Raw genomic sequence first — 57,671 nt, 5'->3', positions numbered from 1 at the left:
TTCATACAGGGGAAGAAGACCTTAGCACAGATCATGATGAAAGTTATTTAATGTTAGTTGACAAGCAGGGGAAATGGCGTGTTAACACCATGATTAAAGGATTTGCTTCGTCAGTGCAGGGGTTTGCCTCCTCTTATTCGAATACAGGAGATATTATTTTAATTGGTAAAAATCGCCAAGATATGTTAATTGCCTTTAATGAGATGAAACGCATGAAAGGCGGAATCGTACTTGTTGAACAGGGCAAAATGGTCGCACATATTCCACTGACAATTGGTGGAGGACTTTCAAGCGAGCGAGTAGAAGATATAATCGAGCAAGAATTAGCACTGAAAAAAGCGTTAAGTGAACGAGGATACACACATGGGGATGCCATTTATACACTATTATTTTTACAATCCACACATTTACCATATGTACGAATAACACAGCGTGGTATTTTTGATGTCATGAAAAAATCAGTGCTATTCCCTTCGTTTATGAGGCCATAGGAGGTTTGTGGGAAATGAAAAAGCTTGTGTTCATTTTAGGAGTTTTAGTCGTATTGATAGCTGGCTGTTCAAAAGACAAAGAAGAAACAGTCGAAGCTGCAGAGCCTGAAAATGTAGTAGAAAATATCGAGGAACCTGAAGATGTTGAAGAGGCCATAATCTTACCGTATGTTGCCCCTTTTTCAGGCGAACGGTATGCCGAAGAATTGACAAATCGCCCAGTGGTAGTCACGATCAATAACCATCCAGCAGCAAGACCTCAATCAGGCATCGCAAGTGCCGATATTGTGTTTGAAATGGTTGCTGAAGGAAATGTCACTAGACTGTTAGCTTTATTCCAAAGTGAGATACCGGAAGAAATGGGTCCTGTACGAAGTGCTCGTGATTACTTCATTGAAATAACAAAAGGTCTGGACGCATTCTATGTCGCACATGGCTACAGTCCGGAAGCGAAACAGATGCTTACAAATGGAGTCGTTCCAAACATTAACGGAATGCAATACGATGGAACGTTATTTGAACGATCAAGTGCACGAAAAGCTCCACATAATTCTTATATAAACCATGATCATCTGTTAGAAGGAATGGAAAAAGTAGGAGCAAGAACTGAAATAGAGAAATATCCAGCCTTGTCATTTTATGATTCTGCTCAAGAAATTCCGGCTGGTGTACTTGCGAGTATGATCGATATCCGTTACGGTAGTAGTGAAGACTTTCACCATGTGTATTCATATAACTCATTAACACAACAATACAATCGCACTTCCGGAGGAGATTTGACCATTGATGCAGTGTCCGGAGAAGAAGTGAGCTTAGCCAATGTACTGTTTTTTGAAACAAATCATAAAACGATTGATTCAGAGGGAAGACAACAAATAGATATTACATCTGGTGGAAAAGGATACTTGTTCCAAGCTGGTGTGATGAAAGAAATTGACTGGCAACAAATAGATGGTGTTCTGGTACCAATGGAAAATGGCCAACCAGCAAAACTCGTGCCCGGGAAGTCGTGGATTCACTTAGTCAAAACAAATCCAGGAATCGATCAAATGGTGACATTTACACCTTAGTAAATTGTAAAGGAGGACACCTACAATGCAAATAGATAAAATTCGTGGACATCAAACGGATCAACTATTTAAAGCGATTCTAGAATTAAAGGATATAGAAGAATGCTATCGATTTATCGATGATTTATGTACGATTAGTGAAATTCAATCGTTAGCTCAACGATTCGAAGTCGCACATTTATTACGATTAAAGAAAACATATGAAACAATCAAAAATGAGACCGGTGCTAGCACGGCAACCATTTCTCGCGTGCGTCGTTGTTATGATTATGGAAACGATACATACGATGAAATGCTCGGTCGATTATATCCAGATGAAAAGCCATTTCAATTTCCAAAGTACTGAACAGAGACAGACTCTGTTCAGTTTTTTTTGCCTAAATAGAAGTCACTAAAGTGTACCATTATTGAATGGACTAAATATTTCCAATACTACCGCTTCGACGCTTTGTGGATACCTCCCGTGAGAAGCCAATCAGAAAACCACTGACCAGTCTTCTCGCTACAGCTAACACTTGAAAGGCATCTAAGCTGGATTTGCATAGCCATATTGATATCATCTATTTCAATAAACAATTAACCAACGAGCCTTTCCATAGTTTTATCGAGGAAAGGCTCGCTTGTTTAGATTGAAAGAATTTTTTGAGTGGATACTTCGTTTTGAGAGGTATTTTTGTGGAATAAATTGGTTGAATGAGTAGGAATTTGTGTGAACGGGTAGAAACGGAGTTCGAAGGGGTAGAAAGTGATGATGAACAGGTAGAAGAACCTCGCGAACGGGTAGAAATCAAAATGAACGGAGATAAAACAAACAGACACATTTCATTAACAGAAGCGTAGCGGAAAACAAAACAAATTGGTCCCCTCACACTTTGTTTCTTTTTTTCGAATGGACTTCAGTGGGGAATATTGGGCGAAACCGATTAAATCGTGGCTTTTGCCGATTAAATCGTAGTTGATGCCGATTAAACTCCATGTCTTGCCGATTATTTCACACACCAAAGCCGATTAAATTCACATATCCGAATATTTGCCCCCGCATACTGCGTGTAGGGTTTTTTGTTATACTAATAAGAGAAAATGTAAAAGAAAAATGATAGGTGGTTCATCATGGAGTATTTAGAGTGGCGTCACGTTTTTAAATTGGATCCTGCAAAGGAAATCTCAGATGAAGCATTAACACGTGTGTGTGAATCTGGAACAGATGCCATTCTAGTTGGTGGAACAGATGGCATAACCCTCGAGTTAGTAATGGATTTATTAATGAGAGTCAGACAATATTCAGTGACAGTTGCACTAGAAATTTCAACAATTGAGTCTGTTTCACCTGGCTTTGATTATTACTTTATCCCAACAGTACTCAATAGCACGAAGACGGAATGGGTAAAAGATTTGCATATAGAGGCGATTAAAGAGTTTGGTGACTTCGTGGATTGGAATGAACTTGTTCCTGAAGGCTACTGTATTTTAAATCCGGATTGTAAGGCAGCACACATTACAGAAGCCCAAACTGAATTAAAAGAAGTAGATGTAATCGCACAAGCCCGATTGGCAGAGAAATTTTTCAAGTTGCCCATATTTTATGTGGAATATAGCGGCATTTATGGCGACCCTACTATGGTGAGAGCTGCAAAAAGCGTGTTAAAATCGACACGACTGTTTTATGGTGGTGGCATTACTTCGGTTCAACAAGCAATTGAAATGTCAAAAATTGCTGACACGATCGTTGTTGGAAACCATATTTATGACAACTTAGAAGAGGCCATCGAAACAGTTAAAGCAGTGCACGAGATATCTCTTTGACAATGAATAGAAGCAGTTTATAATAGAAGAACTAATGTTCGTAGATTGGACGGTGCGAGATGGAATTAATCGTAAAGAACTTATTAAACGGGATGAATCCCGAACAAGAAAAGGCAGTAAAGGCCACGGAAGGTCCTCTGCTCATTATGGCGGGAGCGGGCTCTGGTAAAACACGCGTTTTGACTCACCGCATTGCTTATTTAGTCGTAGAAAAAGAAGTGTACCCATCAAAAATTTTAGCGATTACATTTACCAACAAAGCAGCACGAGAAATGCGCGACCGTATTGATGGCCTACTCGGAAATGGGACAGGCCAAAGTATGTGGGTCTCGACATTCCACTCGATGTGCGTACGAATCCTACGACGAAACATTGATCGACTCGGCTATTCGAAGAGCTTTTCAATATTGGACACAACAGAGCAGCTAACCGTGATTAAACGGATTTTAAAAGATCAAAATATTGATACGAAAAAATACGATCCACGTTCCATGTTAAATGCCATCAGCTCTGCCAAAAATGAGTGCATTGATGCTGAAACATTTACGAGTCAAGCAAATAAATTTAATCCGTTTGAGAAGACAGCAGCAGAAGTATACACAGCATATCAAAAACGTCTTCGTAAAAATCAATCCCTCGATTTTGATGATTTAATCATGACAACATTGACTCTCTTCAAACGTGTCCCTGAAGTATTAGAGTTCTATCAAAACAAATTCCACTACATTCATGTGGATGAGTACCAAGATACGAATAAAGCTCAATATGAACTTGTACAAATGTTGGCGAAGAAATTTGGTAACTTGTGTGTCGTAGGTGACTCGGATCAATCGATTTATCGTTGGCGCGGAGCAGACATTCAAAACATCATGTCATTTGAAAAAGATTATCCAACGGCCAAAGTAATCATGCTTGAGCAAAACTATCGATCAACTAAGCATATCTTAAAAGCGGCGAACGACGTTATTCAAAATAACACAGGGCGTTATCCGAAAGAATTGCGGACCGATAACAGTTCAGGAGCACATATCAATGTATATAAAGCCTACGATGAACAACAAGAATCACAATTCGTCGTTAAAACCATTCAGGAATTAATGGAACAAGATAACCGTAGTTATGATGATTTTGCCGTGTTGTATCGGACAAATGCCCAATCGCGAGTAATGGAGGAAGTATTAGTTAAATCCAATATTACGTACACCATCGTTGGAGGCACCAAGTTCTACGATCGCAAAGAGATCAAGGACTTACTGTCGTATTTGCGATTAATTGCCAATAATGAGGATGACTTGGCTTTGGCACGCGTTATTAATGAACCAAAACGTAATATTGGCGCAACTTCTTTTGATCGAATGGCGATGTATGCATTAGAACAAGATCGTTCGATATTTGATGCACTTCGAGAAGTGGACTTTATGGGATTACCTGCAAGAGCAGCAAATGAAGCGGCAAAATTCCATCAAATGATGGAAGGTTTCACTCAAATGCAGGAATTCCTATCCGTAACAGAACTTGTGGAGCAAGTATTGGACAAGACGGGTTACCGCAACATGTTACGCAATGAAAAAACAATTGAGTCTGAAAGCCGCCTAGAAAATATTGAAGAGTTTTTATCTGTTACGAAAGCTTTTGAAGAACGAAGTGACGATAAAACGCTTGTTTCTTTCTTGACGGATTTAGCATTAATCTCAGACTTGGATAAACTGGACAACGAGGAAGATGTTTCAAAAGGAAAGGTCGTCTTGATGACGATGCATGCAGCAAAAGGCCTGGAGTTCCCAGTCGTGTTCATTATCGGGATGGAGGAAAATGTGTTTCCTCACTCACGTTCGATCGGTGATAACGATGAAATGGAAGAAGAGCGACGTCTAGCCTATGTCGGAATTACGCGTGCAGAAGAACGTCTATATCTAACATGCGCACAGTCACGTACCTTGTTCGGACGAAGCGGATACAACAATCCTTCACGTTTCATTGCTGAGATCTCAGATGACATAGTTGAACATGTGACATTGAAACAAAGTGCTGGCACTGGAAGAAGTCAAACAACACGCCGTGAAGTTGCAAGCTCAACACGACCAGCGGTTCAAAAACCGGCTTACAAATCATCCGGTGGGGACAAAATGGGCTGGGCAACCGGCGACAAAGCCGTACACAAAAAATGGGGTCAAGGGACCGTTGTTAGTGTCCGAGGTGAAGGGGAAAATATGGAACTTGATATTGCATTCCCAAGCCCAACAGGCATTAAAAGGTTGCTGGCTAAGTTTGCACCAGTTGAAAAAGTATAGAACGCGATGCTATTGAAATACGCACGAATAGAACGAGCGGAGGAACGATTCCATGGATAAAGTACAATTAGAAGAACGTGTAAAAGAACTCAATCAACTCTTACACGATACGGGCTATGCCTATTATGTGCTGGATCAGCCGCTCGTACCTGACGCGGTATACGATCAATATTTAAAAGAACTTATTGGAATTGAAACTGAATTTCCTGACTTAATATTCGCTGATTCGCCAACACAACGTGTAGGTGGAATGATTCTTCAAGGATTCCAAAAAGTGACTCACACATTCCCAATGCTCAGTTTATCGAATGCTTTTGGTCGTGAAGATTTAGACGATTTTGACCGTCGTATTCGTGCAAGTATCGGCGATGATTTTTCGTACGTATGTGAATTGAAAATTGATGGACTTGCGATTTCACTTAGTTATGAAAATGGACTCTTCGTTCGTGGGGCTACGCGTGGAGATGGACGGGTTGGGGAAGACATTACAGAGAATCTAAAAACGATTCGTTCCATTCCCTTACGTTTGAAAAAGCCGATTACGCTTGAAGTTCGTGGCGAAGCTTATATGCCGAAGAAGTCATTTCTTACATTGAATGAACAGCGTATGGCCAATGAAGAAGAAAAGTTTGCGAACCCTCGAAATGCAGCAGCCGGTTCATTACGACAACTAGATCCGAAAATTGCAGCAAGTCGTAATCTATCTATTTTCGTTTATGCAATTGGTGGGGATGGCGAAGCGTATCAACTAGATAGCCATGGACAAGCACTCGATTACTTGGATGATTTAGGTTTTCAGACGAATAAAGAGCGACAAACTTGTCACTCGATTGACGAAGTACAAGCGTATATTGAAAAGTGGACAACCGAGCGACCAAATCTACCATATGAAATCGACGGAATCGTCATTAAAGTGAACCGCTATTTACACCAACAAGAGTTGGGGTTTACAGCGAAAAGTCCAAGATGGGCTACTGCTTATAAATTCCCTGCTGAAGAAGTGGTCACAAAACTTCTCAACATTGAGTTAACCGTTGGCCGGACGGGTGTGTTAACACCAACTGCGATTTTGGAACCGGTACTGGTAGCTGGAACGACTGTGGGGAGAGCTTCATTACACAATGAAGACTTAATCCGTGAAAAAGACATTCGCATTGGCGATACGGTTATTATCCGTAAAGCGGGTGACATTATTCCTGAAGTGGTAGCCGTGGTTATAGCTGAACGCAAAGAAGAGTTGCCTGCATTTGAAATGCCTACCCATTGTCCGGTATGTGAAAGTGAATTGATTCGCATTGAAGGAGAGGTCGCACTTCGCTGTGTGAATCCCCAATGTCCTGCCCAAATAACGGAAGGCATCATTCATTTCGTATCACGCAATGCCATGAATATTGATGGACTTGGTGAAAAAGTGGTGGAGCAACTGTTTCGCGAAGGGTTGATTAAAGATGTTTCCGATTTATTTACGTTGACAAAAGAACAGCTCATCCAATTGGAGCGAATGGGCGATAAATCAGCAACAAATTTAGTAGCAGCCATTGAAGCGTCGAAACTAAATTCGATGGAACGCGTCTTATTTGGATTAGGGATTCGCCATGTTGGTGAAAAAGCGGCCAAAATCTTATCGGAAGAGTTTGGTGATATGAAGCAACTCGCTGAAGCAACACCTGAACAACTCATTGCGATTCATGAAATCGGGGGCAAAATGGCAGATTCAGTCGTTAGTTACTTTGATACCGATGAAGTTCGTGAGTTGATCGGGAAACTTGAAAGTCTAGGTGTGAATTTAACATATACCGGAAAAAAAGTGGATCTTTCTAATCTAAATCATGTATTAACAGGTAAAACGGTTGTGTTAACTGGGAAATTGGAACAATTAACACGACAAGAAGCAAAAGAGAAAATCGAACAATTAGGCGGAACGATCGCAGGAAGTGTGAGCAAAAAAACGGACATTGTCATCGCAGGTGAAGATGCAGGGTCTAAGCTCGAAAAAGCCAAGACATTAGGGATTCCAGTATGGGATGAAGAACGTCTAATTGAAGAATTAAAATAGTAAGGAGACCTTTCTATAATGAAACGAATCAGCTGGATTCCAGCCGTTATTTCTTTAGTGTTACTCGCAGGGTGTCTGCCAAACCCAGACAAAGATTCGGAAGTCATTGAAGAAACAAAAAAGAATGAAGAAGTGGCAACCATTATTCCGAGTGTGCAACTCTCAGACCAATATTATCGTACAATTTTGCCTTATGAACAAAGTGCAAGTAGAGGGTTAGTAGTTTCTAAAATCTACTCAAAGTATGACGTAAAAGAAGTTGAAAACGGTTTGCTTCGTCTTTCACAACGAACATTTTCACCGGATGATTACTTTTTCCAAGAAGGACAAATGCTGGATAGTGAAACTCTTAGTTCTTGGTTAGCACGAAGTAACCAAACAGAAGATGGATTAAACCCGGCACGTCCTGCAGGAAATATGACAGCAGAATTAGCCAAAAAGGCACCAGTATATCTAGCACATATTGTGGAACAAAACTACTTAGTGACAACTGAGGGCAATAAAGTGCGCCTTGGTGGTATTTCAATCGGACTTGCTTTGAACTCCACTTACTATTACCAAAAAGAAGATTTTGGTGCAACATATGAAGAAACAATACCAGAAGATGTCATCATAGAAAATGGCAAGAAAATGGCAGCTGAAATTGTCAAACGTATGCGTGGGATGAATGGTCTTGAAAACATTCCAATTACGGTGGGACTCTTTAGACAAGAAAGCCGCAATTCGATTGTCCCAGGTACATACTTTTCATATGGTGTGGTGAAGGAAGGAAAAGATTCAATAAGTGACTGGACAAGCATTAATGAAAAACATGTACTTTTCCCTCAACCTGTTTCTCAAGAAAAATATCGAGAAGTGGGTAAATCTTTTAATAAGTTTAAACAAGATGTTGAAGAGTATTTCTCGAATTTCACTAGCATTGTAGGAACTGGATTCTACCAAGACGATCATATTGAAAAAATGACAATCGAAATTCCGATTCAATTTTATGGTGCTGCAGAACTTATCGGATTCACACAATATTTAACCGGTCTAGTCATGGAGCATTTCCCAGCTTCCATGCATGTCGAAGTGAGCGTTACATCGATAAATGGACCTGAAGCATTGATTGTTAAAGAAGTAGATGAAAAAGAGCCATATGTTCACATCTATGACTAATAGCAAAATAGGGACAGCAAACAAGCTGTTCCTATTCTTTTTGTAGTAAAAATGATATGATAAACCGTATGATTGTCGAATTCGGAGGTGTACAAAATGGCGAATATTTCAAAAGAAGAAGTAAAGCATGTTGCACATTTAGCACGTCTTGCCATCACAGAAGACGAAGCAGAAAAATTTGCAGGTCAACTTGCTGCAATCACCACTTTTGCAGAACAGTTAAATGAACTAGATACAACGAATGTAATCCCAACAACTCACGTCTTACCATTAGTTAATATAATGCGTGAAGATCAGTCAGTCGCTGGACTTGACCGTGACAAAATGATGAAAAATGTTCGTGAGCAAGAAGCGGGACAAGTTAAAGTACCATCAATCTTAGACTGATTTGAAGTAAGGAGGGACAAACCCATGACATTATTTAAGTACTCAGCATCTGAACTTCAAGAAATGATACATAACAAAGAAGTAACAATTGAAGAACTTACAGCTGAATCGTATAAGCGTATTGAATCTTTAGATGGCGATGTAAAAGCCTTTTTGGCCCTAAATAAAGAACAAGCAATCGCACAAGCAAAAGAAATGGACAAAGTGCCTGCATCAAAACGCGGACCTTTATTTGGTTTGCCAATAGGTGTGAAAGACAACATCGTTACAGAAGGCTTAGAAACAACATGTTCTTCTAAAATCTTGGAAGGTTTTAACCCGATTTATGATGCAACCGTTGTTCGTAAACTTCGTGAAGCTGGAATGATTACGATCGGTAAATTGAACATGGATGAATTCGCAATGGGTTCATCTACTGAAAACTCAGCATACAAAACCACAAGCAACCCTTGGGATTTAGACCGCGTTCCTGGCGGTTCTTCAGGTGGATCTGCTGCTGCAGTTGCTGCTGGTGAAGTACCATTTTCACTTGGTTCAGATACAGGTGGTTCAATTCGTCAGCCAGCATCATTCTGTGGTGTTGTAGGGATGAAACCAACTTACGGACGTGTTTCTCGTTTTGGCTTAGTGGCATTCGCATCTTCACTTGACCAAATCGGACCAATTACGCGTAATGTAAGAGACAATGCTCTACTACTTGAAGCAATTTCAGGTGTGGACGAAAGCGATTCAACTTCTGCAAACGTTGATGTACCAAGCTTTGTTGAATCATTAACTGGAGATGTAAAAGGTCTTCGTATCGGTGTTCCTAGAGAATATCTAGGAGAAGGTGTTAGTGAAGCTGTTAAACAATCCGTATTAGACGCATTAAAGGTATTAGAATCTCTTGGTGCAACATGGGAAGAAGTTTCACTTCCACACTCTAAATACGGCTTGGCAACGTACTATTTAATTTCTTCTTCTGAAGCATCATCAAACTTGGCTCGTTTCGACGGCATCCGTTATGGTTTCCGTGCAGAAAATGTGGAGAATTTAATGGAATTATATAAAGAAACGCGTGCCCAAGGTTTCGGTGATGAAGTAAAACGTCGCATTATGCTTGGAACATATTCACTTAGTGCAGGTTCATATGATGCGTACTATAAAAAAGCACAACAAGTTCGTACGTTAATCAAACAAGATTTCGATCAAATATTTGAACAATACGATGTTATTATTGGACCAACAACGCCAACACCAGCATTCAAAGTTGGCGAAAACATTGATGATCCATTAACGATGTATGCAAATGATATTTTAACAATCCCTGTAAACTTAGCAGGCGTTCCTGGGATTTCAATTCCATGTGGTTTCTCTGAAGGGATGCCACTTGGCTTGCAAATTATCGGGAAACATTTTGACGAAGCAACGATTTATCGTGTTGCACATGCTTACGAGCAAGCAACAAGCTTCCACAAACAAACTCCTCAACTTTGGGAGGGAGCAAACTCATGAACTTTGAAACAGTCATTGGATTAGAAATTCACGTAGAACTTAAAACAGATTCAAAAATGTTTTCACCATCACCTAACCATTTTGGTGCGGAACCTAATACGAATACACATGTAATTGACCTTGGATATCCAGGTGTTTTACCTGTTGTCAATAAACGCGCAATTGATTTCGGTATGAAAGCTGCAATGGCACTTAACTGTGAAATTTCAACACATACGAAATTCGACCGCAAGAACTATTTCTATCCAGATAATCCAAAAGCTTATCAAATTTCTCAATATGATCAACCAATCGGTGAACATGGTTGGGTTGAAATTGAAGTGGATGGCTACAAAAAACGCATCGGGATTACGCGTTTACATCTAGAAGAAGACGCTGGGAAATTGTCTCATACGGACAAAGGCTATTCTTTAGTTGACTATAACCGTCAAGGTACACCATTAATCGAAATCGTTTCTGAACCAGATATTCGCACACCTGCTGAAGCATATGCGTACTTGGAAAAAGTGAAATCAATTATCCAATACACAGGCGTTTCAGATTGTAAGATGGAAGAAGGATCACTACGTTGTGATGCCAATATTTCATTGCGTCCATATGGCCAGGAACAATTTGGTACAAAAGCGGAATTGAAAAACTTGAACTCGTTTAACTATGTACGTCGTGGTTTAGAGCATGAAGAAATTCGTCAAGCAGAAGTACTATTAAGCGGTGGAGAAATCCTTCAAGAAACACGTCGTTTTGACGAGTCCACTGGTAAGACATTGTTAATGCGCGTGAAAGAAGGATCAGATGATTACCGTTACTTCCCAGAACCAGACTTAGTCGATTTAGTAATTGACCAAGAATGGATGGACCGTGTCCGTGCAGAAATTCCAGAACTTCCGGATGCACGTAAACTGCGTTATGTAGAAGAATTGGGATTGCCTTCATATGATGCAATGGTGTTAACACTGACAAAAGAAATGTCCGATTTCTTTGAAGCAACAATCGCTTTAGGTGCAGATACAAAACTTGCTTCTAACTGGATGATGGGTGAAGTGTCAGCTTACTTAAACGTCGATCAAAAGGAGCTACATGATACAAACCTAACGCCAGAAGGATTAGCAGGAATGATCAAACTAATTAGCGATGGAACGATTTCATCAAAAATCGCGAAAAAAGTATTCAAAGAGCTTGCTGATAAAGGCGGAACTGCTGAACAAGTCGTAAAAGATCAAGGTTTAGTTCAAATTTCCGATGAAGGTGCACTTCTTGAGATTGTTTCAAAAACATTGGATGCAAATCCACAATCAATCGAAGACTTCAAAAACGGGAAAGACCGTGCAATCGGTTTCTTGGTTGGTCAAATCATGAAAGCAACAAAAGGCCAAGCAAACCCACCGATGGTCAACAAAATTCTTCAAGCAGAAATCTCAAAACGATAATATCGTTAGAACGACTCCATTTATGGGGTCGTTTTTTTGGGGAACCGAGATGTTTCAACTAGTTAACTTGCATCTGAATTCATTTTGATTGATAAATGAAAACATATGCACAATAGAATCAAGAAATTTGATTCGATGCAATGAAGGAAGTAAACTGAAAATACAGGAGGAGATACTATAATGAAAACTGAACAACAATACTTTGATGAAGCCATTTCTTTGCAAGCATACATGGATAAAATGGAGACACATAAAGACAGTAGCTTTAGTATTTATGAGCAATTTCAAGTTCCTCAAGACGATGAATTTATTGAATTATTAAAAGAGAAATCACCTCATATTTTAGGCATTACCGAAGATTGGTGTGGAGATGCGATGATGAATAATCCAATATTACGTCGCGTTGCAGAAGCTGCAGGGATTGAAGTCCGTGTCGTTTATCGTGATCAAACTTTGGAATTAATGGACCAATACTTAACAAATGGTGGACGTTCAATTCCTGTTTATTTATTGTTGAACAATGATGGAGAAGTTATTGGGAAATGGGGACCGCGCGCTCCAAAAATACAAGAGTATGTGCTTGAAATGCGAAAAGACTTCCCAGCTTCAGACGATCCTACATTTAAAGAAAAGCAAAAAGAGTTCATAAAAAAATTAACATCTGATTATTTAACGAAACCAGAGTACTGGTTGTGGGTATACGAAGACATTCGCAAAGATTTTACTGCATTTCTTCAAAAACAGTCATAATTGTCCTGTTGCTTGCATTCGTATATAATAAAAGAAAATGGAGCCGAGGCAAATGTCCGGCTTCTTTTCGTGGACATGGAACCTTTTATATCCTTAATATGTCCTAACAAATGATGAAAATGTAAAGCAGGAAGGAAATGTGTGTATGAAACGTGCACGTATTATTTATAATCCAACATCTGGTCGTGAATTATTTAGAAAAAATTTGCCGGTTGTATTGGAAAGACTAGAAAAAGCAGGTTACGAAACTTCTTGTCACGCCACAACTTGCGAAGGTGACGCAACCGTAGCCGCAAAACTGGCAGTTGAACATGACTTTGACCTTGTTATTGCAGCTGGCGGTGACGGGACGTTAAATGAAGTAGTAGCAGGTGTCAGCCCTTTTGAAAAACGTCCAAAAATTGGTCTTATCCCAATGGGCACAACGAATGACTTTGCTCGTGCATTACGAATCCCGCGAGATATCGAAAAAGCCGTGGATATCATTGTTGCAAATGATTCAATTCCCGTCGATGTAGGCTTGATGAATGACCGTTATTTTATCAACATTGCTGGAGGCGGTAAATTAACCGAGTTAACGTATGATGTTCCTAGCAAATTGAAAACAATGATAGGTCAATTGGCTTACTATATAAAAGGAATTGAAATGCTACCGTCGCTTCGTGCTTCCCAAGTCCGGATTGAATTTGATGGCGAAGTGTTTGATGAAGAAGCAATGCTGTTTTTGGTCGGATTGACTAATTCAGTCGGTGGATTTGAAAAACTTGCTCCTGATTCAAGCATTAATGATGGATTATTCACTTTGCTCATTTTAAAAAAGTGTAACATTGCCGATTTTATTCGATTAGCAACACTTGCGCTGCGTGGAGAACATTTAGATGATCCATTGGTGATTTATAAGAAAGCCAAACATATTTCAGTTTCAGCAGATACTCAAGTTCAATTAAACCTGGATGGCGAATATGGTGGAGACGCACCAGCTATTTTTGAAAATTTATATCGTCACATTGATATATTTGTTCCAATTAATGATATTCGTGATCAAGATCGTCCATAAATCATATGAGACCGCTGCCTTTTAAAGGTGAGCGGTCTCTTTTTTTGTGTTTTTGGAAGGAATTGAGCAAAACCGATTAAATGGAGATTGATGCAAAATAAAATTAAACATATGCCGATTAAAACAGATTTGATGCCGATTAAATGATGTTTGATGCCGATTAAAACCACATCAATGCCGATAAAAACAATTAAGGGTGACTAAAGAGTTTTGCAAATTGGTAGATGCTTCGGAAAACCGTATAGTAATTACCAATTTGTATTTATGAATGAAATATTAATAACGGAGCATTCTACTATTACACAAGGAGGTGAGAGATATGGCTAACAACAATTCTGGAAGTCGTCAACTTGAAGTTCCTGGAGCTCGACAAGCTTTAGACCAAATGAAATATGAGATCGCTCAAGAATTTGGCGTAGAACTTGGAGCAGATACGACAGCTCGTGCCAACGGTTCAGTTGGTGGAGAAATTACAAAACGCTTAGTGAGCATGGCTCAAAGACAATTAAGCGGAAATCGAACTGAATAACAAATTAGCAATCATTAATTAGTATGTAGGTACGATTGCTAATCATGCATTAACATATTTGTTGATTTTAACAAAAGAAAGAGCTATAAACCATTTGGTTTTAGCTCTTTCTTTATGATTCTTGTTATAGCCGTTCGACCGTACTTTCTTGGACTCCAGCAAGTTTAGGAAAACAAATAGTGGTTAAAATGGTAATTGGAGCGTCACACAATTGTCTTCACCATAACTAACGACATGGTGCTCCCAATTTGCTTTGTTTGCCTACATAGTTCAAGTGGAAAAAATCCCCCTCCAACAGGATAATGGTTTTTTTATTGATTTCACCTACACGAGGAAGATCCTCTCTGCAAATACGGGTATCTTCAGTAATTTCTCGGTATAGTGCATCAATTAGCATTTCGATTTTTTCAATGGTACTACCCTTGTATGCCAACTTCGTACACGCTTATAAACGAGTAACTCAAAATTTGATTATTCCCCTATTACCTTTCTCTTCGTTTTCATCGCAACTACCTCTATTTTTCAATATGATTTACCTACAATGCAGAATTATAGGGAATTTCTAATATATATATTTTCGTATGACAATCTTTTCTCCACGACTTGAAAAATATGACTCTCCGATTGATTTTGAAAACAAAAAATAGGGTAAGATAAATTGTAAGGAGTGTGGCATCATGTATAAAAAACAAGAGAAAAGATTAATGTGGCTGGCGTTTATCGTGGCAGGTATTATGATGTTGTCATTTATTGGTAAGATTTTCGGTAGTTAATTGGAGGGAAGCCAAATGGGGAATGAAGAAGCTGTATTCTTTAGTCGAGTTCTGACCGAGTTAACGTTATCGTTTCATATTATTTATGCAACAATCGGAGTCGGCGTTCCACTGATGATCATGATTGCCCAGTGGGTAGGGATTAAAAAAAATGATGAGCATTATATATTGTTGGCTAGACGATGGGCACGAGGGTTTGTTATTACCGTTGCTGTAGGAGTTGTAACAGGGACAGCAATTGGTTTGCAACTTTCATTACTTTGGCCTAACTTTATGGAGCTAGCAGGTAATGTCATTGCTTTACCATTATTCATGGAAACATTTGCGTTTTTCTTTGAAGCCATTTTCTTGGGTATTTATTTGTACACTTGGGATCGCTTTGAAAATCAGAAAAAACATCTATTATTACTAATCCCGGTTGCAATCGGAGCTTCATTCTCGGCAGTCTTCATTACAATTGTCAATGCATTTATGAATGCACCACGAGGGTTCGATTTAGTGGATGGGGAATTAATCAATATCAATCCGTTACTTGCCATGTTTAACCCAGCGATGCCGACGAAAGTGGTGCATGTTGTCGTAACGGCATATATGACATCAGCCTTCGTATTAGCTTCAATTGCAGCTTTTCGCTTATTAAAAGGTTCGAATCATGTGTATCATAAGAAAGCTTTATTTTTAACGATGAAAGTTGGATTAATCTTCTCCATTGCAACAGCGATTATCGGGGACTTTTCTGGGAAGTATTTAGCAGAATATCAACCCGAAAAATTAGCAGCAGCGGAATGGCATTTTGAAACAGAAGAGAATGCTTCGTTGATTATGTACGGTGTTTTGGATGATGGCGAAGTGAAGTATGCCATCAAAATCCCTTATGCTTTAAGCATTCTGGCACATAGTAATCCTTTCGCGGAAGTTCAAGGACTTGAAGAATTCCCGGAAGATGAAATACCGCCACTATATATTCACTATTTATTTGACTTGATGGTGTCAATTGGCATGTGGTTGGCATTTTTATCGGCCTTATATGTGTTTGCAGTGTGGCGTAAATGGTCATTCGTTCAAACGAAATGGTTCCGTTGGTTACTTGTCTTAGGTGGTCCATTGGCAGTCCTCGCGATTGAAGCAGGATGGTGGCTGGCAGAAGTAGGCCGACAACCTTGGATTCTACGTAAGATTATGAGAGTGGAAGATGCAGCAACCACAAGTGGACAAGTGGATCTTATGCTGGTGTTATTCGCGGGACTTTATTTGGTCCTTGGAATTGGGAGTGTGGTCGTGCTTAGACGCATGTTCAAAAAGAATCCAGTGGAGCAAGAAATTGAAGACCGACGCAAAGAAAAGGGCGGTGACTTCCTATGACTCTAGAAATTATCGGTATTTCGGTCTTATGGATGTTCTTATTCGGTTACCTCATCGTTGCATCGATTGATTTTGGAGCAGGATTTTTCAATGCCTATAACACTTTAACGAGAAGAGACCATATATTAACGAATATTATTGAGCGCTATTTATCGCCCGTCTGGGAAGTAACAAACGTGTTTCTAGTGTTCTTCTTTGTGGGTATCATCGGATTTTTTCCGAAAACTGCCTTCTATTATGGAACAACATTATTGGTTCCAGTAAGTATTGCCATTGTTTTGCTCGCAATTCGAGGTTCGTACTACGCATTTGCGATGTACGGATCATACGGACACAAAGGGTATACGTTCATGTATGGTATTTCGGGTTTATTCATTCCAGCATCACTTTCTATCGTCTTGACGATTTCTGAGGGTGGATTTATTTCAATGGTTAATGATCATCCCGTCTTAGATTACATGGAATTATTCACGAGCCCTTTAACCTGGAGCATTGTTGTGCTCAGCATAACGGCGTTATTGTATATTTCCGCTGTATTTCTAACTTGGTATGCGAATAAAGCGGGCGACAAATCAGCAACGGAATTGTTACGCAAGTATGTATTGATATGGGCGTTGCCAACGATTATTACTGCGGGTGGTATCATTTTCGAACTTCGCCACCACAACCCAGAACATTACGCACGAATTCTCGATTTGTGGTGGGTATTCGGACTGTCATTCTTGTTATTCGTAGGCACAGTGTGGCTCATATGGAAGCGGAAAAAATACGGACTTGCTTTTGGTTTGCTAGTAGGACAGTTTGCATTGGCATTCTTTGGGTACGGAGTGTCACATTATCCATTCTTGTTGTATCCATATTTAACAATCTACGATAGCTTTACGAATGAGGCAATGGCCATTTCACTCATCGTGGCATTTATTGCAGGACTGGGATTATTACTGCCATCGCTGTATTTATTGTTAAGATTATTTTTGTTCAATAAAGATTACGTACGCGGAAACAAGGATCATCACGCCTAAAAGGAGGCCTACACATGTCTGAGTTTTTAATGTTTTATGCCCCATTTATCGTTTTGATTGGCTCAATCATCGTAGCATTTTGGTTCGCTTCAAAAGACGGATCTGTACGGGATAAATGAAGGGTTGACATAGATTCATTAATAGAATATAGTGATTGTAATCAGTTGAATAGTTCTCCTAAAGGGGAGTAGCTTTTACAGCAAAGTCGTCATTACGGAGATTTCATATCTTCCGGCTTTGTTGGCAACGACACCGTTGTTAGCAAGACCTTTACCTATATTGGTAAAGGTCTTTTTATTTTTCATGAAAAACCTTTGCCGTCTCTGGCAAAGGTTTTTTTCTTTTTCTGGACCAATAAATATCAATATGGATGGACTTTCAATCATATTTATTCAAATTAAATGATTGGAGTGATAGATCGGATTAAACAGAAATGCTTGAAACAAAATAAGATGACAAACTACTGACAGAAAAAATCCGCGTGAAAACAGGAGGAACATGGTGATACTAAGAAAATATATGGCGCTCTTAGGAGTAGGTTCAGCAAAAATCGATCTAATTCTTGAAAAGGATATATTCAACCCCAGTGAGCAGGTAAAGGGTTACTTTTTGATTAAAGGAGGAACAACATTACAACAACTAAAACGGATAGATTGTGATTTGATAAAAACTGATGAGGAGACCAAACGGGAAGATGTAGTCGATTCAATCACAATTTTAACAACTGAAAGTATTCCGTCGGCAACAGACAATAAAATACCTTTAACTTTCCGGCTTCCATTAACTGTCCCATCGACAACAAGCAATTGTTCTTATCGATTCAAAACAAAACTTTCTTTCAAACAAGGTGTGGAAAGTCTGGACCAGGATATAATCAAAATTATGTAGAAAAAACTTAAGGATTCACTATAAACATAAGAAAAGGAGTGAGGCATATTGGAACTTTCATTATTACTAGAGTATGGATGGGTGTTATTAGTACTAATAGGAATCGAAGGATTATTGGCAGCGGATAATGCACTTGTATTGGCAATTATGGTGAAGCATTTACCTGAAGCCGAGAGAAGGAAGGCATTGTTCTACGGCCTTGTAGGTGCTTTCGTTTTCCGTTTCGGTTCATTGTTTATCATCTCTTTCCTTGTCGATGTTTGGCAGGTTCAAGCAATAGGTGCTCTATATCTGTTATTCATCGCGATTAATCATATCGCAAGGAAAATCATTTTTAGAAATAGAGATGAGAAAAAAAGAGAAAAGGAAAAAAAGAAATCTGGTTTCTGGGTAACAGTATTCAAAGTTGAATTAGCAGACATCGCGTTTGCTGTTGACTCAATTTTAGCAGCAGTTGCCTTGGCGATGACACTTCCGAACACAAACCTTCCTAATATCGGAGGCATGGATGGTGGAAAATTCCTTGTGATTTTTACCGGGGGATTAATCGGTTTAATCATTATGCGTTTTGCAGCTAACTTCTTTGTAAAACTTCTTCATACAAGACCAGGGCTTGAAATTGCTGCTTTTGCAATTGTCGGTTGGGTTGGGGTTAAACTTGCGGTTTTAACAATGGGACATCCGGATGTAGGACTTATTTCATATGGTTTTGCACATTCCACTGAATGGAAACTGATTTTCTACATCGTCTTGGTTGGTATAGCCGTAGCTGGCTGGTTCCTTACTAAGGAAAAAGACGTAAATAATTCTGAAGTAAAGTAGCACAGGACGCTCTTCGATCGTGAAAAACGCTTGGATATGAATCAATATCCAAGCGTTTTTTAGGTTTTGGGAAACTGTTTCCTAGATTAAATATCTCTCTTTTATGATATTTACATGGTGAAGTTCATGACCTGCAATTATAAACAACAACGCATTAACGGAAATCTCACTGTTGTTGGCAATTCCTGTTCTAGCCCATGCTGTTTCAGGCAGCCCCCGCAATAAGCTGATAGTTGAGCGTCTTACTACATGAAAGTCTTCCAGTAGCTCAGAGATCGAGCGGGTATGAAAGAAAGCTTCTTTTACATAGTCCTCATCATTGTAACCAGCAAGTGGTGTTTTATCCCCTCTTGATATACGCAGCAACCTGTAACTCATGATTCGTTCAGTGTCCGTTATATGGCCAATTACTTCTTTCAATGTCCATTTCCCATCGGCATATCGATAAGTTGATTGTGTTTCCGTTTTGTCCGAGAGCAATGCCGTTGTGTCCTCAAGCTGTTTCGCAAGAATATCAAGTAGATTGCCTTTTGGGACCAGGTTGATATATCCCCCGTAATAGGCAGGATATTCCCCAATCGATGGTTTTTTGTACATCGTCAGATCTCCTTTATATACTGTCGTCAAATACTAATGAGAATTTGTTAATCCTATTTCAAATTCAAAGAATAAATCCGCTCCGAATGATGACTTTCTTCTTCAATTTCCCCTGTAGGTTTGAAACCAAGATTTTCATATGTGGCAATAGCACGCATGATTTTACAGCAATTAAGTTTTCAATCATTTCAACATGCACCAGCCGTAAAGCAGGAACGCCATAGCATTTGGAGGAGGGAAATAAACGATAATCTATGAAAATACGAGGGGCATGTAGGGGAATTCGAGTGGAATCAATGATGTAATCCAAGATTAACTTGGACAGCATTACCAAGCTGGAAATGCTGTGAGGTTATTAATTTCGGCATGATGAACTTTTTCAATCACTGATGCGCCTATAATTTGATGGTCGCCCGGTAGTTTCAAGGGGCACCAATTTTTATAGAAGGAGGGTGCCGGTCCGATCTGGTTTATCACAGTATACTTTTTCATTAACAATGGATGACGCCTCATTTTAGTTTTAAGCCCAGGGAGTGCAATGCATCCTTGACGGTAGACATTGTTTGAATTGAGTCCAGCCGGGTATTTAGCTGAATGGCCACTAACGCTAGTTGAGGTCTTAATCCGGTAATAATCGAACGCACACCAAGCAATGACAATACACTAGTAATTTTAAAGAGGTAATCGGTAACGACACTGTCCAAAGTGTAGATTCCTGAAAAGTCCATGATCAAGCAATCTACATTTTGGTCCTTCACCTTGACGGGAACAAGTTCCAAGAGTTGTTTTGCTCGGTCCTCGTCAATTGAACCTACCAACGGAAGGACTGCAATTCCATCCAAAATAGGAACAAGTGTCGCAGAAAGTTCATTTACTTGCTGTATGATTTCTTTTTGTTTTTTCTCGGCTTCTTTTCTTTCGGTTATGTCCCTTACATATGTCTGAATGGCGATTGTGTCTCCTATTTGCACAGGGTGACAATATAATTCAACATCAACTGTTGTTCCGTCCAGTCGATAGATCGTTTCTTCTATGACCTTGGCTGGTTTTTGGTATGCGGACTGTATTCTTTTTTCTATAGCATGTTTGGACGTTTCCTGGAATATATCCAATGGACTTGCTCCAATAATCGTTTCTTTCGGACCTCTGAAAAATTGTTCTGCCACTTGATTAACATCAATTATTTTAAGATCAGTGTGGATAATTAATGGGTCAAGTGAATAGTCCATTATCTGTCGGTAATCAATTTGTGATATATTTTCACTCAAAACTACTCACTCCCCTAAAATATATGTAAACTTTTTAAACAAAATGTAGAATCTTACTGTCGTTAGATTTTTGAGATAAATGAGCTTCAGTGTATCCACATGACTGGAAGAACCCTTAACTGCACTCTTGTTAGTTTAACAAAGTGACAGTTGAAATCACAGTGAATTACTTATCGATTCTGTATTAAAAAAACTCGAGTGCTTTACACCCGAGTCTTCAAGTGATTATTCTTTTGGTGGAACGGCACAAGAGCCATCTGTACAAAATGCATCGGTGGAACCATCTGGGGAAAGATCTTGCAAAATAGGTGTCGGGTGTTCTTCCTCCCATACTTTATGCAGTGCGCCTACAAATGTTTCCATTGGTTGTGCACCTGAAATGGCATACTTTTGATTAATGATAAAGTAAGGTACTCCCGTAATTCTGTATTGTTGGGCAAGCCCTTCATCAATACGAACGTCATTTGCATAGGCTGTTTTGTCGTTTAGGACAGCCAATGTTTCTTGTCGATCCAGGCCTGAAGTTACTGCGATATCAGCAAGGGTTTCTAAGTCACTTAAATTTTTTGATTCAGTGAAGTATGCTTGAAGTAGGCTTTCCGTGACAAGCTTTTCTTTCCCTTGAGTTTTTGCAAACTTTGCCATGCGATGAGAATCGAAAGTGTTCGTCGGTTTCATGTCTTCAAAGTTAAAGGTTAAACCAATACCAGCTGCCTGTTGGCCGAGGTGTTCATTATTTTGTTTAGCTTGTTCAATCGACATTCCATACTTTGAAGCAAGGACTTCGTGAATGCTTTTTCCGGAATACACAGGGGAATTCGGATCTAATTCAAAACTTTTAAATTCAACATCGACTTCATCTTTATGTGGAAATTGGTCAAGAGCCATCTCTAATCTGCGCTTTCCAATATAACAAAACGGACATACAAAATCAGACCAAACATCAATTTTCATAGGAGCACCTCTTTTATTTAGTAAAAACAATTGTAGCACTATCATCCAGTGGCTCAAAAAGAGTTGCTCAATCTTGTTTAGTAAAAAATACGTTATTACTAATGGACCTTCTCACTTGTCGTATCTATTTAAATAAACCAAGTTCCTTTATCTTTATAAGTGATCTATCTAATGACTTTCTAAGCTGAGAGCGGTGATCGGACAGCAAATTAATTCCACACCGTTTAGCAATGCACTCCACTACTTCTTCAATTGACATGTCGTCTGTGAGTATATGCTCTTCAAAAGTTTGTTTCGATAAACTGGATACTCGATCTTCCATCTGTTGATAAGCCCAAGAATTTTTGCCTTCGAACCTCTTTCTTAATCGCTTTTGGATTGTGATTTTTGAAGCTGATAAAGTGAAATGCTTTACATTTATCCCATTGTTTTTTAATTTCCCGATGATTTCATTAAAATAAGTCTCGTTGGTAAGTGTCATGGGGACGATGATGATTCCGGAATATACTTCAGCTACTTGTTTTAACAAAGCGAAATTCGAGTCACGCCATAACAGATAATCCTGGAAATCATCCTTCGCCATCTCTTTAGGGACATTCGCCATTAATACAAATCCAAATCTTTCAGGATCGTATACAAAAGAATTAGGTATTCTTTTTTGTAATTCATAGGCCGTTGTCGTTTTACCGGATCCAAAAGTACCGTTTATCCAAATTATCATTAAATCACCCCTTAAATTAATAGAATAGGAAAACAATTCTATCATTTAATAGTAGTATGAGAAGAAATATTTGGAAACCTCTATTATGATAGAAACAAACAATGTTGGAAGGAGAGAGCTAATTTGGGTATGAATTACTATAATACGTTCATTTCCATAGCACCTGATTGTCCCGCTACACATTCCACAGTCCCACCTGTCAAGAAAGCTGGCAGAACAAAACCAGCCATAGAGTATGATTTGCTTTCGAACAATCCTTACACGCTTACTCAAGAAGACTTGTTGTTCGAAGTCCATGTCCAGCATAAATCGATTCCCGAAGAAGAAATGATCACACAAGGAGATCGACTACGTGAAGGGTTCTTTGGGAAATCTCATGCTTGTTTTCGAGCATCGATGCTCGGGAAAAAATATGGTTGGGGTATTCATTTCAATGCAGAAGGCAAAGCCGCACTTATTCCATTGGAATCCCCTGAATATCAACGTTTCGTAAATGGCGAAATTGAAAACGTGAAGATCTTGAAGGCGATGCGAAATAAGCGGGAAGTGAAATGAATTTGAATAGGAGATAGGTTTAAAAAAAGTAGACCACGAGCAATGGTCATGCTTAAATAAACCTTGATTTATTGGTGGGTATTTTAAGAGTAGATGGGTTTTGACTGAAATTAATGTAAACGAATGAACTTAATAAGCATGTTCAGCAACACTCCAAGTAAGATATTCAAGGTTCATCATTGGTCACTTTGGAGGGACCAGGCAACGAAATCCATTCCGACGGTTGGGATTGTATCATTGAGGCTGTGTTGAATCACATATCATTAATGTAAACGTTAAGAAGAAAATAGCAGTAAAAGACCCTTTTGTATTTTATGCACAAAAGGGTCTTTATCATTTTTTGCTAATTTTGCAAATTACTTTTTGCATATTTCTTATAAAGCCATAATCCAACAATGGCTGTTAACGATATCGTGAATAGGCCTTCAGGACTTGGTGCTATTAGATATTCATATCCCACTTGCACAGCCATGAATTTTTTTAGTATAAGAGTATCCACGATAGCGTTTCCCAACGTGTGAAGGATGACTGCTGGCCACACGCTCCCGGTCACAAAACGAATTTCCCCGTAGACAACTGATAAAACAACAAGCCCAACGATAACTCGAGGAATGTACGTGCCCAAACTTTCCGTAGTATCTATGAGAACCAATAAATAGGGGATATGCCACAAAGCCCAAATCACTCCGACATAAATATGAGATAACAACCTGTTGAGTCCCATAGAAAATAGTTTCGGAGCAAGATAGCCCCTCCAAGCAAACTCCTCAAAAATATTCTTGAAAAACATAGGAACGATGGCCAAACCAAAGGCAAGTGGAAATGACCATGAAAAATTGGATGTATCGATCCAGTTCATGTGGTGTCCTACTAACACAACAATCAATGTTGTAATCGGAATCAGAAGGATACTCAGGAAATAAGGGAACAGATTTTCCCGAAATTTAAGCCTGATTCCGAAATCTCTCCAACCGTCACCCATAAAAGAGCGGAGAATGATCGTTGCGAGCAGTGGTGACACGAGCCAAATCAGTTGTCCCAAGCTACCGTTAGAATCTGTTCCGACTTTCAAATCAACAAGACGACCTACCCAGCCGCAACTTAAGACAACCAAGGTGAAAATAAATACATTTCTTAACGTCTTTTTGTCATATTTCCTGGCCATCATTTTTTGCTCCTCAATTTAGAATGCATTTACATAAAGCGCTTCTTTCATTGTATTCGTGGAGTACCTGTCTCTATTTCATTTCAGTAAAATTAATATTTTCTCGAATTGGTCATTATGTCATTGTCATAAAAGGACAACTACTATACTTTGTAGAATATTTAAGTAACGACAGGAAAATCAGGAGAAGAAGGTTGCAAAAGAAAAAGGGAAGAGTTTCATAGAAGTTTCAGGAGGTACCATAAATGGACAAAATAATATATAGACCCTCAATTGAATCAGATATCCCACAGTTATATGATTTAATGGTTCAATACATAGTTGATTTTTACAAACAACCTCAACCTATTGAATTAGAGCTAAAAAAACTTATTCAACATCTTATTGATACTCCTTCCATTGGATTGCAATTTGTAGCAGACAAAGAAGGCAAACTTGTAGTTTTTTCTACTTTGTATTTTACTTTTAGCACACTTCAAGTAAAAAGATCTGCGATTCTTAACGATTTATTCGTCTTGCATTCTGCCAGAGGGCAGAAAGTGGGGGAACATTTATTTGAGACATGTTTACTGTATATTAGAGAAAATAATTTTGCCTATATGACATGGGAGACAGCTAAAGATAATTTAGTGGCACAAGGCTTATACGATAAAATGGGTGCTCAACGATCCGAATGGGTAGTTTATGAAATGGATTGAAATAGTCAAGTATTGAGACGGCGGTGGGATATTTTATGTATATAAAAATAGATGATTTAACTGGATCTGAAATCGTTGAATTGGTGAACGAGCATCTTCATGGCATGACTCTTCAATCACCGCCAGAAAGTATACATGCCTTAAATCTTGAACAATTGCAAAGACCGGAGATAACGTTCTGGAGTGCTTGGGAAGACAATTCCTTAGTGGGGTGCGGGGCACTTAAAGAACTTGATAGTGAACATGGTGAAATAAAATCAATGAGAACATCTTCATTACATCTTAGAAAGGGTGTCGCAAAACGACTGCTTCAACATATTATTGAAGAATCCAAGCGACGTGGCTATAGACGGTTAAGTCTAGAAACGGGTTCAATGAATTCATTTGAACCGGCAAGACGATTATATACAAGTTTCGGTTTCCAATATTGCCAGCCCTTTTCGGATTACTTGGAAGACCCAAATAGCATTTTCATGACCATGAAATTATCAGCCATCTCCTAAAACTAAATGGTGCTCAAGAAATACTGAAAAGGGAAATAAAAAGCATGCTAAGTATGAATAGTTAAAGTAAGTATTTATAAAAAATTTATGTAACTGAGTTGCGGTATATAAAAATGACCCAAGTCGATAAATTCGACCTGGGATCAATTTGTTCATATGTTTCAAGGAATCAATAGTATTTTTCCGGTACTCTTACGACTTTCCAAATATTGATGGGCTTCCCGACCATCATGCAACGCAAAGCTTGTCGGCTGGGATACCCTAACACGGCCATCTTCCATCCAGCGGAACAATTCACTAGATCGGCTTACCCGTTGTTCACGGGAAGTAAGGACATTCCAAAGATCTCCGCCTGTTAGGGTTTTTGAAGTATCCATCAGCATGCGGGGATCGACTGAAACCGGGTCTCCGCCTGCCATTCCATAAAATACCACAGTTCCTCCGATGCGGGTGGCTGTAAAGCTGTCCATCAGCGTGGATCCGACTGATTCATATACAACATCCACACCTGTGCCGTTTGTCTCTTCAAGTACTGCCGATTTCCAGTCATCTGAGTAAAGGAAGACTTGATTAGCACCGGCTTCTAGTGCCACCACTGCTTTTTCCTTGGAAGACGTTAAACCTATTACAACCCCACCAAGCAACTTGGCAATCTGAATGAGAAGCTGACCAACACCGCCAGCCGCCGCATGCACGAGAACTACATCATCTTTTTTCACCGCGTAGCTGTCCTTCGTTAAATAATGTGCAGTTAATCCTTGCAGCAATACAGATGATGCTTCTTCAAACGAAATGTTTTCTGGAAGAGGGATGGCTTTGTTGAATGGAACTGCTACTAATTCTGCATTCGCGAATGGTACATCTGCAAAGGCAATACGGTCTCCAACCTGTATACCTAGCACCTCTGTTCCAACCTGTTCAACAATTCCTGCACCTTCATAACCTAAAATATATGGAGGTCGACCTTCAAGGTGATAATTTCCTTTTCTTCTATAGACATCGGCAAAGTTCAAACCGATTGCTTTCATTCGAACCAATACGTCATTCGGTCCAATGACTGGGTCCGTGATTGTACTATATTCAAGTACATCCGGTCCGCCAAACTTGTTATATATGAGTGCTTTAATAGTAAAACCTCCATTTCACTGAATACAGATTGATCAATCTATTTCATCATACCTGTTTAATTAGATAGTAAAAAGAAAGACGATTTCATCATTAATGGATGAAATCGTCTATTAATCATACCTCGAGACTTAATTGCCATGAAACACCGAACTTGTCGTTGACCCACCCAAACTTTGGACTAAATGGATAGGCAGCCAATGGCATCAAAACTTCTCCACCTTCAGATAACTTTTCGAAAGCTTGATCGATTTCTTCTACGGAGTCACATGTGACAAACATTGAAATGGATGGAGTAAATGTAAACGCATGTTTTACATAGCTGTCGCTTGCCATAAACTCTTGTCCCTTAATTGAAAATTTCGCCTTCATGACAGAACCTTCTGGTGCGTTTTGATTAGCATCGTAACGCGTGATGCTGATAATTTTTGATTGGTCAAATAGGGAAGTGTATGTATTAATTGCTTCCTCTGCTTTCCCTTCAAACATTAAAAATGAGTGTATCTTTTGTTTCGATTGTTCCATTTTAATCGCTCCTTTTTATAATGAAATTAACCTAACTCCTAATGAATTAGAAATCCCTTTCGCTCCCTCATTCATCACTTGATTGTGGTTCCAGATGAAAGCTGGGCGAAGTAAGGGGGCTAAGGTATTCATCCATTTTTTATTGGTGTTGACCTGCCAAATATATTGTACATGCGTAATCGTTCCAACTTGGGACAAATGCCAAATGCCACGACCTTCTAGCTCTCCAAATGCCTTAATCTCAAGATAGGTGGGACTATCTATTTTAACGACTTCGGATTCGAAGGACAGTTGGTACGGTAACTTTGTTTTGAAGATGGAAATAAATCGATCGCCAACGCTAATCTTACTTCTATCTTTCTTCATTCTAACGGAATTTAATCCTTTCCACCATTCTCCATAGTTAAACTGATTGATAAGCCCCCAAATTTGTTCGATATCTGCTTCAAACTTCCAATTGGTTTCGAAATTGTACTGATAGACCGGCATATGTATGTCTCCTCCACTATCAAACATTGTTTGTTTAGTAGGATATATACCCGATTTAGGACAGTTCAAATGCTACTTAAGGAAAATCAATAAGCGAGAGAGTTCTAAATTTGGACAGCAAAAAATTACAGGGTATCTCTGCGTTTTTCTACAATTAGAAGGAAAAATGTTGCGATAGGTCCTAATACAAGTGATAACAGAAACCAATTCAATCCGGTTCGATTTTTACCTTGAGCGAGCCCTGCGTTAATTAATGCCAAGGTCCCCCAGCCTACAAAATATGAATTATCCAATCTATTCACACCTTTCGGAATTTTTATGTCTTCCATGGATATCTTCAATCTATTGAAATCTATTCAACTTGCTATACAACTATACGATGAAGCTGGAAAATGGTTTCAGCCAACCTAAATGTTCTTCATGATAGACAGTAGAGCATACAAAGAAAAAGAGCACGGATAAATGATCCATGCCCAAGTTTTTAAATATTTTATTTTGATCCTGCTTGCCAATTCATGCCCCAATTAAATGCTTGGTCCATGTCTCGATGCCCGTTAAAATACTCAACGGTTTTTTTAACACTCAAGGTTTGGTTATTTTCATTTTCCAAAAGGGCGATGGCACACATTCTTTTGCCTTGTCTGTGTTCGTCTAGGCGAACTTCGATATCCGGGCCGCTTTGCTGCTTCAATGTAACAACTCCGTCTACTTGAGACCAGTTAGCTGCACCTTCATAAATGAAAGCGAATACGAGAATACGTTTGAACTTCACGAGTTGGTTCCCATTGATTCTAAGATTCTCCCCGCCAACAGATGAGCCCGTGCGATCATCGTGATCCAAGGCAATATAGGGTTCTCCTTTTAAGCTACCGAATCCTTTACCAAGCGCTTGGACAACCCCTTTGTAACCATCTTCCAATTCAAACAGACAGCCTAAATCCAAGTCAACTGTACGGTTTGAACCTGTAGTAGTTGTAGTAGCTGAAGAAAACATAGAAGAAAGGAAGCCCTTTTTGGTTTCCTGTACTTTTTCCTTTTGTTGGTTCCAGTTTAAGTTCACCAGTATTTCGCCTAAAGGAGAACTAGTTTTATTCAAATTAATCTTGTCGCCTGTTTTCTTCAATTCAATTTTCGAAAGGTTGATAGAAGAGTTGGATGCAGGAGTGGCATCACTTGGTTTTTTGAAATCCAATGGTTTTGTTGCGGGTGCTTTAACAAATAATGAAGGCGTGGTTTGGAGATTATACCGCGTACATAAATCACTCAATCCGCCAGTGATGCCTTGTCCGATGGCAGAAAACTTCCAATTGCCATTATGCAAATATACTTCGCCAACAATAACGGTGGTTTCATTCGAAAAGTCTTTTCCTAAATCGTATCTATATATTTGCTGACCTGTTTGTTCGTTATCAATACGTGCATAAGCGTTTACTACCTGACTGAAACTTTGATTCTTAGCAGTTCCCTCATAAATATTGATGGCGATGACAATTTTACTGATTTGAGAAGGAATGCTTTTCAAATCGATTAGCAGTTGTTCATCGTCTCCAGCACCAGCACCAGTACGGTTATCTTGTGTTAACTGAACCGCCGATTGGCTACTGGATAGTTGATTGTAGAAGACAATGTTCTGTGTATTTACTAGGTGGCCAGTAGCATCCAACAACAATGCAACAGCATCCAAGTCATGTGATTCTTTTGATCCTGCTACGTCCCAACCAAGTCCTATTTTCACTTTCGTCAATGAAGGGTTCGTTTTCGTCAAATCCACTTTTTGTCCTTTTACTAAAACGGTCATTCTATTTCCCCCTTGAGTATGTAGTTAATTTATTCTAACCTACATTCTCTTTAATTAACAAAACATAATAACATAGACTTGATTAGATTGGTGTAATGCTATTTCGAACTCTACTTTTCACGTGTCTTCATGCTACAATATAAGCAATTGAAATGGAGGAAGTTGCATGTCTTTACCAGTACAAAAAAACGACCGAATCACGGTTCACATAGAAGATTTAACGCATGACGGAGCGGGTGTCGCAAAAGTAGATGGATATCCATTATTTATTGTCGGTGCACTTCCTGGAGAAACATCAGAAGTTCATGTGATGAAAACGTTGAAATCTTTTGGCTTTGCGAAATTAATTGAAACCATCACACCATCAGAACATCGAGTGGCGCCACCATGTCACGTCTTTGATGAATGTGGAGGATGCCAAGTTCAACATTTATCTTATGAAGGCCAACTACTTTGGAAACAACAAATGGTCAAAAATGCAATGGAACGGATCGGCAAATTGAACGTTCCCGTCCTTCCGGTAAAAGGAATGGATAACCCATGGCGTTACCGCAACAAATCACAAATTCCTTATGGCTTGCAAGACGGTCGTGTGGTTGGTGGATTCTATAAAACACGTTCACATGAAATTGCGGATACTGATATTTGTATTATCCAAAGCGAAGAAGCAGATGATATCCTTCGTGAAATAAAGAAAGTGTTAAGCGAACTTGGAATCATGCCTTATGAAGAAAAAACGCATCAAGGTATGCTTCGCCATGTGGTCGTACGTAAAGCACGAGCAACAGGTGAAATCATGGTTGTTTTGGTCACGAGGAAAAAGAAATTCAAAGAAAAAGAAGACGCAGTAGCAGCTATTAAGCGAATTTTGCCAGAAGTTACATCAATTGTACAAAACGTAAACGATGAAAAAACGAATGTCATATTTGGCGAAAAAACCATGACACTATGGGGCAAAGATACCATAAAAGATTTAATCGGCGATGTGCGATTTGAAATATCAGCTCGTTCTTTCTATCAAGTCAACCCAGAGCAAACAGAGGTCCTTTACCAACAAGCACTGGATTATGCACAGTTAACAGGTGAAGAAACCGTAATAGATGCCTATTGTGGAATCGGAACAATTTCACTTTTCTTGGCTAAACAAGCGAAACAAGTACTAGGTGTTGAAATCGTGCCACAAGCGATAGAAGACGCCAAACGAAACGCAGAAATCAACGGTTTTACAAACACTTACTTCGAAGCTGGTCCAGCAGAAGAAGTCATTCCGAAATGGTACAAAGAAGGCAAAACTGCCGACGTACTGGTCGTGGATCCTCCACGCAAAGGCTGCGACGAGGCATTGTTACAGACAATATTGGAACAAAAACCAGGGCGTGTAGTGTATGTATCATGTAACCCTGCAACGCTTGCAAGGGATTTACGGATCTTAGAAGACGGAGGGTATGTGACGAGAGAAGTGCAGCCTGTTGATATGTTCCCGCAGACGACTCATTGTGAAGCTGTGGCTTGGTTGGAACTAAAAAAATAAAGAGTTAATCATGCCTTGGAATCCAACTTAGATTCCAAGGCTTTATTTGAATGGAAAACACTATAAATTTTAATATTAATCTAGATCGGAATGTTTGTAGATTTTTTTCCTATACTTTCGTTTCAGTAGTACACCCACCCGCCGGATAGTAATGTGACCATTACAAAGGTTAAATTATAAAGCAATTTATGGAAGTACACTAAAAAGGTGTATATTTAATGCTACAATTTGAGAGATAGTTACTAGATTTTTCAACTAAGAGATGGAATGTACATCTTGATTAACTTTCAAGATAAAGTAAGTTTCATATGGTCAATAGTACGTCAGCCTATTTTAAATCGTATCGCCAAGAAAAATAGTTTTTTCACAAATGATAAATGTCCAAGTGTACTTGTGTTTGATAATAAGTTATTAAGCATGATATAAGTGTAAAAGAAGTGGAACATTTGGCTTTATATTTTTTGACCGAGAATTTGAGTTGTATCCATAATGAGAGGATTTGAGTTTGAATTGATAGATAATTTTTGGCGTGATTTACCACGACCCTTTTTTGTGCTTGCACCAATGGAAGATGTGACAGATGTTGTTTTTCGTCACGTCGTAAGTAAAGCCGGTCGACCGGATGTATTTTTCACAGAGTTTACAAACTCGGATAGCTATTGTCATCCAGAGGGCATGAAAAGTGTGCGTGGCCGTTTGATTTTTACAGAAGATGAACAGCCAATGGTGGCACATATTTGGGGGGATAATCCCGAATATTTTCGTCAAATGAGTATCGGTATGGCAGAGCTAGGATTTAAAGGCATCGATATTAATATGGGCTGCCCTGTACCGAATGTGGTATCGAGAGGGAAAGGTAGTGGTCTTATTCTACGTCCAGACGTTGCGGCAGAACTTATTCAAGCAGCAAAAGCGGGCGGACTGCCTGTCAGCGTGAAAACACGACTTGGCAATAACGATGTAAATGAGTGGGAGGAGTGGCTAACACATATTTTAAAACAGGATATTGCGAACCTTTCTATTCATTTACGCACCAGAAAGGAAATGAGCCAAGTAGATGCGCACTGGGAGCTAATACCGGAAATCAAAAAATTACGTGACCGTATCGCGCCAAATACGCTACTAACAATCAATGGAGACATTCCTGACCGTCAAACTGGGCTGCAGCTTGCTGAACAATATGGTATTGATGGCGTTATGATCGGGCGAGGTATTTTTAAAAATCCTTTTGCTTTTGAAAAAGAGCCAAAAGAGCATAGTAGTAGAGAGTACCTTGATCTTTTAAGACTGCAGCTTGATCTTCAAGATCAATATGCGGAAGCACTACCACGTTCAATCACAGGGCTTCATCGCTTTTTCAAAATTTATGTCAAAGGATTCCGTGGAGCCGGTGAATTAAGAAATCAATTGATGAAAACGAAATCAACTGATGAAGTGCGTGCATTGCTCGATAACTTTGGAAATGAATGTTGAGGCTGAGGCTTGGTTGGAACTGAAGAGATAAAAAGTAAATTGAAGTCCTGGAATCATCTTTAGATTCCGGGACTTTTTTTATTGGGAAAACACTCTTAAGCGGGAACGGCCTTGTCCATGTGTCCGAAACAAATATGAAAATATAATCATGCACAAAAGTTCAACTTAACGTGATAGTTTTTGACGCAGGGGCACAAGGTTTGAAGATAGAATTTTGAAGATATAGAAATTGTTGATATTATATTAGAAGATGAGGTTATCGAGTCTAGGCAAGATTACATAAATACACGCCATTACCCATATCACAAAAGACTTTTTGATACTACTTACTGAATACATAAATATTGAATAACAAGCGAGAAAAGAAAGTGATGGAACATATGATTGAGGGGAGATCTAGCATGAATAATGAAAAAAGGAAGTTGTCGCCAATCCAACATGAAGAAATACTGAGAGTATTGAAAGCCCGTTTTGAGAAAAATATGAATCGCCATGAAGGACTTGAATGGGCTAAAGTACAAATAAAGCTAGAAACTAATACTGAGAAACTGTGGACGCTTAACGAAATGGAAATAACTGACGGTGAACCGGATGTTGTTGGTCATAATGAGGAGAAGGACGAATACATTTTTTATGACTGTTCAGCGGAAAGTCCTAAAGGCCGCAGAAGTGTTTGTTACGATCGAGAAGCGCTGGAGGCAAGGAAACAACACAAACCACAAAATAACGCTATTGATATGGCTGCTGACATGGGTATTGAGATTTTAACGGAAGAACAATACCGGGAGCTGCAGAAACTTGGCAATTTCGACACGAAAACATCGAGCTGGGTGAAAACACCTGCAAATATTAGAAAACTCGGCGGGGCCATCTTTTGTGATTATCGCTACGACACTGTCTTTGTGTATCACAATGGAGCAGAGTCCTATTATGCTGCCAGAGGTTTCCGTGGCTCGGTAAGTGTTTAAATTTAGATAGACCCCTCACCTCCGCTAAGTTGTTTTGTCGGTAATAACGGCTGAAGCAATTAGTGCATGCACCAGTTGAACAAGTATGGGAATACTGGACGGAGCCGGGTTATATAACGAAGTGGAATAATGCCTCTGATGATTGGCATACGCCATACGCTGAAAATGATTTAAAAGTCGGCTTGAAATTTGTTACTAGAATGGAAGCATTGGTTTTGATTTTGGCGGCATATATGATGAAGTACGTGCCCAGGAGTTCATTTCTTATACATTACGAGATGGAAGTAAAGTTGAAATCACTTTTATCCCCCAAGAAAACGACACGAAGGTAATAGAAGTTTTCGATCCTGAAACGATTAATCCGATTGAAATGCAGCAATAAGGATGGCAAGCGATTTTAAGCAATTTTAAAAAACATGCGGAGCAACAGAATTTTTAAGAGGTGCTTGGTTCTAACACGATTTTGAATTGTGGTAGAATCTGGCACCTTTTACTTTGATGCAAGATCCCTTTCTTTTAGTCGATTACTTACTTTCTCGGTGTTGTTTCAGATTTTAACTGAAGATATGTAAGCGGTGAATAAAAACTGGAAACATGCGCATGTGTACGAAATAGTAGTTCCTCGTTTTGAATCTTGTGGTTCTTTTTCATATCCAACACTCCTCCTGATGTTTTTCTTTCAGTAATTAATGATAGGCGAATAAAACCAATGCCATTATGTCGAATATAATATTGACCGGACACCAAATGTTGTCCTATAATAAAGACACTAATTGGTGTCCTATTTAGAAGGAGGGAGGTATTTTGGACGAGAAAAATCAAGAGCGTGATGTTTATGTAGCCATCGCTGACCCAACAAGACGAAAATTATTACGCTTGTTGGCAGAAACAGAAGAGTTACCTCTTCACGAATTAACTCCTCAATTTCAAATGGGACGTACGGCTGTTTCAAAACACTTGGCGATCCTTAAAGAAGCTGGTCTAGTTGCTGACCGTAAAGTTGGTAGAGAAACAAGGTTTCGACTAATTCCCGCTCCCCTACAGGAAATTAAAGATTGGGTGTCCTTTTACGAGAAATTTTGGATGGGAAATATAGCACTTTTAAAAAATTTATTATCGGAGGAATAAAATAATGGCAGATATATCATTAGATTTTCAGTTTACAAGTTCAATCAATACAGTGTGGAACTCTTTAACAGATCCGGATACTCTTGCAAAATGGATAATGGAAAATAACTTTAAACCAATCGTGGGACATAAATGTCAATTCAAAAATGAACAGTGGAATTTAATTGTAGATTGTGAAGTATTAGTAGTGGACGAACCTTATAAGTTATCTTACACATGGATAGGTGGCCCAATAAACACAGTAGTCACATGGACATTGAAGCAAGAAGATGGAACAACCAACTTACATCTCGAACATACGGGATTCGAAAAAGAAGATCAAGCGTACAATGGTGCGAAATATGGTTGGGCGAGTAAGGTCGAAGAACTTAAAAAAGTCTTAGAGGAAATGTAAGACCAAACCTCTGAACATGTTTTTTTAGTTTAAAGCTAACGCATAGGAGAGTGGGAAATGAGTTTTTTTCAAGATATATTACCGATATTCAAAAAGAGAGAATTATTATTTTTAGAAAGCTACAAAGAATCAGAAGATGTATATACCTTTCTATTTGAAAAAGAGAAAGATTTAACCTGGAAAGCAGGGCAACATGGTTTGTTTAGTATTACTCATAAGAAAATAAAGAAGCCAACACGACCGTTCACTTTGCCATCTGCATCAATAGAGAATATTGTTCAAATTACAATGAAAATTAACGATAATCCAAGTGAGTTTAAGAAAGCGATGTTAGAATTAAAAAAGGGAATGAAAGTTAGTATGAGTGGTCCTGTTGGGTCTTTTTATCTAAAAGATAACAGTCCTTCACTCCTGGTTGCAGGTGGGATTGGAATTACACCATTTCGGTCGATGTTAAAACAAATCGAGGCTGAAGGGAATCGAGTCGAGAAACAAATACATCTTCTCTATATTGATAGCAACAAGTCATTTATATATAAAGAAGAGCTTGATGCAATTGCTAACAATCCATCAATAAGTGTAACTTACCTTGATTCAAGGGATGACTTATATCAGGAGATACATAAGTTTACTGCTCTATATAAGAACGATGGTAAATACTTAATTGCTGGGCCGAAAGAAATGGTAGATTCCACTTCCGTTTATTTACAAAATCATAATATTTCAAAAAAGAATATCAAAAAAGATGCCTTTTATGGGTATTAGTTAAGAATGAATTCGAATTTGAAGAACTGGATTTTAGTGACTTTTCTAAAACGAGAATATATTAATTTTAGGAGGGAACAACATGGAGGTTTTTGAAACATATTTAGCAGGTATCGATAACCCCGACCATCGCGACCGAACAGAGGGAATTTTGGCGTGGGTTGCTAATAAATTCCCGAATTTGGAACCGCAAATCAAGTGGAATACGCCAATGTTTTCCGATCACGGTACATTTATCATCGGCTTCTCCACAGCGAAGCAACATTTGAGCGTTTCACCCGAAGAAGTAGGCATTGCGAACTTTGCCGATGACATTGCACAGGCTGGATACAGCGCTACCAAAGGCTTGATTAGAATTCCGTGGAATAAGCCGGTAAATTACGAATTGCTTGAGAAAATGATTGAATTTAATATTCAGGATAAAGCAGAATATACGGATTTTTGGCGGAAATAATACATCACATCTTATTGGAAAACGCATGACACGCAAAAATGTCATGCGTTTTTGCAACTCAATAAAGGCACGGTCAGCTCAATAGTAGCCGTATGCGAACGCCCGCAAATAGCAAACATTTAAAATGTGCTTTTATTCTTAACGAGAATCTCTAAAAAAGGATTGGTTCTAGGTTATTAGAAACGATTCTTACATAAGCCCACCTTCATCTTTGATGTTATTTGAAACAATCAGTTGGATATTTCCTCGAAAGGTTTAATCGAAGCAGAGATAGTGTAAATAAAATAATATAAACGTAAATTGCTCAAAGATTCATTCAAAGTTGAATTTTTGAGCATTTTTTTGTTTCTGTGCTTAATAATTCAATTTAATTTCTTAATAAGAAACTAAATAAACAATTTAGAATCATTGTGAAATAAGTGGAACGTATTATAATTTCAAATTAAACTCATCATAAGTTATATCCTTAGTCAACTTTAACAATATTTAACATAAAACATCTTGTTTTTAATAAAATTTACAATACCTTTACAAATATCGTCTTAAATATTTACACTAGGCAATTATTCTAGTAGTAGACAGAATACGTCATGAAAAGTTCCTAACAAATTTCTTGGAGGTAAGAAATGATAAGTTTTAAAAAAATTAAAATGGGATTATTAATGCTATCTATACTTGCTGTACTATCAGCATGTACAAGCAATACTAATAATGATACAAAAACGTCAGATGGTAGTAATGCTACTGTATCTATTTCAGGATCAACATCTGTAGGGCCTCTTGGTGAAAAATTAGCAGCAAAATATGCAGAGGAAGATAATACAAAAATTGAAATTAATCAAATTGGTTCTTCTGCCGGAATTACCAATGCAATCAGTGGAGTGTCGGAGATCGGGATGTCTTCACGGGATTTAAAAGAAGAAGAAAAAGCGGCTGGTTTGAAGGAAGTCGTTATCGCTTATGATGGAATTGTAGTAGTGGCTCATCCAAGTAACAAAGTAAAAGATCTTACGATGGAACAAATAAAGCAGATTTTTACTGGAGAAGTGACGAACTGGAATGAACTAGGTGGAGCTGACATGGAAATCGTAGTCGTCTCTCGTGAGGATGGATCAGGTTCACGTGATGCGTTCCAAGAAATCGTAGGCTACAGTTCTGGTGAGTTAATAAGAAACGCAATTATCGCAAGTGGAAATGGAAATATAAAAACAACAGTTGCGAATAATAAACATGCTGTTGGCTTTATCTCATTTGAATATATCGATGAATCGATTTCAACTATGGATATTAATGGCGTAAAAGCAAGTCCGGAAAATGTTCTACTGGAAAAATACAGATTGTCTAGACCGTTCTTGTTTGTTTATAAAGAAGGAAAATTAACAGATGCTGGACAACGATTTATAGATTTCATTTTAAGTGAAGATGGACAACTCATCGCAGCAGAAGCAGGAGCAATCCCTGTAAAATAATGAACATCATAAAAGGAAGACAACAACATAATTTTTAACGGAATCTTGGAGGAATTAAGAGTGTCTATCCCAACAAATAACAAGCAGGTCGTAGTAATCGATAAAGCAAATAAAAGGAAGTATATGTTAGAGAAGATGTCTTCAAGAATTTTCTTGATTTGTGCCCTTCTCTCAGTATTAACATTAGTGCTTATCATTGGATTTGTATTTTACAAAGGAGCTCATCCCTTTGTAGCAGAGGGCTATAGCTTTATAGACTTTATTTTTGGTAAGGATTGGGTACCGAGTGAAGATAAATTCGGTATATTCCCAATGATTGTTGCATCTATCTTTGCAACAATTGGAGCATTAATTATTGGGGTACCAATTGGTTTATTTACATCTATTTTCTTAGCAGAGATTGCCTCTAAAAGGGTAGCTAAAATTATTTCACCAGCAATTCAGTTGCTAGCAGGTATCCCATCTGTATTATATGGTGTATTTGGACTTGCAATCATTGTTCCGTTTTTACAAAATACTTTTGGTTTAGTGAAAGGGCAAAGCTTATTAGCGGTTATTCTTGTGCTGGCCATCATGATGTTACCAACAATTGTGACTGTAGCAGAGACAGCAATCCGTGCTGTCCCACAAACATATCGTGAAGGATCATTAGCCCTAGGAGTATCCCATATTGGGACAATCTTCAAAGTCATTGTACCAGCAGCGAAATCAGGGATTATGACGGCAATCGTATTAGGTTTAGGTCGAGCAATTGGGGAAACGATGGCAGTTATCTTAGTAGCGGGTAATAGTTTAATCGTTCCAACTAGCTTAACAGATAGTGTTCGTCCACTAACAACAAATATTGCATTAGAAATGGGTTATGCATTCGGAACGCATCAAGACATGTTATTTGCAACTGGAATTGTTTTATTCTCATTTATATTAATTTTGAATTTTGTATTAGCAAAAATTAGTGCGAAGGGAGGTAACTAAGATGATACAATTAAAAGATAAATTGTTACGTGGACTTTTATGGATATCAGCTTTCTTATCGGTTGCCGTCCTTGTTATGATAGTTGGATTTATCTTTTATAAAGGCATTAATTTAATTAGCTTCAGTTTCATCTTTGGAGATTATTCTCCAACCGGTGGTGGTGGTATATGGCCAATGATCGTAACAACTATATACACAATTCTTATTTCGTTAATCATTGCAACACCTATCGGGATATTCGCGGCGGTTTATTTACAAGAATATGCTAAGCAAGGGCGATTAGTAAGAACAATTCGCTTTGCAACAGAAAGTTTAACAGGAATTCCCTCGATTATTTATGGTTTGTTTGGAGCGGTATTCTTTGTAACAACCTTAAAATTAGGTATGTCAATTATCGCAGCTTCATTAACATTAACGATTATCGTGTTACCTGTAATCATCCGAACAACAGAAGAAGCATTAAAAACAGTGCCACTTTCGTATCGTGAAGGTTCATTAGCGCTTGGAACGACTAAATTACAAACATTATATAAGGTGATTTTACCTAGTGCAATGCCGGGGGTTTTATCAGGTATTATCCTCTCAATTGGACGAATAGTTGGAGAATCAGCTGCAATTTTCTTAACTGCAGGAACAGTAGCTGCCATGCCAGACAGTATCTTCTCATCAGCGAGAACTTTAACTGTTCATGCGTATTTAGTAACGCAAGAGTCAGGTGACATTGAACTTGCTGCTGCAGTTGGTATTGTCTTAATAGTAATTATTTTAGTGATCAATCTTTCAGCAACATTTATCTCGAAAAAATTAAACAGAGCAACCAATAAATAATGAGTAGGTTAATGAGCACATCCGTAATAGAACATGGTGAGCTGACGACCAAAAAACAAAGTTGGGAAGGTATTTCGCAGATGGAGCAATTTAAAGAAGGTACAACGAAAATTAATGTGAAGGATTTAAATTTATTTTATGGTGAGAAACAAGCTTTGTTCGGAGTATATCTTGATATTCATGAAAAACAGGTTACTGCTTTAATCGGTCCTTCAGGTTGTGGTAAATCAACCTTTTTACGAACATTAAACCGTATGAATGATTTAATTGATGGTGTGAAAATTTCAGGTGATATTGTCATTGATCACGAAAACATTTATAAAACAAATGATGTAATCAAGCTACGAACAAAAGTGGGAATGGTATTTCAAAAACCAAATCTATTCCCAATGAGTATTTATGACAATGTAGCCTATGGTCCAAGAATGCAAGGCATAAAAAATAAAAAAGAATTAAATAAACTTGTGGAAGAGAGTTTGCGCGGAGCAGCGATTTGGGACGAAGTAAAAGATCGTCTTAAAACATCAGCACTTGGTTTGTCAGGTGGTCAGCAACAACGAGTGTGTATTGCTCGTGCTATAGCGATGAAACCAGATGTAATTCTAATGGACGAGCCTACTTCAGCATTAGACCCAATCTCCACGTTAAAAGTTGAAGAACTAATAACAGCGATGAAAAAGGATTATACGATTGTCATTGTTACACATAACATGCAACAAGCTGCACGAATCTCTGATAAAACCGCGTTTTTCTTAAATGGAGAAGTAGTTGAATACGATGATACAGATAACATTTTCTCTACACCACAGGATCAAAGAACAGAAGATTATGTAACTGGCCGATTCGGATAATAGGGGGTAAAAAATGGGTATTCGTGTGAATTTCGAGAATAACTTAGAAGAACTAAAAGGAAAAATCACCGAAATGGGTGAACAATCAATTGTTGCTCTAGAAAGAGCTTTTAAGGCCTTAAAAACACAGGATGTTGGAATTGCTTTAAAAGTTATTGAGGGAGATACAGCTATTGATAATCTTGAAATGGATATTAATCAGTTCTCAATTTGGCTTATGGCAAAAGAAGCACCTGTTTCAAGGGATTTACGAGAAATTATTGGTGTTCTTAAAATTTCATCTGAAATTGAACGGGTCGGGGATTTTGCTGTAAATATTGCAAAAGCGACTATCAAGATCGGTAATACAGAATCTTTACTGGATATTACGCATCTTGAGAAGATGAAAGAACTATCGATTGAAATGCTCCGAAAAGCACTACAATCTTTTTTAGAGGAAAATATCCTACTTGCTAAAGAAGTTGGTGATTTAGAGGATGAAGTGGATAAGTATAGTGGTGAAACATATAAAAAACTTACTACTTATCTAAGTGGACATCCAGAAGAAACAAATCAGCTTGTACAATTATTGTTTGTAAATCGTTTTCTTGAGAGAACAGCAGACCATATAACAAATATTGCAGAAAGTACAGCATATTTGATTAAAGGTCAAATATATGATTTCAATTCATAAAACTAAACTGATTTGTGAATCAAAATCTGGAGGGGAAAATTGAATGGTTTTCACCTCCAGTTTAATTTATAGCGCTATTCTACCTAAGAGTAGTTCAGAGCTAAATATTGATCCGATGTAAATAGTGAAAAATGCTATTAAAAACCCACTAGAACCTTGTGTTGCCACCTACACTCCGCACATTTTTGAAGCTTTTGGTTGGTTGGAATCGAAAAAAAGAGTTAATCCTGCCCTGGAATCCGAATTGGATTCTGGGGATTTTTTGTTTGTAAACCTCACATGCAAATTGAAGGATGTAAGAGAAAGAAATTATTATACATAATGAAGGGTTCCCAGGATCCAGGATGGCAAAGCTACTGTACCCTCTCTATATTATGAAGTTGAATTCAAATGAATTTAATTGAGTAAACAATTAGTAATATCATTAGAGGGCATTTAAATCCTATATTAGTTGAAGTAATAAATGAATTTGAAATAGTAATCACTTCCGGAGAGTTTGCCGATACATATTGTGTTTGCTAAATTATTTATCAAAATATGTTTATAATTACCAACTTTAATATAACAATAATAGTATTGTAAAATATCGAAATATTCCTTATAATACTATTCAATAGAAAAACATTTGTATTTGTAGAGTGGAATGTAGTGAAGGTGGTTTATTAGTGATGATAGACAACCCCATTCCCAGATTTGGTTTTCGATTTTCTCCTTCGAACTGATCTATTTGTAATAGACGTAATTCTATTACAGGGCTATGAGAAATGAATGGCTCGATATTGTCAATGTAGACATTTTATCTGAAACTAATGGGGGGAATATTATGAAAAATCTATTGAAAAAGTGGAATCAAATAAGTCTAGTAAAACAAATATCTATTGGTTTAATTATTGGTATCATCTTGGCGGTATTGATTCCGGAATCAGCCAAATCTGTTACCATTTTAGGCTCTTTATTTGTAGGTGCTTTAAAAGCAATTGCACCGATCTTGGTACTGTTCTTGGTTATGTCGGCCATCTCTCAACACAAAAGTGGTCAGCAAACGAATATGAAATCCATTATCTTCCTATATCTTTTAGGAACGTTTTTGGCTGGATTAATCGCAGTTATTGTAAGTTTTATCTTCCCTGTAAGTATAACTCTTAAAACAGGTGCTGAGGATTTGGCAGCTCCTGGCGGTGTTGTTGACGTTCTTAAAACTTTACTATTGAACGTTGTCGCTAACCCTGTTACAGCCCTTTCTGAAGCTAACTATATTGGTATTTTAGCTTGGGCAATTGTCCTTGGATTGGCTTTAAAAAATGCTCCTGCTACAACGAAAACGGTAATTACTAATATTTCGGATGCCGTAACAAAAGTGGTTACATGGATAATCAAGTTTGCACCATTTGGTATTATGGGTCTAGTGATCGAGTCGATTACTACAAATGGAATTGAGTCGTTACTAAGCTATGGAAAGTTACTTGCCGTTTTGATTGGATGTATGTTCTTTGTGGCCCTTGTTGTCAACCCAATCATTGTGTTCTCAATCTTACGTCAGAACCCATACCCACTTGTAATTAAGTGTATAAAGGAAAGCGGTGTTACTGCATTCTTTACACGAAGCTCCGCTGCAAACATACCTGTGAATTTGAAATTATGCGAAAAACTAGGTTTAAATAGAGATACCTACGCTGTTTCGATTCCATTAGGCGCAACTGTTAACATGGCTGGTGCTGCGGTTACCATTTCTGTTTTGACACTTGCCGCGGTTCATACACTTGGCATTCAAGTGGACATTCCAACAGCGATTATTCTCAGCGTGGTGTCAGCTGTATGTGCTTGCGGTGCTTCAGGGGTTGCTGGGGGCTCACTATTATTGATTCCTCTAGCTTGTAGTTTATTTGGAATCCCTGCTGATATAGCGATGCAGGTAGTTGGAGTAGGCTTTGTTATTGGAGTTTTACAAGACTCATTTGAAACTGCACTTAACTCATCAACAGACGTACTTTTCACAGCAACAGCTGAATTTAAAGAGCAGTTAAAAGAAGGAAAAAAAGTAGATATCACGAAAGTAGCATAAAAATGATAACTTCTATTCTGCGATGGAACTGTACCCCATTTGTTAGACTCAACTAACAATTGGCGGTGCAGTTTATTTATACTTTAGAACAAAAGAGAAGTCATGGAATCTACTATAGGTTCTATGGCTTTTTTAGTTAAACATTGGGAAATCCTTCGAAATGAAAATATCTCGAAAATGAAGTATATTAAAGAACATAGTTATAGTTTCAAGAAAACCACGTAATACTTTAGTATGAAAGCTTAAATAGGGGGTCTTGTTAATGGAGATAGGTATTAGCACATTTGTAGAAACAACTCCGGATGTAAAAACGGGAGAAGTAATTAGCCATGCACAACGATTACGTGAAGTTGTTGAGGAAATCGTCCTTGCTGATCAAGTAGGACTGGATGTATTTGGAGTAGGGGAACATCATCGGCAGGATTTTGCTGCGTCCTCTCCAGCTATCGTATTGGCAGCTGCAGCTTCACAAACAAAGCGTATCCGATTAACGAGTGCGGTCACCGTTCTTTCCTCGGCAGATCCAGTACGTGTATTCCAGGACTTTGCGACGCTTGATGGCATTTCGAATGGACGTGCAGAAATCATGGCTGGACGGGGTTCTTTTATCGAATCCTTCCCGTTATTTGGGTATGATTTACAAGACTATAATGAGCTGTTTGAAGAAAAACTGGATTTGCTGTTAACATTACAAAAGTCTGAAGTTGTATCATGGTCTGGAAAACATCGTGCTTCCATTGATAACCTTGGAGTGTACCCACGTCCAGTACAAGACCCTTTACCTATATGGATTGGAAGTGGGGGCAATAGTGAATCAGTGATCCGGGCAGGTCTGTTGGGACTGCCTCTTGTTCTAGCAATTATTGGAGGACGGCCATTGCAGTTCGCCCCACTTGTCCAGCTCTATAAACAAGCGGCAACACAGGCAGGACATGACATATCCAAACTGCCAATTGCATCCCATTCACATGGATTCATTGCAGAGACAAACGACGTTGCAGCCGATAAATTCTTCCCACCTACACAGCGGGCCATGAATGTGCTTGGACGGGAGCGAGGTTGGGGACATTATGACCGTCAAGCTTTCGACGCTGCACGTAGCTTAAAAGGTGCACTGTATGTAGGGGACCCAGAAACTGTTGCAGAGAAGATTATTGACCTTCGAAAAAACGTAGGCATCACACGATTTATGTTGCACGTACCTGTTGGCACCATGCCGCATGCGGATGTAATGAGTGCGATTGAGTTGTTAGGGAAGGAAGTGGCTCCCATAGTTCGCGAAGAAATCACCAAATGGGAAGCTACGCAGTAAAACAGGCACACGATGACAGACATCCATTTCAAACGGAAAAGCTCCAGTGAATAAATCACTGGAGCTTTTCTACCTTATGAATAATCTTTGACTTTCTTTTTCCTGGTTTGTATTACCAATTCACTGTTAAGTGCTTTTAGTAAGGAATAACACATGAAGAGCATGATTATGGCAAAAGGAAAAGCAACCACTATAGATGCTGTTTGCAATACGGTTAACCCACCGGATAAAAGCAATACGGCTGCAACTGCGGATTGGATGATCCCCCATGTCATTTTGATTTTATTTGAAGGATTTAATGTTCCGCCTTCACTCAGCATACCTAATACAAAAGTAGATGTATCTGCAACCGTAACGTAATAAATAGCTACGAGAGCAAATCCCATGATACTTAATAAGGTACTTAGTGGAAGATAATCAAAGAATGTAAAGATTGCCAATGACACGTTGTCCGCAATGTATTTTGCAAGTTCATGGTTTTCTGAGCTGATCACAATATCGAGTGCGGAGCCACCAAAGATAGACATCCAAATACATGTTCCAAGAGTAGGAACGATCAACACGCCTATGACAAACTGTTTTACCGTTCTTCCCCTCGATATACGTGCTATAAACATACCGACAAACGGTGCCCATGCAATCCACCATGCCCAATAAAACAATGTCCATGATGCAATCCATTCTCCGTTTCCAAATGGGGTCATCCTTAAACTCATTTGGATGAAGTCATTGAGATAGAGCCCAGTCGTGTTAAAGAAGAATTTAATAATCATCATTGTTGGACCGACAATTAAGATTAACACCAAAACAGCAAACGATATGATCATCGCTGCATTGGATAAATATTGAATTCCCTTCTCCAAGCCGGTGTTAATCGAAATGAGAAAAATAACTGTAGCAACAGCAATAACAATCAACTGAACAATTAACGTGTTGGGAACACCGAATATGGAATGCATCCCGGCAGTAACTTGTAAGGCTCCAAGGCCAAGAGATGTTGCAATACCAAAGACTGTTGCAAATACTGACAGTATATCAATCGTCTTTCCAATGGGTCCATAAATTCGATCCTTCAGTATTGGATAGAAAACAGAACTAATGGCTGCCGGTAGTTTCTTGTTGTATTGACAGATAGCAAGAGCTAAACCGATGACAGTGTAAATCGCCCAAGGATGCAAGCCCCAATGAAAAAAGGTATATTTCATGGCGACATCGGCTGCTTCAAGGGTATAGCCTTCTCCATATGGAGGGGTCGTATAGTGAGTAACCGGCTCAGCAACACTCCAATAAACAATTCCGATACCCATTCCCGCCCCAAACAACATGGCAAGCCACGATGCGGTATTGAAGTCAGGCCTGTCAGTAGCCTTACCTAGACGAATGTGCCCATACTTGGAAAAAAGCAAATAAATGGAAAAAATCACGAAGAAAAAGGTAGTGCCGATATAGACCCATCCAAGATAATCAATCGATCCCGAATAAATGGAATTGGTGACTTTGGTAAGATTGTCCGTGAAAAAGACACCCCATACAATGAATATAAGTGTCAGTAAAAGTGAGATGATAAATACACTTTTTTCTTTTAGCTTGTTAACATTCATGATAACCTCCAACAGGATAAGTGTTAAACATTGAGAACCGATAAAGTATGAAATTGCCTAATAAGAAGGTAAATAAATTATTTGTCCAGAAGGCTATAAAGAAATTCCCATTTCTCATTGTTCATCAACTCTTCATGCGGCAACTCTAAACCGCCTCCTAGAATTATCGTATTCCCTTGTATGGCGACTACCATCGCATCAATTGCTGCATTTGTATCATTTTTTCTATACACGTCTCCAATAGTGGGCAACAAATCACTAATAACATCTGAGTGGTCCTGTATGTTGCTTTCTTCAATATCTTGAATATCCCGATATTCAATGCGGTTACTATTATCATCACGACCTGGAACCATCAGTAAATACTCATTATGCCTAATTCCGTTATACTTATTTGTGATAACCCCTTTGTTTTCAACTGATGCCACTACCTCAATTTCATTTAATGAGTAATGATCCAGGTAATCAGGATTTGGGTTTGTAATTAAAATGAAATCCCCTTCTTCAGCTTTTCTATACTTGCTGAGGGTATAAACATTTTTATTGAAAATAAAGCTATCAAGTTCCTTTGGTTGGTATTTATCTACTTCCGCCGCACTACATATATGCTGCGACAAATCCTTCAGCTTCATCAGATGAACTGACTTTTTTACCATAGGCTTAACTGAGTAAACTCTGTGCAATTCATTTTGATAATAGACAAATTGCCCTTTTCTTAATTGAAACAGTTTCACAGAAAAATTCCCCTCCAAATAATTGCAATTACAATCATCTCTAGATTATTGTAAAACCTAAGATTATTAAATTTCTATCCCCTATTTAGTATGTCACTAATCATAAGAAATCAAACAATCGCAGTGCTTAAAGAAAAAGGGATGTTTCGTGAGTATTAATTTAGTTTGCCTAAACAAATTAATCCATTATGAATATTTTATTTTCAGAGACTAAAGATGCCCCCAAGGCGATGGGAAGGTAGATGAAAATAGAATATGAAAACAATTATATTCATTGGGTGTAATAAATCAGGATCAAGCAGGGAGGCAATTAAAGCTGCTGAAAATCTTGGCTTTTTTACTGTGTTATTAACGAATAGAAAACTGTTCATTGAAAAAAGACTGGATTTTCCCGAGGTTAATCAAATGATTCGAACGAAATTGAACAATTATGATTTATTAAAGAAAAATATAAAAGATATACAAAAACAGGGTAATAACGTAGTGGCTATATTGAGTTTTATGGATCCTTTTGTTCATGTAGCTGCGAAATTGTCGAAAGAATTAGGTGTTACTGACGTCTCCCCCGAGCCTGTCATGAAAATGGAAAATAAGCTTTTAACACGTGTACTGTTAAAAGACTTATCGGTATCTCCTTATTTTTCAAGATATAGAAAAGGTGCTTCATTAAGAAATTTCATCAAACAACAAACAGCTTCTTTTCCTCTTATTGTTAAATCGCCAATTTCAACTGGTTCTAGGGATGTTTTACTTGTTAAAGATAAAAATGAATTAGCGGAGTCTATAAACTTGTTATTAAAGAATGGGAGCAAGGAAGTATTGTTAGAGGAATATTTAGACGGTCCTCAATACTTGGTTGAAGCTTGTATGTATAAAGGGAAAGTTCATATCATTGCTGTGCTTGAACAAGAAATAACGTTTTTTGAACGTTTTATTGTAACTGGATATTGTTTATTGGCAGATATGGATCAAGTTTTTTTTGGGAAAATCCATGAGACGGTTTCTTTGATTTTAGAACGTTTTAAAATGAAAAATGGATCCTGCCATTTAGAAATGCGATTGATTAATCAAGAATGGAAACTAATTGAAATAAACCCTCGGATATCTGGGGGAACAATGAATCGAATGATTGAAACAGCCTATGGAATTAATTTAGTTGAAGAAACAATAAAGATATTTTTAGGTCAAGAGCCTAACCTCCAAAAAAAATACAAACGGTTTGTATATTCACATCATTTAACAAGTGACTCAACAGGTACTCTAATAAAGGTAACAGGAAGAAAACGTTGTTCTCGGATACCTGGGGTAGAGGAAGTCTTTATCGATTCTAAAATTGGTGATTTATTACACCCGCCTTTATCCATGGGAGATCGATATGGGTACATTTTGACTTATTCAGACAGTAAAGAAGAAGCAATTAGAATAGCGAAGGAAGCCGCAAAGAAAATCCATTTTAACATTGAACCAATATAATGTTTGACCCTCCTTCTCGATAAGAACGAACGATCGTAACTGTTTTATAAATAATTCGTAAAGGATTTACTAAGGGTCCTACATGGTGGCGGGCCCCATAGTTAATTGTGAATTGGATGTGGTAAAAAACACGGTTCTATACGGCAAATACGTAGCCAATAATAACAAGGACTTCTCGTCTAAAAAGGGTAAATAAATAATGAATATAGATGATGAAATAACCAAAATCAATGAGATAATAAACACACCTCCGGAGACTGTACACTTAACACAAGTGCATGTAACGAAGGTGTTTTTCTTTGGCAAATTCAGGAGTTAAATGAATTGATGTCTCATGCATTGGATTTATCAACTTGAATTGAGAAATAATACATTTTTGATTTCATATTTTTATGTAGCATTAAATAGTGATAAAATAAAGTGAGATTAATAGACGCAAAATTCCGTAATAAGAATTGGAATAGAAGCAATTAATGAAGAATGATTTATAACCATAAATGTAGGAGGAGATAAAATAATGTCATCCATATCACTGAGAAAAGAGAAAGTAAGTATAGTCCTGGAAAAGAAAAAGCTATCGAACGTCAAGGCAAGAGTTGGCTTGGTATTAGATATATCTGGTTCCATGCGAAAATTGTATAAAAGTGGTGAGGTTCAAAAGGTGGTAGAACGCGTTTTGGCAGTAGCCAGTCAATTTGACGATGATGGTGCGTTAGATGTTTGGGTATATGATAATGAGTTTTCGCGACTTCCAGAAGCAACTGAAATGAATTTTGAGGGATATGTTGATCAACATATTTTGAATAATGAAAAAGTACATAAATTTGGTAGAAATGATGAGCCAACAGTGATGGAAGATGTCATTCAAAAATACATTCGAGAAGACTCAAGTGACGATCCCGTATTTCTGGTATTCATTAATGATGGTGGATGTAAAGCAGGAATTAAGAAGCCGATTGTGCAATCATCCGACAAACCAATATTTTGGCAATTCATTGGAGTGGGAGATTCCAATTTTGATGTACTGAAGAAATTGGATGTAATGGAAGGACGCTTTATCGATAATGCAAATTTCTTTCATATCCTTGATATTGATAAATTGTCAGATGAAGAGTTATATGACCAATTGCTCGATGAGTTTCCGATGTGGTTAAAAGAGGCAAAAGAAAAAAGAGTATTAAAATGAGTCATGTAAACTTATTGTTAGTATTATAGTCATTTCAATTCTGCCGTTTAACCATAAAAAATAACCCATCCTTGAAGTATACCTCAGATGGGTTGATCGTTTGGTGTTGGACCACCAAACGGTCTTTTTAATTGTACTCACTATCTGATTTCATTAAACCAAAGTGCATTAGGTGTCTCAACTGATTGATGGCTCAAGAGATGATATTCCGATATTGAACTCCATTTTTTTTCATCAATTTACTTCGTCAACTACCTACATCATTTTCACCATCGTCTTCCAATAATGGATCATTCACTTCGATATCGTCCGCATCATCATCTCCACAAGCACCTAGTAATAGTATTGCGGCTAATGGTAGGGATAAATATTTATTCTTCATTATGATACCTCCCATTTTAACGTTACATATACATTACCCAAATTTTCTAAACTAAACCCTACTTCAATTTTATTCCAGAGATTATCGTATTCGCGGAATATCTCGGCGGCTACAAACACAAGGGTGGTTTTCTCACTCCCATTCGACTATTGATAGGCAGACTAAGTACGCCACGTCCTGCAGCAACGTCTGCATGACCCACTTCGTGTTGCCTGTGGTGCCATTTCAATATTCGAAGCGTTGATGGTAGCAATAACATTAGAAACAATACTTGTACTTTCATTTAACCAAAAAAATAACCCATCCTTGAGTTAGGGGCAGATGGGTTACTCCTGTTTCGGTCAATCCCCTTGAAGGGAACCTACTATTACGTTGATCGTTTGATGTACCACCATCAAACGGTCTTTTTTATAGTACTCACTATCTGATTTCATGATACAAAGGGGATTAGGTGTATCAACCTATGGTATCTCCAGGCTTATACGTTAACTCACAAAATAGAAACTGTCATTCTTGTTCCGCACCATTGGAATAAAGGTCTTTTTCAGATTGTACCCACGCTTTTAAGTAGTTCCTTGCAGGATAGGAATCTTCGTAATGCTTAAGCTCTACCAATAAGGAAACCCCTTTTTCAGTTAAACGGGCGGCTTTTAGGGAGAAATGATCGTGTACCCTCAACACTCTCTCTAAATAACCCTTTGTTTCTAAAAAGAACACAAAGTTTTGAAAATCCACTTCGCTCAATCCATAATCACTCGCTGTAGGTGAATCGGTTTTATTATGAATTTCTTTCAAAATACTATATCCGACTTTCATTTTTATCTTCCACCTTTAGTTGAAGAATTCTAACCACCAGGGGTAATCATATTATCCACCAGAAATTTGGGGAATGTTGCCCATGAAGCTTAAATGAACAGCACCGTAATGGTCCAATTGTGTGCGTGTTGAAAACAAAACTCATTCTTTCTATTTCCATACGGGTTGTACTCCCTTTGTTCTTTGGTAATATTTGTTTTGCTATTTCTCTATAAATATATTCTCTAATCAACCGCATATTTCCTTGTTCTTAACAAATAAACATTGCACTAATTCCTGCTAAGAAAGATTATTAGAATATGGATTTCTTCTTACTAAATTAATATGTAAAACGTTCTTGTTGTCAATCTTCCATTTACGCTGACCGCCCGTTCCGCATGGGTCAACAAGTATGAAAAGCACATACTTTTGGGACTCATTCTTCACGCTCCTGCAGCTAGGAAGACGCAAATGCACTATTTTGTATTTATTTAACAACGACAACATTCTCAGAGCTTATTAGATAAAATGTTTTAAAACACATTTGAAGAGGGAAGTGGTACTTTGAAAAAAAATCAGGCTGAAATCATTAGTAATTATTTAGAGGGATGGATGGAATCCACATCCGCCACTTATGAATTGACTAAGTTGGATACACCAAATGATATGTTGAGTAAATTCCACCAGTGGGCGAATGGAAAACCAATCATAGCGGCCTTTGATGTCACGAAACCTGGACATAATAGTTATTATTTCTTATGGATCGATTGGCATCGAAATGACAACTATTACTTAGTTATCTATGCGCATGATAAATCTACAACCATCGCTGAATTAAATCAGACAATAGAAGAAGGCGGAATCACTTATCTTTCGTGGAAATACAATCCCTTAAAAAGAGACGGCAAAAATGACATCAGAAAATCGTATTTTACGCAAACGTTTGGGTCGAGAAAAATGGAAATCCCATTACCGTCATCACTTTCGGAAGTTGAAGTTTTTTTGGATCAATTATTCAAGCTTTGCCATAATCGTGTAAGAGCGGATCGAATCGTGGAGATATTGGACCCTTCGTTATAAACTCGATCTAGTTAATATTCCAAGGAATCTTACGATTTAATATTTTCCTTATTAAAAAAAGTTGATTTCACAAAACGTTTGGATGAATCGAAGAAAGACCATAAAGGTCGAAATCGGTGTAATAAATCCTCAATAACTATCGACGGGGGGAAATATCTATTATGTACAAAAAAACAGTTGAAATAAAGAGAAACCCCTAAAGCCAAAGGTTTTAGGGGTTTCTCTTTACGTAAGTGTTTACAAAAGCCAATAGGGATATCTTATAAAGCTAATTATTCGGTGCCAAAGTTGAGTACATAATAAAAAGAACCTAAATTTCTATTGGGATTTTTGAAAATCATAGAAATGTACAGAAAATCTTCTGCTTCAACCACTTTTATTTGTTGTTTTTGTACTCAATAAGTTCTGAAATAGTCACAAATTTGTATCCTTGTTTTTGGAGTTCAGGCAAAATCTCCTCAAGTGCTTTCACAGTCTGTTTACGATTACCACCACCGTCATGGAAAAGAATGACGTCTCCTGGTTTCGTAACATTCACCACTTTTTTTACAATGTTTTTAACACCGGGATTTTTCCAGTCTTCTGTATCTTGGTGCCAAGACCACATTACAACTTTATAACCTTTGTCCACTGCCGCCTTAATCATGTCATCTGTGTATTGTCCGCCAACAGGTCTAAACAACTTTGGGTAAAATCCTGTAATACCGTATATTGTTTCATTTGTCTGTTTTAGTTCATCCTCTAAATGTGCAATTGTTGTTTTTACAGGATGCGTATATGTGTGGTTTGCTAATTCATGTCCTTCCTCATGTGCTCTTAATACAAGTTCTGGATACTTTTCTGCATTTTCTCCAATAATAAAGAAAGTTGCTTTAGCATCGTATTTAGCTAATAAATCTAAAACTTCGGCAGTATATTTCCGGTGGGGACCATCGTCAAATGTTATAGCAATTATTTTTTCTTCAGTTTTTATATCCCACACAACTTCCCCAGTTTCTTCGTAATGGAAACGTCCTTTATCAGCAAATACACTAAAGCTAACATAAAAGATGGAACTTAAAAGAATAATAATAGATAACACTAAAATATACTTTCCCTTCAATTCATCACTTCCTTAGACTAGTTTTCCCAAGAATCTCATCCACTTTATTCTTTACGTTACGCAATAATTTATACTTTTAAAGAGCTCACTAATTTTGTCCTACTTAAGCACTTTTGGTGTAACTATTTTTATCCATCCGCCAATTTCCTTTTAACAAGTCTAAATTGAAAAAAGAGAATTTAGATTTGGGAATTTGTGCATTATTTAGCCAAAGACTTCTTTAATTTGCACTGAAATTCATAAAAGTGTCTATTTTAACAACGCTCACTTTTTTCCTCCTAAGCTGGTGGCAATTCTTCTTTCATTTCCGAAAAATGATTCATGAAACGGAGTGAGATGGAGAAACTATGGACCGTATTGATAAAAGGAGGGTTTTGTTTGTTCCAGAAGTTTCGATTTATGCTTTTTGGGGTTATGAGCTTTTTCACTTTAGCATCGGTTGTAACAGCTGAAGTCGAACAGACCAAAGAACAGCTTTTGAACCAACGTATGGGCTATTATCAACAATATGCCAATTCTTCATTGCCATGGTACTATTTGGCAGCAGTGGATAAGTACGAGCGAAATATCCAACAGGTCCGTAACGATCTAACTAAGAGGCAAGGTCCAATTGCCCTTCAGTTTTCAAATGAATTTTGGGTGGGTGACTTGAACCCGGTCAAGAACGATACGCTGTCCTCTACCATCTCATTTTTCGGTGGAAATGGATTGGACGGAAATGGGGACGGCAAGGCAGACAGAGAAAATGATGACGACTTGATGCTAACAATGTCCAGTTATTTGAGTAAATACGGCCATTCTAAAAATGATTTTAAGAAGGCACTCAAAGGTTATTACGGTCGCGATGAAGCTGTTAGGCAGATTATGATAATTGCACGGATCTACCAACATTTTGAAATGCTAGACCTTGATCAACATGCCTTTCCCCTCCCTGTCGGAAACAATTATAGCTACCGCAGTACATGGGGAGCCAGCCGCGGCTGGGGAGGACGCCGAATGCATGAAGGTACGGATTTGTATGCTCCCTACGGTGTCCCGGTTCGGTCTACAACATACGGCGTAATTGAAGTGATGGGCTGGAATGATTTCGGGGGATGGCGTGTCGGAATCCGCGATATCCATAATACCTACCATTATTTCGCCCATTTGTCGCATTTCGATAATGGCGTCAAGGAGGGTGATATTGTGGAGCCTGGGATGATCGTCGGCTATGTTGGAAGTTCCGGGTATGGGAAGAAAGGAACTTCAGGCAAGTTTCCACCGCATCTTCACTTTGGGATGTATAAATTCAATGGCCGAAATGAATCGGCATTTGACCCGTTCCCTTTTTTGAAACAATGGGAAATCGAGGACAGGAAAGCCCTGTAAACAAAGGTACTCACAGATTCATGAATGTGGGTACCTGCGCCGCTTGTCTCGCAGCAGCTTTTCCTGTGCCAGCCGCAGAGTCGTTCAGATGCTTCATTCTCAGATGAGAATTTGTCCTTCTTGCCTTCCTCTAGCAGGAAAGAGGGATAATTTTTTCTTTGAAACACTTGAGGGGGAGACTTATGTTGAAGAAATTCCTGTGCTTACTACTGATTGCGGGAATAGCAATACCTGTTCCTACTAAAGAAGCTAGTGCTGCTACTGTAGCCTATGCAGTACCTTTGAAGGATTTGGTAAATATTTATGAGGAAGCACTAGGGAATATGCTTATCCAAAGCTTAAACAGCATGGTTTTATAACAGAACAGTTTTTAATCACTAGTCGTATTCCAGCATCGCCTGCCACTTTTGACCACAAGAAACTACATTTCTTGAGTCAGCAAGATATGGATGGATACTATGAGTGACGTGTTTAGCTATGAAAGCCATACTCACCATTTACACAAATTTGATGGAAGTACTACTAGTCAAGTATTGACTAAAACTGACGCTGAAGTGTTTACAGATATTCAGACCAGTCAAGGTATATTAGGTGGATGTAAGTATTTTGCTTACCCGTTTGGTCAGTATGATACTGGTACAATCAATACTCTTAAGAGTTTAGGATTCACTATAGCAGTTACTACTAAAAATGGTAAAGTCACTCTAGGAGAAAACAGACTAGAAATGGACAGAGTTGGAGTCCTACCTGGTGTAGGGTTAACTGAATTTGCAGATAAAGTAGACAACTAATAGTAGGGAGGGGAGAAGTTTCCCCTTCCTCTTTTTTTACTGAAAAGGGGGAACTTTTGTGGGACCTATGTACGTATTAGACATTGAGACTTGTTTATAATGCCTCAAGATTAGCCTCAAAAACATCAATTATGAAATTGATTCCCATGAATAAAAAAACGGAAATGAACCAATCTACCTTAAGAAGCTTAATAAAGGAGGAAATTTAATGATAAAAATGCTACAAGTGCCCGTGACGCTGTTGCTCATCTTTTCGTTGATGGGTTGTGGGACGACGAAGACGGATAATGGGGAAAACACTGCAACAAACAACGAAACAAACACTGGAACTGAAACAAACGCCGGTACAGGAACAACGAATGACCATATAAATGAGAATGTGAACAACAACACTTCCAATGGCATGGGTACGAATACAACCCATGGACAAAAGGTAGAAGTCGCAGATAAAGTCGCAGATGATGTCGCGGCTATGAAGGAAGTGGAAAGTGCCAATGTCCTCGTCACAGATGTCAATGCCTATGTGGCCGTTGTGTTGAAAGAGGGAGATAAAGGCAATGAGCACATGGAAAATAAAATCGCGGAGCATGTACGAAAAGGAAACCATAATTTCAAAAATGTCTATGTATCGATGAATCCCGACTTTGTGAAACAAATGAACGATTACGGCACTAAGATTCGGGCAGGGGAACCAGTCGAAGGGTTTTTCGAAGAGTTTTCGGACACTGTACGTAGAGTATTTCCCGATGCCCATTAATCATCCCATAATTCGATAAACTGAAAATCATGATAAAAAACCCATAATAAAAACTGCATCCCAATTGTTAGACACAATCTAACAATTGGAGGTGCAGTTTTTCTATGGCAAAATTTACTCCTGAGGATAAATTACAAGCTGTTTTAAGATATTTAAATGGGAAAGAAAGTTATAACGAAATTGGTCGCTTTATTGCGACAGATCATAAGTCTATCGTTAAATGGGTGAAGCAATATGAATATTATGGTGTAGAAGCTTTGAACAGGGTACGTCCTTAACCAAAACAGCGGTTATCTTTAAAATAGCAGCTCTTTCAACGATAAGTGTTTGGAGAAAACAATTTGAAACACAAGTAACCCTGACGCTTACTCTGTTGCAAAGGCAACACAACCATTAGATTGGCCAATTTAATAATAATCTAGGTGCAAATAAAAATTCATAGTGTTACATTATTTCTATTGCCATAAAATTATTTGAAAAACTTGATAATTTAATAATCTTCAATTCTTTTGAGAGATTTATATCGCAAAACTATTACTAATAAAGCGAGGGAAAAAGATGAAATTTGAAATCATGAGACACCGATTATTAGATGGATTAAACGATGTAATGAAGGCAGTAAGTTCGAAAACAACAATTCCGATTTTGAATGGAATTAAATTAGAGGTAACAGAAGAGGGATTACACTTAACGGGCAGTGATTCCGATATCACAATTCAAACATTTATTAAAGCAGAGGAAAATGGCGAACAAGTCATTCGTGTGATTGAAGAAGGCACGATTGTCGTTCAAGCACGCATGTTCAATGAAATCGTCCGTAAATTACCAACGAGTGATGTGGAAATAGAAATTACGGAGAATTTTCACACACATATTCGTTCAGGAAAGTCAGAGTTCCATATCATTGGACAGGATGCTTCAGAATATCCACTCCTTCCAGAAATTCAGGATGATCGAAATTTTGTCATCCCAGCAGATTTGTTGAAATCGCTAGTGCGTGAAACTGTATTCGCGATATCGACTTCTGAAAGTCGTCCAGTATTAACAGGGGTTCATTGGGAAGTGAAAAATGGAGAACTTACATGTGTAGCTACAGACAGTCACCGTTTGGCACGCCGCAAAACGAAATTGGAACAACTGCCGGAGGGAGAATATAGCGCGGTGATTCCAGGGAAGAGCTTAAGTGAACTAAGTAAAATCCTTGGTGATTCTTCACAACCTGTTCAAATCGTCATGACAAACCAACAAGTATTATTTAAAACATCCAATGTATTATTCTACTCGCGTTTATTAGAAGGTAATTACCCTGATACCTCTCGCTTAATTCCAACTGAATATAACACGACTGTTACCATGGATGGTAAAGCATTATTTCAAGCAATAGATCGGGCTTCTCTTATGGCACGTGAAGAACGGAATAACATTGTTCAGTTCACATCTTTAGAAGGCAATGTCGTTGAAATATCATCGAGTTCACCTGAAATTGGAAAGGTGGAAGAAAAAATCAAGACGACCTTGATTGAAGGCGAAGAGTTGAAAATATCGTTCAGTGCGAAATATATGATGGATGCATTAAAAGCCGTGGGTGGACATGATGTGAAAGTTCAATTTACTGGTGCAATGCGTCCATTCATCCTGAATTCAATTCATGATGACTCGGTGCTGCAGCTAATCGTTCCGGTACGTACATATTAACCTCATGAAAGGAGAAAAATGAACATAAAAACGGAGAATACTACA

Annotated in this window: 59 protein-coding genes and 1 pseudogene (1 of these 60 cut by a window edge); 46 read left to right on the top strand and 14 right to left on the bottom strand. The window is 38.2% G+C overall.

Going from position 1 to position 57,671, the window contains the following annotated elements; genetic code table 11:
* The 19 genes from GY23_RS10695 to GY23_RS10610 form a co-directional block, all read left to right on the top strand.
* Positions 1 to 491, top strand: partial view of an adenine deaminase C-terminal domain-containing protein gene (locus tag GY23_RS10695; RefSeq protein ID WP_075619207.1) — the 3' portion only. 1,243 nt of this gene lie to the left of the window's left edge; only the last 491 of its 1,734 coding nucleotides appear in the window; its start codon lies off the left edge, out of view; it ends in the stop codon at positions 489 to 491.
* A 14-nt stretch (positions 492 to 505) separates the two neighbouring features.
* Entirely contained in the window at positions 506 to 1,561 is a 1,056-nt protein-coding gene (locus tag GY23_RS10690) for a DUF3048 domain-containing protein (RefSeq protein WP_075619206.1), read from the top strand.
* 25 nt (positions 1,562 to 1,586) lie between these two features.
* Positions 1,587 to 1,907 carry a YerC/YecD family TrpR-related protein gene (locus tag GY23_RS10685; protein WP_075619205.1) on the top strand — a complete coding sequence of 107 codons (321 nt, stop codon included), beginning with the start codon at positions 1,587 to 1,589 and terminating at the stop codon, positions 1,905 to 1,907.
* Positions 1,908 to 2,254: 347 nt separating this feature from the next.
* On the top strand, positions 2,255 to 2,401 hold the full coding sequence (locus GY23_RS18275; protein ID WP_161487597.1) for a hypothetical protein: 147 nt from the start codon (positions 2,255 to 2,257) through the stop codon (positions 2,399 to 2,401).
* A gap of 270 nt (positions 2,402 to 2,671) precedes the next feature.
* Positions 2,672 to 3,364, top strand: a complete 693-nt coding sequence (gene pcrB / locus GY23_RS10680; protein ID WP_075619204.1) for a heptaprenylglyceryl phosphate synthase — start codon at positions 2,672 to 2,674, stop codon at positions 3,362 to 3,364.
* A gap of 59 nt (positions 3,365 to 3,423) precedes the next feature.
* Positions 3,424 to 5,655, top strand: a complete 2,232-nt coding sequence (gene pcrA, locus GY23_RS10675) for a DNA helicase PcrA (RefSeq protein ID WP_075619203.1) — start codon at positions 3,424 to 3,426, stop codon at positions 5,653 to 5,655.
* A gap of 52 nt (positions 5,656 to 5,707) precedes the next feature.
* Positions 5,708 to 7,711 carry an NAD-dependent DNA ligase LigA gene (gene ligA, locus GY23_RS10670; protein WP_075619202.1) on the top strand — a complete coding sequence of 668 codons (2,004 nt, stop codon included), beginning with the start codon at positions 5,708 to 5,710 and terminating at the stop codon, positions 7,709 to 7,711.
* 18 nt (positions 7,712 to 7,729) lie between these two features.
* Positions 7,730 to 8,869, top strand: a complete 1,140-nt coding sequence (locus GY23_RS10665; protein ID WP_075619201.1) for a CamS family sex pheromone protein — start codon at positions 7,730 to 7,732, stop codon at positions 8,867 to 8,869.
* A 96-nt stretch (positions 8,870 to 8,965) separates the two neighbouring features.
* Complete coding sequence (gene gatC / locus GY23_RS10660) at positions 8,966 to 9,256, top strand: Asp-tRNA(Asn)/Glu-tRNA(Gln) amidotransferase subunit GatC (protein ID WP_075619200.1); 291 nt, start codon at positions 8,966 to 8,968, stop codon at positions 9,254 to 9,256.
* A 24-nt stretch (positions 9,257 to 9,280) separates the two neighbouring features.
* Positions 9,281 to 10,750 carry an Asp-tRNA(Asn)/Glu-tRNA(Gln) amidotransferase subunit GatA gene (gene gatA, locus GY23_RS10655; RefSeq protein WP_075619199.1) on the top strand — a complete coding sequence of 490 codons (1,470 nt, stop codon included), beginning with the start codon at positions 9,281 to 9,283 and terminating at the stop codon, positions 10,748 to 10,750.
* Complete coding sequence (gatB, locus tag GY23_RS10650; RefSeq protein ID WP_075619198.1) at positions 10,747 to 12,177, top strand: Asp-tRNA(Asn)/Glu-tRNA(Gln) amidotransferase subunit GatB; 1,431 nt, start codon at positions 10,747 to 10,749, stop codon at positions 12,175 to 12,177. Before gatA ends, gatB begins: the two co-directional genes overlap by 4 nt.
* Positions 12,178 to 12,357: 180 nt before the next feature.
* Positions 12,358 to 12,927 (top strand): thioredoxin family protein, encoded by a 570-nt coding sequence (locus GY23_RS10645; protein ID WP_075619197.1) that lies wholly within the window; start codon positions 12,358 to 12,360, stop codon positions 12,925 to 12,927.
* Positions 12,928 to 13,072: 145 nt separating this feature from the next.
* Positions 13,073 to 13,984 (top strand): diacylglycerol kinase, encoded by a 912-nt coding sequence (locus GY23_RS10640; RefSeq protein WP_075619196.1) that lies wholly within the window; start codon positions 13,073 to 13,075, stop codon positions 13,982 to 13,984.
* A 319-nt stretch (positions 13,985 to 14,303) separates the two neighbouring features.
* Positions 14,304 to 14,513, top strand: a complete 210-nt coding sequence (locus GY23_RS10635) for an alpha/beta-type small acid-soluble spore protein (RefSeq protein WP_075619195.1) — start codon at positions 14,304 to 14,306, stop codon at positions 14,511 to 14,513.
* 788 nt (positions 14,514 to 15,301) lie between these two features.
* Complete coding sequence (locus GY23_RS10625) at positions 15,302 to 16,648, top strand: cytochrome ubiquinol oxidase subunit I (RefSeq protein ID WP_075619193.1); 1,347 nt, start codon at positions 15,302 to 15,304, stop codon at positions 16,646 to 16,648.
* Positions 16,645 to 17,670 (top strand): cytochrome d ubiquinol oxidase subunit II, encoded by a 1,026-nt coding sequence (locus GY23_RS10620; protein WP_075619192.1) that lies wholly within the window; start codon positions 16,645 to 16,647, stop codon positions 17,668 to 17,670. Before GY23_RS10625 ends, GY23_RS10620 begins: the two co-directional genes overlap by 4 nt.
* Positions 17,671 to 17,684: 14 nt before the next feature.
* Positions 17,685 to 17,789: a cytochrome bd oxidase small subunit CydS family protein gene (cydS, locus tag GY23_RS19045; protein ID WP_425434985.1), complete on the top strand. Its 105-nt coding sequence runs from the start codon at positions 17,685 to 17,687 to the stop codon at positions 17,787 to 17,789.
* 379 nt (positions 17,790 to 18,168) lie between these two features.
* Complete coding sequence (locus GY23_RS10615) at positions 18,169 to 18,558, top strand: sporulation protein (protein WP_245827643.1); 390 nt, start codon at positions 18,169 to 18,171, stop codon at positions 18,556 to 18,558.
* A gap of 48 nt (positions 18,559 to 18,606) precedes the next feature.
* Entirely contained in the window at positions 18,607 to 19,380 is a 774-nt protein-coding gene (locus GY23_RS10610; protein WP_075619190.1) for a TerC family protein, read from the top strand.
* Between the two features lie 81 nt (positions 19,381 to 19,461).
* Here the strand turns inward: GY23_RS10610 and GY23_RS10605 are convergent, their stop codons facing one another.
* The 4 genes from GY23_RS10605 to GY23_RS10590 all read right to left on the bottom strand — a co-directional run bounded on the left by GY23_RS10605 (position 19,462) and on the right by GY23_RS10590 (position 22,920).
* Complete coding sequence (locus GY23_RS10605; protein WP_075619189.1) at positions 19,462 to 19,977, bottom strand: DinB family protein; 516 nt, start codon at positions 19,975 to 19,977, stop codon at positions 19,462 to 19,464.
* Positions 19,978 to 20,486: 509 nt separating this feature from the next.
* Positions 20,487 to 21,245, bottom strand: coding sequence for a PAS domain S-box protein (locus tag GY23_RS10600; RefSeq protein ID WP_075619188.1), 759 nt, complete (start codon positions 21,243 to 21,245; stop codon positions 20,487 to 20,489).
* 225 nt (positions 21,246 to 21,470) lie between these two features.
* The gene (locus tag GY23_RS10595; protein ID WP_075619187.1) at positions 21,471 to 22,199 is read right to left on the bottom strand and encodes a DsbA family oxidoreductase; all 729 of its coding nucleotides are present in this window, start codon (positions 22,197 to 22,199) and stop codon (positions 21,471 to 21,473) included.
* 124 nt (positions 22,200 to 22,323) lie between these two features.
* Positions 22,324 to 22,920, bottom strand: a complete 597-nt coding sequence (locus GY23_RS10590; RefSeq protein ID WP_075619186.1) for an AAA family ATPase — start codon at positions 22,918 to 22,920, stop codon at positions 22,324 to 22,326.
* A 129-nt stretch (positions 22,921 to 23,049) separates the two neighbouring features.
* On the opposite strand from GY23_RS10590, the gene GY23_RS10585 reads away from it, so the two are divergent.
* Positions 23,050 to 23,475 carry a DUF6157 family protein gene (locus GY23_RS10585; protein WP_075619247.1) on the top strand — a complete coding sequence of 142 codons (426 nt, stop codon included), beginning with the start codon at positions 23,050 to 23,052 and terminating at the stop codon, positions 23,473 to 23,475.
* 343 nt (positions 23,476 to 23,818) lie between these two features.
* On the opposite strand, the gene GY23_RS10580 is transcribed toward GY23_RS10585, so the two are convergent.
* Positions 23,819 to 24,640 carry a CPBP family intramembrane glutamic endopeptidase gene (locus GY23_RS10580; RefSeq protein WP_075619185.1) on the bottom strand — a complete coding sequence of 274 codons (822 nt, stop codon included), beginning with the start codon at positions 24,638 to 24,640 and terminating at the stop codon, positions 23,819 to 23,821.
* Positions 24,641 to 24,885: 245 nt separating this feature from the next.
* Here GY23_RS10580 and GY23_RS10575 point away from each other — a divergent pair, with 245 nt between their 5' ends.
* Both GY23_RS10575 and GY23_RS10570 read left to right on the top strand, forming a co-directional pair.
* Positions 24,886 to 25,338: a GNAT family N-acetyltransferase gene (locus tag GY23_RS10575; RefSeq protein ID WP_075619184.1), complete on the top strand. Its 453-nt coding sequence runs from the start codon at positions 24,886 to 24,888 to the stop codon at positions 25,336 to 25,338.
* A 35-nt stretch (positions 25,339 to 25,373) separates the two neighbouring features.
* Positions 25,374 to 25,841 (top strand): GNAT family N-acetyltransferase, encoded by a 468-nt coding sequence (locus GY23_RS10570; RefSeq protein ID WP_075619183.1) that lies wholly within the window; start codon positions 25,374 to 25,376, stop codon positions 25,839 to 25,841.
* Positions 25,842 to 26,002: 161 nt separating this feature from the next.
* On the opposite strand, the gene GY23_RS10565 is transcribed toward GY23_RS10570, so the two are convergent.
* The 4 genes from GY23_RS10565 to GY23_RS10545 form a co-directional block, all read right to left on the bottom strand.
* Positions 26,003 to 26,968, bottom strand: a complete 966-nt coding sequence (locus GY23_RS10565; RefSeq protein ID WP_075619182.1) for a quinone oxidoreductase family protein — start codon at positions 26,966 to 26,968, stop codon at positions 26,003 to 26,005.
* Between the two features lie 115 nt (positions 26,969 to 27,083).
* The gene (locus GY23_RS10560; RefSeq protein ID WP_075619181.1) at positions 27,084 to 27,491 is read right to left on the bottom strand and encodes a VOC family protein; all 408 of its coding nucleotides are present in this window, start codon (positions 27,489 to 27,491) and stop codon (positions 27,084 to 27,086) included.
* A gap of 15 nt (positions 27,492 to 27,506) precedes the next feature.
* Positions 27,507 to 27,980, bottom strand: coding sequence for an SRPBCC family protein (locus GY23_RS10555; protein ID WP_075619180.1), 474 nt, complete (start codon positions 27,978 to 27,980; stop codon positions 27,507 to 27,509).
* Between the two features lie 490 nt (positions 27,981 to 28,470).
* The gene (locus GY23_RS10545; RefSeq protein WP_075619178.1) at positions 28,471 to 29,778 is read right to left on the bottom strand and encodes a TerD family protein; all 1,308 of its coding nucleotides are present in this window, start codon (positions 29,776 to 29,778) and stop codon (positions 28,471 to 28,473) included.
* Between the two features lie 166 nt (positions 29,779 to 29,944).
* On the opposite strand from GY23_RS10545, the gene rlmD reads away from it, so the two are divergent.
* The 15 genes and pseudogenes from rlmD (at position 29,945) to GY23_RS10470 (ending at position 44,662) form a co-directional block, all read left to right on the top strand.
* A complete protein-coding gene (gene rlmD / locus GY23_RS10540; protein WP_075619177.1) occupies positions 29,945 to 31,309 on the top strand; it encodes a 23S rRNA (uracil(1939)-C(5))-methyltransferase RlmD in 1,365 nt (454 codons plus the stop codon).
* Between the two features lie 489 nt (positions 31,310 to 31,798).
* Positions 31,799 to 32,782 (top strand): tRNA dihydrouridine synthase, encoded by a 984-nt coding sequence (locus GY23_RS10535; protein ID WP_211270666.1) that lies wholly within the window; start codon positions 31,799 to 31,801, stop codon positions 32,780 to 32,782.
* Positions 32,783 to 33,183: 401 nt separating this feature from the next.
* Complete coding sequence (locus tag GY23_RS10530; RefSeq protein WP_139311110.1) at positions 33,184 to 33,750, top strand: DUF4256 domain-containing protein; 567 nt, start codon at positions 33,184 to 33,186, stop codon at positions 33,748 to 33,750.
* A gap of 50 nt (positions 33,751 to 33,800) precedes the next feature.
* A pseudogene (locus tag GY23_RS10525) lies at positions 33,801 to 34,132 on the top strand (SRPBCC domain-containing protein).
* Positions 34,133 to 34,554: 422 nt separating this feature from the next.
* Positions 34,555 to 34,878 carry an ArsR/SmtB family transcription factor gene (locus tag GY23_RS10520; RefSeq protein WP_075619175.1) on the top strand — a complete coding sequence of 108 codons (324 nt, stop codon included), beginning with the start codon at positions 34,555 to 34,557 and terminating at the stop codon, positions 34,876 to 34,878.
* Positions 34,879 to 34,882: 4 nt separating this feature from the next.
* The gene (locus tag GY23_RS10515) at positions 34,883 to 35,272 is read left to right on the top strand and encodes an SRPBCC family protein (protein WP_075619174.1); all 390 of its coding nucleotides are present in this window, start codon (positions 34,883 to 34,885) and stop codon (positions 35,270 to 35,272) included.
* 57 nt (positions 35,273 to 35,329) lie between these two features.
* A complete protein-coding gene (locus GY23_RS10510) occupies positions 35,330 to 36,037 on the top strand; it encodes an FAD-dependent oxidoreductase (protein ID WP_075619173.1) in 708 nt (235 codons plus the stop codon).
* Between the two features lie 82 nt (positions 36,038 to 36,119).
* On the top strand, positions 36,120 to 36,491 hold the full coding sequence (locus GY23_RS10505; protein WP_075619172.1) for an iron chaperone: 372 nt from the start codon (positions 36,120 to 36,122) through the stop codon (positions 36,489 to 36,491).
* Between the two features lie 626 nt (positions 36,492 to 37,117).
* Positions 37,118 to 37,960, top strand: coding sequence for a phosphate ABC transporter substrate-binding protein (locus GY23_RS10500; RefSeq protein WP_075619171.1), 843 nt, complete (start codon positions 37,118 to 37,120; stop codon positions 37,958 to 37,960).
* Positions 37,961 to 38,020: 60 nt separating this feature from the next.
* The gene (gene pstC / locus GY23_RS10495) at positions 38,021 to 38,935 is read left to right on the top strand and encodes a phosphate ABC transporter permease subunit PstC (protein ID WP_139311109.1); all 915 of its coding nucleotides are present in this window, start codon (positions 38,021 to 38,023) and stop codon (positions 38,933 to 38,935) included.
* Position 38,936: 1 nt separating this feature from the next.
* A complete protein-coding gene (gene pstA, locus GY23_RS10490) occupies positions 38,937 to 39,764 on the top strand; it encodes a phosphate ABC transporter permease PstA (RefSeq protein ID WP_075619170.1) in 828 nt (275 codons plus the stop codon).
* 80 nt (positions 39,765 to 39,844) lie between these two features.
* Complete coding sequence (gene pstB / locus GY23_RS10485; protein ID WP_075619244.1) at positions 39,845 to 40,615, top strand: phosphate ABC transporter ATP-binding protein PstB; 771 nt, start codon at positions 39,845 to 39,847, stop codon at positions 40,613 to 40,615.
* Positions 40,616 to 40,628: 13 nt separating this feature from the next.
* Positions 40,629 to 41,288, top strand: coding sequence for a phosphate signaling complex protein PhoU (gene phoU / locus GY23_RS10480; RefSeq protein WP_075619169.1), 660 nt, complete (start codon positions 40,629 to 40,631; stop codon positions 41,286 to 41,288).
* Positions 41,289 to 42,111: 823 nt separating this feature from the next.
* A complete protein-coding gene (gene sstT / locus GY23_RS10475) occupies positions 42,112 to 43,350 on the top strand; it encodes a serine/threonine transporter SstT (protein ID WP_075619168.1) in 1,239 nt (412 codons plus the stop codon).
* A gap of 262 nt (positions 43,351 to 43,612) precedes the next feature.
* Entirely contained in the window at positions 43,613 to 44,662 is a 1,050-nt protein-coding gene (locus GY23_RS10470) for an LLM class flavin-dependent oxidoreductase (RefSeq protein ID WP_075619167.1), read from the top strand.
* Between the two features lie 74 nt (positions 44,663 to 44,736).
* Here the strand turns inward: GY23_RS10470 and GY23_RS10465 are convergent, their stop codons facing one another.
* Entirely contained in the window at positions 44,737 to 46,263 is a 1,527-nt protein-coding gene (locus GY23_RS10465; protein ID WP_075619166.1) for a glycine betaine uptake BCCT transporter, read from the bottom strand.
* A 77-nt stretch (positions 46,264 to 46,340) separates the two neighbouring features.
* Complete coding sequence (locus GY23_RS10460; protein ID WP_075619165.1) at positions 46,341 to 46,997, bottom strand: hypothetical protein; 657 nt, start codon at positions 46,995 to 46,997, stop codon at positions 46,341 to 46,343.
* 255 nt (positions 46,998 to 47,252) lie between these two features.
* Between GY23_RS10460 and GY23_RS10455 the strand changes: the two genes are divergently transcribed.
* Both GY23_RS10455 and GY23_RS10450 read left to right on the top strand, forming a co-directional pair.
* Complete coding sequence (locus GY23_RS10455) at positions 47,253 to 48,470, top strand: ATP-grasp domain-containing protein (RefSeq protein ID WP_075619164.1); 1,218 nt, start codon at positions 47,253 to 47,255, stop codon at positions 48,468 to 48,470.
* Positions 48,471 to 48,987: 517 nt separating this feature from the next.
* The gene (locus tag GY23_RS10450) at positions 48,988 to 49,656 is read left to right on the top strand and encodes a vWA domain-containing protein (RefSeq protein ID WP_075619163.1); all 669 of its coding nucleotides are present in this window, start codon (positions 48,988 to 48,990) and stop codon (positions 49,654 to 49,656) included.
* Between the two features lie 247 nt (positions 49,657 to 49,903).
* Here the strand turns inward: GY23_RS10450 and GY23_RS18940 are convergent, their stop codons facing one another.
* Together GY23_RS18940 and GY23_RS10445 are read right to left on the bottom strand one after the other, a co-directional pair.
* Positions 49,904 to 50,038 (bottom strand): hypothetical protein, encoded by a 135-nt coding sequence (locus tag GY23_RS18940; RefSeq protein WP_281251497.1) that lies wholly within the window; start codon positions 50,036 to 50,038, stop codon positions 49,904 to 49,906.
* 507 nt (positions 50,039 to 50,545) lie between these two features.
* Positions 50,546 to 50,854 carry a hypothetical protein gene (locus GY23_RS10445; RefSeq protein ID WP_075619162.1) on the bottom strand — a complete coding sequence of 103 codons (309 nt, stop codon included), beginning with the start codon at positions 50,852 to 50,854 and terminating at the stop codon, positions 50,546 to 50,548.
* 543 nt (positions 50,855 to 51,397) lie between these two features.
* On the opposite strand from GY23_RS10445, the gene GY23_RS10440 reads away from it, so the two are divergent.
* Positions 51,398 to 51,913 (top strand): hypothetical protein, encoded by a 516-nt coding sequence (locus GY23_RS10440; RefSeq protein ID WP_075619161.1) that lies wholly within the window; start codon positions 51,398 to 51,400, stop codon positions 51,911 to 51,913.
* A 376-nt stretch (positions 51,914 to 52,289) separates the two neighbouring features.
* On the opposite strand, the gene GY23_RS10435 is transcribed toward GY23_RS10440, so the two are convergent.
* The gene (locus GY23_RS10435) at positions 52,290 to 53,015 is read right to left on the bottom strand and encodes a polysaccharide deacetylase family protein (protein ID WP_075619160.1); all 726 of its coding nucleotides are present in this window, start codon (positions 53,013 to 53,015) and stop codon (positions 52,290 to 52,292) included.
* Between the two features lie 399 nt (positions 53,016 to 53,414).
* Between GY23_RS10435 and GY23_RS10430 the strand changes: the two genes are divergently transcribed.
* The 6 genes from GY23_RS10430 to dnaN all read left to right on the top strand — a co-directional run bounded on the left by GY23_RS10430 (position 53,415) and on the right by dnaN (position 57,626).
* A complete protein-coding gene (locus tag GY23_RS10430) occupies positions 53,415 to 54,383 on the top strand; it encodes a M23 family metallopeptidase (protein WP_075619243.1) in 969 nt (322 codons plus the stop codon).
* 182 nt (positions 54,384 to 54,565) lie between these two features.
* The gene (locus GY23_RS18270; RefSeq protein WP_161487596.1) at positions 54,566 to 54,742 is read left to right on the top strand and encodes a hypothetical protein; all 177 of its coding nucleotides are present in this window, start codon (positions 54,566 to 54,568) and stop codon (positions 54,740 to 54,742) included.
* 99 nt (positions 54,743 to 54,841) lie between these two features.
* Positions 54,842 to 55,174 (top strand): polysaccharide deacetylase family protein, encoded by a 333-nt coding sequence (locus tag GY23_RS10425; RefSeq protein WP_075619159.1) that lies wholly within the window; start codon positions 54,842 to 54,844, stop codon positions 55,172 to 55,174.
* 208 nt (positions 55,175 to 55,382) lie between these two features.
* The gene (locus GY23_RS10420) at positions 55,383 to 55,931 is read left to right on the top strand and encodes a YhcN/YlaJ family sporulation lipoprotein (RefSeq protein ID WP_075619158.1); all 549 of its coding nucleotides are present in this window, start codon (positions 55,383 to 55,385) and stop codon (positions 55,929 to 55,931) included.
* A gap of 104 nt (positions 55,932 to 56,035) precedes the next feature.
* Positions 56,036 to 56,209, top strand: a complete 174-nt coding sequence (locus tag GY23_RS10415; RefSeq protein ID WP_075619157.1) for a helix-turn-helix domain-containing protein — start codon at positions 56,036 to 56,038, stop codon at positions 56,207 to 56,209.
* A gap of 280 nt (positions 56,210 to 56,489) precedes the next feature.
* Positions 56,490 to 57,626 (top strand): DNA polymerase III subunit beta, encoded by a 1,137-nt coding sequence (dnaN, locus tag GY23_RS10410; protein WP_075619156.1) that lies wholly within the window; start codon positions 56,490 to 56,492, stop codon positions 57,624 to 57,626.
* Positions 57,627 to 57,671 lie beyond the last annotated feature (45 nt).

Origin of the sequence: Paenisporosarcina indica, assembly GCF_001939075.1 — a bacterium.
GTDB classification, from domain to species: domain Bacteria; phylum Bacillota; class Bacilli; order Bacillales_A; family Planococcaceae; genus Paenisporosarcina; species Paenisporosarcina indica.
The sequence above is the reverse complement of the archived record's forward strand: the minus strand, read 5'-3'. Positions and strand labels throughout refer to the sequence as shown.

Excerpts from the sequence above, each read along its gene's own strand:
- GY23_RS10690 (WP_075619206.1), top strand. The coding sequence starts at position 506 with ATGAAAAAGCTTGTGTTCATTTTAGGAGTTTTAGTCGTATTGATAGCT.
- GY23_RS10685 (WP_075619205.1), top strand. The coding sequence starts at position 1,587 with ATGCAAATAGATAAAATTCGTGGACATCAAACGGATCAACTATTTAAA.
- GY23_RS18275 (WP_161487597.1), top strand. The coding sequence starts at position 2,255 with ATGAGTAGGAATTTGTGTGAACGGGTAGAAACGGAGTTCGAAGGGGTA.
- pcrB (WP_075619204.1), top strand. The coding sequence starts at position 2,672 with ATGGAGTATTTAGAGTGGCGTCACGTTTTTAAATTGGATCCTGCAAAG.
- pcrA (WP_075619203.1), top strand. The coding sequence starts at position 3,424 with ATGGAATTAATCGTAAAGAACTTATTAAACGGGATGAATCCCGAACAA.
- ligA (WP_075619202.1), top strand. The coding sequence starts at position 5,708 with ATGGATAAAGTACAATTAGAAGAACGTGTAAAAGAACTCAATCAACTC.
- GY23_RS10665 (WP_075619201.1), top strand. The coding sequence starts at position 7,730 with ATGAAACGAATCAGCTGGATTCCAGCCGTTATTTCTTTAGTGTTACTC.
- gatC (WP_075619200.1), top strand. The coding sequence starts at position 8,966 with ATGGCGAATATTTCAAAAGAAGAAGTAAAGCATGTTGCACATTTAGCA.
- gatA (WP_075619199.1), top strand. The coding sequence starts at position 9,281 with ATGACATTATTTAAGTACTCAGCATCTGAACTTCAAGAAATGATACAT.
- gatB (WP_075619198.1), top strand. The coding sequence starts at position 10,747 with ATGAACTTTGAAACAGTCATTGGATTAGAAATTCACGTAGAACTTAAA.
- GY23_RS10645 (WP_075619197.1), top strand. The coding sequence starts at position 12,358 with ATGAAAACTGAACAACAATACTTTGATGAAGCCATTTCTTTGCAAGCA.
- GY23_RS10640 (WP_075619196.1), top strand. The coding sequence starts at position 13,073 with ATGAAACGTGCACGTATTATTTATAATCCAACATCTGGTCGTGAATTA.
- GY23_RS10635 (WP_075619195.1), top strand. The coding sequence starts at position 14,304 with ATGGCTAACAACAATTCTGGAAGTCGTCAACTTGAAGTTCCTGGAGCT.
- GY23_RS10625 (WP_075619193.1), top strand. The coding sequence starts at position 15,302 with ATGGGGAATGAAGAAGCTGTATTCTTTAGTCGAGTTCTGACCGAGTTA.
- GY23_RS10620 (WP_075619192.1), top strand. The coding sequence starts at position 16,645 with ATGACTCTAGAAATTATCGGTATTTCGGTCTTATGGATGTTCTTATTC.
- cydS (WP_425434985.1), top strand. The coding sequence starts at position 17,685 with ATGTCTGAGTTTTTAATGTTTTATGCCCCATTTATCGTTTTGATTGGC.
- GY23_RS10615 (WP_245827643.1), top strand. The coding sequence starts at position 18,169 with ATGGTGATACTAAGAAAATATATGGCGCTCTTAGGAGTAGGTTCAGCA.
- GY23_RS10605 (WP_075619189.1), bottom strand. The coding sequence starts at position 19,977 with ATGTACAAAAAACCATCGATTGGGGAATATCCTGCCTATTACGGGGGA.
- GY23_RS10595 (WP_075619187.1), bottom strand. The coding sequence starts at position 22,199 with ATGAAAATTGATGTTTGGTCTGATTTTGTATGTCCGTTTTGTTATATT.
- GY23_RS10590 (WP_075619186.1), bottom strand. The coding sequence starts at position 22,920 with ATGATAATTTGGATAAACGGTACTTTTGGATCCGGTAAAACGACAACG.
- GY23_RS10585 (WP_075619247.1), top strand. The coding sequence starts at position 23,050 with ATGAATTACTATAATACGTTCATTTCCATAGCACCTGATTGTCCCGCT.
- GY23_RS10580 (WP_075619185.1), bottom strand. The coding sequence starts at position 24,640 with ATGGCCAGGAAATATGACAAAAAGACGTTAAGAAATGTATTTATTTTC.
- GY23_RS10575 (WP_075619184.1), top strand. The coding sequence starts at position 24,886 with ATGGACAAAATAATATATAGACCCTCAATTGAATCAGATATCCCACAG.
- GY23_RS10570 (WP_075619183.1), top strand. The coding sequence starts at position 25,374 with ATGTATATAAAAATAGATGATTTAACTGGATCTGAAATCGTTGAATTG.
- GY23_RS10560 (WP_075619181.1), bottom strand. The coding sequence starts at position 27,491 with ATGGAACAATCGAAACAAAAGATACACTCATTTTTAATGTTTGAAGGG.
- GY23_RS10555 (WP_075619180.1), bottom strand. The coding sequence starts at position 27,980 with ATGCCGGTCTATCAGTACAATTTCGAAACCAATTGGAAGTTTGAAGCA.
- GY23_RS10545 (WP_075619178.1), bottom strand. The coding sequence starts at position 29,778 with ATGACCGTTTTAGTAAAAGGACAAAAAGTGGATTTGACGAAAACGAAC.
- rlmD (WP_075619177.1), top strand. The coding sequence starts at position 29,945 with ATGTCTTTACCAGTACAAAAAAACGACCGAATCACGGTTCACATAGAA.
- GY23_RS10535 (WP_211270666.1), top strand. The coding sequence starts at position 31,799 with ATGAGAGGATTTGAGTTTGAATTGATAGATAATTTTTGGCGTGATTTA.
- GY23_RS10530 (WP_139311110.1), top strand. The coding sequence starts at position 33,184 with ATGAATAATGAAAAAAGGAAGTTGTCGCCAATCCAACATGAAGAAATA.
- GY23_RS10515 (WP_075619174.1), top strand. The coding sequence starts at position 34,883 with ATGGCAGATATATCATTAGATTTTCAGTTTACAAGTTCAATCAATACA.
- GY23_RS10510 (WP_075619173.1), top strand. The coding sequence starts at position 35,330 with ATGAGTTTTTTTCAAGATATATTACCGATATTCAAAAAGAGAGAATTA.
- GY23_RS10505 (WP_075619172.1), top strand. The coding sequence starts at position 36,120 with ATGGAGGTTTTTGAAACATATTTAGCAGGTATCGATAACCCCGACCAT.
- GY23_RS10500 (WP_075619171.1), top strand. The coding sequence starts at position 37,118 with ATGATAAGTTTTAAAAAAATTAAAATGGGATTATTAATGCTATCTATA.
- pstA (WP_075619170.1), top strand. The coding sequence starts at position 38,937 with ATGATACAATTAAAAGATAAATTGTTACGTGGACTTTTATGGATATCA.
- pstB (WP_075619244.1), top strand. The coding sequence starts at position 39,845 with ATGGAGCAATTTAAAGAAGGTACAACGAAAATTAATGTGAAGGATTTA.
- phoU (WP_075619169.1), top strand. The coding sequence starts at position 40,629 with ATGGGTATTCGTGTGAATTTCGAGAATAACTTAGAAGAACTAAAAGGA.
- sstT (WP_075619168.1), top strand. The coding sequence starts at position 42,112 with ATGAAAAATCTATTGAAAAAGTGGAATCAAATAAGTCTAGTAAAACAA.
- GY23_RS10470 (WP_075619167.1), top strand. The coding sequence starts at position 43,613 with ATGGAGATAGGTATTAGCACATTTGTAGAAACAACTCCGGATGTAAAA.
- GY23_RS10465 (WP_075619166.1), bottom strand. The coding sequence starts at position 46,263 with ATGAATGTTAACAAGCTAAAAGAAAAAAGTGTATTTATCATCTCACTT.
- GY23_RS10455 (WP_075619164.1), top strand. The coding sequence starts at position 47,253 with ATGAAAACAATTATATTCATTGGGTGTAATAAATCAGGATCAAGCAGG.
- GY23_RS10450 (WP_075619163.1), top strand. The coding sequence starts at position 48,988 with ATGTCATCCATATCACTGAGAAAAGAGAAAGTAAGTATAGTCCTGGAA.
- GY23_RS18940 (WP_281251497.1), bottom strand. The coding sequence starts at position 50,038 with ATGAAGAATAAATATTTATCCCTACCATTAGCCGCAATACTATTACTA.
- GY23_RS10445 (WP_075619162.1), bottom strand. The coding sequence starts at position 50,854 with ATGAAAGTCGGATATAGTATTTTGAAAGAAATTCATAATAAAACCGAT.
- GY23_RS10430 (WP_075619243.1), top strand. The coding sequence starts at position 53,415 with ATGCTTTTTGGGGTTATGAGCTTTTTCACTTTAGCATCGGTTGTAACA.
- GY23_RS18270 (WP_161487596.1), top strand. The coding sequence starts at position 54,566 with ATGTTGAAGAAATTCCTGTGCTTACTACTGATTGCGGGAATAGCAATA.
- GY23_RS10425 (WP_075619159.1), top strand. The coding sequence starts at position 54,842 with ATGAGTGACGTGTTTAGCTATGAAAGCCATACTCACCATTTACACAAA.
- GY23_RS10420 (WP_075619158.1), top strand. The coding sequence starts at position 55,383 with ATGATAAAAATGCTACAAGTGCCCGTGACGCTGTTGCTCATCTTTTCG.
- GY23_RS10415 (WP_075619157.1), top strand. The coding sequence starts at position 56,036 with ATGGCAAAATTTACTCCTGAGGATAAATTACAAGCTGTTTTAAGATAT.
- dnaN (WP_075619156.1), top strand. The coding sequence starts at position 56,490 with ATGAAATTTGAAATCATGAGACACCGATTATTAGATGGATTAAACGAT.